Annotated in this window: 46 protein-coding genes (2 of these 46 only partly in view); 24 read left to right on the top strand and 22 right to left on the bottom strand. The window is 41.2% G+C overall.

Features of this window, described 5'->3' with window-relative positions; all coding sequences use genetic code 11:
* The 3 genes from CYLST_RS05680 to CYLST_RS05670 form a co-directional block, all read right to left on the bottom strand.
* A protein-coding gene (locus CYLST_RS05680; RefSeq protein WP_425389079.1) for a PfaD family polyunsaturated fatty acid/polyketide biosynthesis protein crosses the window boundary here: on the bottom strand, positions 1 to 1,528 show its 5' portion. Its footprint begins 128 nt before the window's first position; 1,528 of the gene's 1,656 nt are visible here — the first part of the coding sequence; the start codon lies at positions 1,526 to 1,528; the stop codon falls past the left edge of the window.
* A 210-nt stretch (positions 1,529 to 1,738) separates the two neighbouring features.
* Positions 1,739 to 4,771 carry a PfaB family protein gene (locus CYLST_RS05675; RefSeq protein ID WP_015206753.1) on the bottom strand — a complete coding sequence of 1,011 codons (3,033 nt, stop codon included), beginning with the start codon at positions 4,769 to 4,771 and terminating at the stop codon, positions 1,739 to 1,741.
* 237 nt (positions 4,772 to 5,008) lie between these two features.
* Positions 5,009 to 12,187: a type I polyketide synthase gene (locus tag CYLST_RS05670; RefSeq protein ID WP_041233456.1), complete on the bottom strand. Its 7,179-nt coding sequence runs from the start codon at positions 12,185 to 12,187 to the stop codon at positions 5,009 to 5,011.
* A gap of 1,183 nt (positions 12,188 to 13,370) precedes the next feature.
* On the opposite strand from CYLST_RS05670, the gene CYLST_RS05665 reads away from it, so the two are divergent.
* From CYLST_RS05665 to CYLST_RS05620, 11 genes are all read left to right on the top strand, one after another.
* Positions 13,371 to 13,694, top strand: coding sequence for a hypothetical protein (locus CYLST_RS05665; protein ID WP_015206751.1), 324 nt, complete (start codon positions 13,371 to 13,373; stop codon positions 13,692 to 13,694).
* Positions 13,695 to 13,696: 2 nt separating this feature from the next.
* On the top strand, positions 13,697 to 13,858 hold the full coding sequence (locus CYLST_RS34200; protein WP_157162534.1) for a hypothetical protein: 162 nt from the start codon (positions 13,697 to 13,699) through the stop codon (positions 13,856 to 13,858).
* A gap of 65 nt (positions 13,859 to 13,923) precedes the next feature.
* Positions 13,924 to 15,120 (top strand): ABC exporter membrane fusion protein, encoded by a 1,197-nt coding sequence (locus CYLST_RS05660; protein WP_041233455.1) that lies wholly within the window; start codon positions 13,924 to 13,926, stop codon positions 15,118 to 15,120.
* Between the two features lie 180 nt (positions 15,121 to 15,300).
* Positions 15,301 to 16,473, top strand: coding sequence for an ABC transporter permease DevC (gene devC, locus CYLST_RS05655; RefSeq protein ID WP_015206749.1), 1,173 nt, complete (start codon positions 15,301 to 15,303; stop codon positions 16,471 to 16,473).
* 24 nt (positions 16,474 to 16,497) lie between these two features.
* On the top strand, positions 16,498 to 17,190 hold the full coding sequence (locus CYLST_RS05650; protein WP_015206748.1) for a DevA family ABC transporter ATP-binding protein: 693 nt from the start codon (positions 16,498 to 16,500) through the stop codon (positions 17,188 to 17,190).
* Between the two features lie 1,103 nt (positions 17,191 to 18,293).
* Positions 18,294 to 19,382 (top strand): Gfo/Idh/MocA family oxidoreductase, encoded by a 1,089-nt coding sequence (locus CYLST_RS05645; RefSeq protein WP_015206747.1) that lies wholly within the window; start codon positions 18,294 to 18,296, stop codon positions 19,380 to 19,382.
* Positions 19,383 to 19,523: 141 nt separating this feature from the next.
* Positions 19,524 to 21,071 carry a GMC oxidoreductase gene (locus CYLST_RS05640; protein WP_015206746.1) on the top strand — a complete coding sequence of 516 codons (1,548 nt, stop codon included), beginning with the start codon at positions 19,524 to 19,526 and terminating at the stop codon, positions 21,069 to 21,071.
* A 50-nt stretch (positions 21,072 to 21,121) separates the two neighbouring features.
* The gene (locus tag CYLST_RS05635) at positions 21,122 to 22,162 is read left to right on the top strand and encodes a methyltransferase (RefSeq protein ID WP_015206745.1); all 1,041 of its coding nucleotides are present in this window, start codon (positions 21,122 to 21,124) and stop codon (positions 22,160 to 22,162) included.
* Between the two features lie 160 nt (positions 22,163 to 22,322).
* The gene (locus tag CYLST_RS05630) at positions 22,323 to 23,375 is read left to right on the top strand and encodes a methyltransferase (protein ID WP_015206744.1); all 1,053 of its coding nucleotides are present in this window, start codon (positions 22,323 to 22,325) and stop codon (positions 23,373 to 23,375) included.
* 238 nt (positions 23,376 to 23,613) lie between these two features.
* Positions 23,614 to 24,351, top strand: a complete 738-nt coding sequence (locus tag CYLST_RS05625) for a hypothetical protein (RefSeq protein WP_015206743.1) — start codon at positions 23,614 to 23,616, stop codon at positions 24,349 to 24,351.
* A gap of 1 nt (position 24,352) precedes the next feature.
* Entirely contained in the window at positions 24,353 to 24,829 is a 477-nt protein-coding gene (locus tag CYLST_RS05620; protein ID WP_015206742.1) for a PIN domain-containing protein, read from the top strand.
* A 54-nt stretch (positions 24,830 to 24,883) separates the two neighbouring features.
* Here the strand turns inward: CYLST_RS05620 and CYLST_RS05615 are convergent, their stop codons facing one another.
* From CYLST_RS05615 to CYLST_RS05590, 6 genes are all read right to left on the bottom strand, one after another.
* Positions 24,884 to 25,801, bottom strand: a complete 918-nt coding sequence (locus tag CYLST_RS05615) for an LAPAL motif-containing putative phage structural protein (protein WP_015206741.1) — start codon at positions 25,799 to 25,801, stop codon at positions 24,884 to 24,886.
* A gap of 202 nt (positions 25,802 to 26,003) precedes the next feature.
* Positions 26,004 to 26,315 (bottom strand): hypothetical protein, encoded by a 312-nt coding sequence (locus CYLST_RS05610; RefSeq protein WP_015206740.1) that lies wholly within the window; start codon positions 26,313 to 26,315, stop codon positions 26,004 to 26,006.
* Between the two features lie 247 nt (positions 26,316 to 26,562).
* Positions 26,563 to 27,000 (bottom strand): riboflavin biosynthesis intermediates N-glycosidase, encoded by a 438-nt coding sequence (locus CYLST_RS05605; protein ID WP_041232974.1) that lies wholly within the window; start codon positions 26,998 to 27,000, stop codon positions 26,563 to 26,565.
* Positions 27,001 to 27,186: 186 nt separating this feature from the next.
* Positions 27,187 to 27,513 carry a DUF6464 family protein gene (locus CYLST_RS05600; protein ID WP_015206738.1) on the bottom strand — a complete coding sequence of 109 codons (327 nt, stop codon included), beginning with the start codon at positions 27,511 to 27,513 and terminating at the stop codon, positions 27,187 to 27,189.
* A gap of 256 nt (positions 27,514 to 27,769) precedes the next feature.
* Positions 27,770 to 28,222: a hypothetical protein gene (locus CYLST_RS05595; protein WP_157162533.1), complete on the bottom strand. Its 453-nt coding sequence runs from the start codon at positions 28,220 to 28,222 to the stop codon at positions 27,770 to 27,772.
* 73 nt (positions 28,223 to 28,295) lie between these two features.
* Positions 28,296 to 29,645: a trans-splicing intein-formed DNA polymerase III subunit alpha C-terminal partner DnaE-C gene (locus tag CYLST_RS05590; RefSeq protein ID WP_015206736.1), complete on the bottom strand. Its 1,350-nt coding sequence runs from the start codon at positions 29,643 to 29,645 to the stop codon at positions 28,296 to 28,298.
* A gap of 123 nt (positions 29,646 to 29,768) precedes the next feature.
* Between CYLST_RS05590 and gatA the strand changes: the two genes are divergently transcribed.
* On the top strand, positions 29,769 to 31,229 hold the full coding sequence (gatA, locus tag CYLST_RS05585; protein WP_015206735.1) for an Asp-tRNA(Asn)/Glu-tRNA(Gln) amidotransferase subunit GatA: 1,461 nt from the start codon (positions 29,769 to 29,771) through the stop codon (positions 31,227 to 31,229).
* A gap of 23 nt (positions 31,230 to 31,252) precedes the next feature.
* On the opposite strand, the gene CYLST_RS05580 is transcribed toward gatA, so the two are convergent.
* Positions 31,253 to 32,014 (bottom strand): helix-turn-helix domain-containing protein, encoded by a 762-nt coding sequence (locus CYLST_RS05580; RefSeq protein WP_015206734.1) that lies wholly within the window; start codon positions 32,012 to 32,014, stop codon positions 31,253 to 31,255.
* Positions 32,015 to 33,118: 1,104 nt separating this feature from the next.
* Here CYLST_RS05580 and CYLST_RS05575 point away from each other — a divergent pair.
* Together CYLST_RS05575 and CYLST_RS05570 are read left to right on the top strand one after the other, a co-directional pair.
* Entirely contained in the window at positions 33,119 to 34,204 is a 1,086-nt protein-coding gene (locus CYLST_RS05575; RefSeq protein ID WP_015206733.1) for a helix-turn-helix domain-containing protein, read from the top strand.
* 82 nt (positions 34,205 to 34,286) lie between these two features.
* Entirely contained in the window at positions 34,287 to 35,060 is a 774-nt protein-coding gene (locus CYLST_RS05570) for a glucosamine-6-phosphate deaminase (RefSeq protein ID WP_015206732.1), read from the top strand.
* Here the strand turns inward: CYLST_RS05570 and CYLST_RS36510 are convergent.
* Positions 35,057 to 35,365: a hypothetical protein gene (locus CYLST_RS36510; RefSeq protein ID WP_342663868.1), complete on the bottom strand. Its 309-nt coding sequence runs from the start codon at positions 35,363 to 35,365 to the stop codon at positions 35,057 to 35,059. The genes CYLST_RS05570 and CYLST_RS36510 overlap by 4 nt on opposite strands.
* Positions 35,366 to 36,005: 640 nt before the next feature.
* Between CYLST_RS36510 and CYLST_RS05560 the strand changes: the two genes are divergently transcribed.
* Positions 36,006 to 36,224, top strand: a complete 219-nt coding sequence (locus CYLST_RS05560) for a hypothetical protein (protein ID WP_041232973.1) — start codon at positions 36,006 to 36,008, stop codon at positions 36,222 to 36,224.
* 48 nt (positions 36,225 to 36,272) lie between these two features.
* Here CYLST_RS05560 and CYLST_RS05555 read toward each other — a convergent pair whose 3' ends face one another.
* Entirely contained in the window at positions 36,273 to 36,926 is a 654-nt protein-coding gene (locus CYLST_RS05555) for a class I SAM-dependent methyltransferase (RefSeq protein ID WP_015206730.1), read from the bottom strand.
* A 204-nt stretch (positions 36,927 to 37,130) separates the two neighbouring features.
* Between CYLST_RS05555 and CYLST_RS05550 the strand changes: the two genes are divergently transcribed.
* The 3 genes from CYLST_RS05550 to CYLST_RS05540 all read left to right on the top strand — a co-directional run bounded on the left by CYLST_RS05550 (position 37,131) and on the right by CYLST_RS05540 (position 40,008).
* Positions 37,131 to 38,141, top strand: a complete 1,011-nt coding sequence (locus CYLST_RS05550; protein WP_015206729.1) for a tetratricopeptide repeat protein — start codon at positions 37,131 to 37,133, stop codon at positions 38,139 to 38,141.
* An 857-nt stretch (positions 38,142 to 38,998) separates the two neighbouring features.
* Positions 38,999 to 39,676, top strand: coding sequence for a uracil-DNA glycosylase (locus tag CYLST_RS05545; protein WP_041232972.1), 678 nt, complete (start codon positions 38,999 to 39,001; stop codon positions 39,674 to 39,676).
* A gap of 71 nt (positions 39,677 to 39,747) precedes the next feature.
* Positions 39,748 to 40,008, top strand: coding sequence for a hypothetical protein (locus tag CYLST_RS05540; protein WP_015206727.1), 261 nt, complete (start codon positions 39,748 to 39,750; stop codon positions 40,006 to 40,008).
* Between the two features lie 340 nt (positions 40,009 to 40,348).
* Here the strand turns inward: CYLST_RS05540 and CYLST_RS05535 are convergent, their stop codons facing one another.
* The 3 genes from CYLST_RS05535 to tyrS all read right to left on the bottom strand — a co-directional run bounded on the left by CYLST_RS05535 (position 40,349) and on the right by tyrS (position 43,209).
* On the bottom strand, positions 40,349 to 40,990 hold the full coding sequence (locus tag CYLST_RS05535) for a hypothetical protein (RefSeq protein WP_015206726.1): 642 nt from the start codon (positions 40,988 to 40,990) through the stop codon (positions 40,349 to 40,351).
* A complete protein-coding gene (gene pyrF, locus CYLST_RS05530; RefSeq protein WP_015206725.1) occupies positions 40,987 to 41,706 on the bottom strand; it encodes an orotidine-5'-phosphate decarboxylase in 720 nt (239 codons plus the stop codon). Before pyrF ends, CYLST_RS05535 begins: the two co-directional genes overlap by 4 nt.
* 243 nt (positions 41,707 to 41,949) lie before the next feature.
* On the bottom strand, positions 41,950 to 43,209 hold the full coding sequence (gene tyrS / locus CYLST_RS05525) for a tyrosine--tRNA ligase (RefSeq protein WP_015206724.1): 1,260 nt from the start codon (positions 43,207 to 43,209) through the stop codon (positions 41,950 to 41,952).
* Between the two features lie 115 nt (positions 43,210 to 43,324).
* Here tyrS and CYLST_RS05520 point away from each other — a divergent pair, with 115 nt between their 5' ends.
* Positions 43,325 to 45,247, top strand: a complete 1,923-nt coding sequence (locus CYLST_RS05520; protein WP_015206723.1) for a transglycosylase domain-containing protein — start codon at positions 43,325 to 43,327, stop codon at positions 45,245 to 45,247.
* A 178-nt stretch (positions 45,248 to 45,425) separates the two neighbouring features.
* Here CYLST_RS05520 and CYLST_RS05515 read toward each other — a convergent pair whose 3' ends face one another.
* From CYLST_RS05515 to CYLST_RS34195, 3 genes are all read right to left on the bottom strand, one after another.
* The gene (locus tag CYLST_RS05515) at positions 45,426 to 45,749 is read right to left on the bottom strand and encodes a DUF1825 family protein (RefSeq protein ID WP_015206722.1); all 324 of its coding nucleotides are present in this window, start codon (positions 45,747 to 45,749) and stop codon (positions 45,426 to 45,428) included.
* A gap of 138 nt (positions 45,750 to 45,887) precedes the next feature.
* The gene (locus CYLST_RS35085; protein WP_172642148.1) at positions 45,888 to 46,046 is read right to left on the bottom strand and encodes a hypothetical protein; all 159 of its coding nucleotides are present in this window, start codon (positions 46,044 to 46,046) and stop codon (positions 45,888 to 45,890) included.
* A gap of 114 nt (positions 46,047 to 46,160) precedes the next feature.
* Positions 46,161 to 46,301: a hypothetical protein gene (locus tag CYLST_RS34195; RefSeq protein ID WP_157162532.1), complete on the bottom strand. Its 141-nt coding sequence runs from the start codon at positions 46,299 to 46,301 to the stop codon at positions 46,161 to 46,163.
* 443 nt (positions 46,302 to 46,744) lie between these two features.
* On the opposite strand from CYLST_RS34195, the gene CYLST_RS35470 reads away from it, so the two are divergent.
* From CYLST_RS35470 to CYLST_RS05505, 3 genes are all read left to right on the top strand, one after another.
* A complete protein-coding gene (locus CYLST_RS35470; RefSeq protein WP_015206721.1) occupies positions 46,745 to 46,960 on the top strand; it encodes a hypothetical protein in 216 nt (71 codons plus the stop codon).
* Positions 46,961 to 47,290: 330 nt separating this feature from the next.
* Positions 47,291 to 47,665 carry an NINE protein gene (locus CYLST_RS05510; protein ID WP_015206720.1) on the top strand — a complete coding sequence of 125 codons (375 nt, stop codon included), beginning with the start codon at positions 47,291 to 47,293 and terminating at the stop codon, positions 47,663 to 47,665.
* Positions 47,666 to 47,679: 14 nt separating this feature from the next.
* The gene (locus CYLST_RS05505) at positions 47,680 to 48,213 is read left to right on the top strand and encodes a ComEA family DNA-binding protein (protein ID WP_015206719.1); all 534 of its coding nucleotides are present in this window, start codon (positions 47,680 to 47,682) and stop codon (positions 48,211 to 48,213) included.
* Positions 48,214 to 48,252: 39 nt separating this feature from the next.
* Here the strand turns inward: CYLST_RS05505 and CYLST_RS05500 are convergent, their stop codons facing one another.
* Complete coding sequence (locus CYLST_RS05500) at positions 48,253 to 50,523, bottom strand: AAA-like domain-containing protein (protein WP_015206718.1); 2,271 nt, start codon at positions 50,521 to 50,523, stop codon at positions 48,253 to 48,255.
* A gap of 319 nt (positions 50,524 to 50,842) precedes the next feature.
* Here CYLST_RS05500 and CYLST_RS05495 point away from each other — a divergent pair, with 319 nt between their 5' ends.
* Together CYLST_RS05495 and CYLST_RS05490 are read left to right on the top strand one after the other, a co-directional pair.
* The gene (locus tag CYLST_RS05495) at positions 50,843 to 52,816 is read left to right on the top strand and encodes a PatA/PatG family cyanobactin maturation protease (protein ID WP_245587469.1); all 1,974 of its coding nucleotides are present in this window, start codon (positions 50,843 to 50,845) and stop codon (positions 52,814 to 52,816) included.
* Between the two features lie 606 nt (positions 52,817 to 53,422).
* The gene (locus CYLST_RS05490) at positions 53,423 to 54,004 is read left to right on the top strand and encodes a hypothetical protein (RefSeq protein WP_015206715.1); all 582 of its coding nucleotides are present in this window, start codon (positions 53,423 to 53,425) and stop codon (positions 54,002 to 54,004) included.
* A gap of 175 nt (positions 54,005 to 54,179) precedes the next feature.
* Here CYLST_RS05490 and CYLST_RS05485 read toward each other — a convergent pair whose 3' ends face one another.
* The 3 genes from CYLST_RS05485 to CYLST_RS05475 form a co-directional block, all read right to left on the bottom strand.
* Positions 54,180 to 55,595 (bottom strand): AAA-like domain-containing protein, encoded by a 1,416-nt coding sequence (locus CYLST_RS05485; RefSeq protein WP_015206714.1) that lies wholly within the window; start codon positions 55,593 to 55,595, stop codon positions 54,180 to 54,182.
* 791 nt (positions 55,596 to 56,386) lie between these two features.
* Positions 56,387 to 56,929, bottom strand: coding sequence for a VOC family protein (locus CYLST_RS05480; RefSeq protein ID WP_015206713.1), 543 nt, complete (start codon positions 56,927 to 56,929; stop codon positions 56,387 to 56,389).
* A 381-nt stretch (positions 56,930 to 57,310) separates the two neighbouring features.
* On the bottom strand, positions 57,311 to 57,671 hold the end of the coding sequence (locus tag CYLST_RS05475) for an AAA family ATPase (protein WP_015206712.1). Its footprint extends 5,477 nt past the window's final position; only the last 361 of its 5,838 coding nucleotides appear in the window; its start codon lies off the right edge, out of view; the stop codon is at positions 57,311 to 57,313.

Below are 57,671 nucleotides of genomic sequence, written 5' to 3'. Positions count from 1 at the left end.
CTACTTTCCGATTATGAGGTTCAGCTAAGTAAGATGTTCTCACCCAATCATTAAAGCTGCCCATTGCTGGTCCACACCAGATTTGATAATCAATTTCTCGACCTTTTTCACCTGAGTTTGACCAACGGGAAGATAGTCCCAGATACCAGCGAAAAATTAATGCCATTTTGAGTTTGGGGTTATTAGCTGCTTTGCTTAATTTATCGGGATTTCGTTGAGCTAAATAAGTAGCTGTTTCTTGCCAAACTGCTTGGAGACTTTTTCGCAAGATTTGTTTTTCTAATTTGTCTCTATCCACTTGGGGAATGTCGTCAATTGAGTCATAGTTTTTATATAAGTCAAACAGTTTTTGTGCCCGGAGAGGAAAGAGAGTTCCGCGCTTGAGAACTTGCAGCTTTACCCCCATTTCAAACATATCGGCTGCCGGAGCCATCATCACATCAGCCATCTCGGCTTGAGCTAGTAGATCTTTGGTGTATTGAGAAGTTCCAGCTTCAATGCAGGATTGATTGATGGAGCCAGTGACAACATAAGCAGCACCCATCATAAAGGCAGCTAATGCTGATTGTGGGGTGGCTATTCCACCTGCTACTCCAATTCTGACTGGTTTTTGATAACAAAATTTGCTTTGAATTTGATCTCTCAATTCCAGGATGGAAGGTAACAAACAAATCAGCGGACGGTTATCTGTATGACCGCCTGAATCAGCTTCTACGGTGATATCATCAGCCATAGGAATTTTTTCAGCAAGAGTTGCTTGTAATTCACTGATGAAACCCTGCTCAACTAATTGTTTGAGAATTTTAATGGGAGCAGGTTGAAGGAATTTTGTGGCAACTTCTCTGCGAGAAATTTTAGCGATGACTTTATTTTTAATTTCAATTTGATTGGCTGCATTTAAACTCAGTCCCGCAGCTCGATAATAGACGATGTTGTCAGTTAAATCTAAAAAAGCAGAAGCTTCTATTGTTCTCACCTGATATTGGAGATATAAATCAACGGTACGGCGTTCAATAGCAGGTTCGCTAGGACTGTGGAGTAAGTTAAAAGCGTAAGGTTCTTGTTTCAGGGCTTGTTGAATACGGTTAATAGCTGCTTCAATGCGGGAAGGAGCTAAACCGCCTGCACCAAATGAACTCAGAATTTTCTCTTTTCCTAGTGCAATTACTAATTCTTCAGAAGCAATACCATGAGCCATTGCCCCAGTAAAATAGGCATATTTTACACCATGAAAATCTAGAAAAGTTGGATCACCTAACTGTTGAATTGTCAGGGGTGGAACTGCAATTAGCATTTCCATTTGTTCTGTTTTGCCATTGTTGGCATTACCCCAGTCACCTTCATTGGTAACGCCTATTTGCCCTTTATTATTGATAATGTAACAAGGTTTATCTAAATTCCGCAGTTTAGATTTGATGCCCTCTTGCTCAAAAGATACAGTATCTAAATAACCTTGCCAAACTTGATTGTAGTTGCCAAAAAACCTGGAGCTAGAAAATCTTAGGTAATTGTTTTGTTTATTCAGGATATTATCTGTGCCAATCACGTTATCCAACCTCTAATTTCAGGAGACGTTTGACGAGAAACTTATTTTAATAAATTTCTCTAATAGCTAGAAAAATTTATTAGTCTGTGCCAGATTACTTTTACTTGTGAGACTGTTTTCAATGTGTTATTAAGTAATAAAAAACACAAATCTCACAAATAGCTTAGTCATGGTATATTTTTGAATTTTGGCTTATTTTAGTTTGCTTACTTGTTCAACTAGCTTTTGGTAAAGAGTTAGTTGCTGCTGAAGCATGACACTTATTTGTTCTAGTGATTCCTGCCGAGCCTGCAATAAAACAGCGTGAGTTTTGGTGACGCGGGCATTGTTGTCACTTAGTTTTTGATAGTGAGGGTTGCGTAAATTGGGCAGATGTTTTTCTTCAACTAAGCTATAACTGGATTTTACTGGTGCATACTGCTGTTTATCATCTGTATTTACTAGAGAGTGCAAAGATGTATCCTTGATAAATTTTTGGTTTTTTTTACCCAAATAATAGGCACTAATTTCACTACTATCTAACTTGACAGTTCTGACGATTGACTGGTTTTGGCTTGAATCGACTGGTGAGGGAGAAAACAGTGGAGATAAGTCTAAATTAACCCGATGACTGAGGAGTTTTGCTAAAGCTTTAACAATAGAAATATGATCGTCTACACCTCTTCTATTAACAGATATGGTGACGTGTTCTTTTTGCTGTAGGGTTTGTCCAATCCATCTTGAGCAGTTACTACCAACGCCTACTTCGATAAATATTTTATAGCCATCGTCGTAGACGCGGTTAATTAATCGAGGGAAATCAAGCTCTTGACAGAGGCATTTGGCTATGTTGTTACCAATAGAATGACTGTCGAGGGTAATGGGTTCATAAGCGGCTGCGGAATAAAAAACAGTTTCTGGTATGTTTTGAATAGGTAAGGTGTTTATTTTCACTAGCTCACCGTACTCCGATTGCATTGGCTGGCAATGGATTACGTGTTTTATTTGGGTAGGGAAAGCATCACAATTTAGGTTTTGAATCACCCGCTGACAGGCTTGCGTTTCACCAGAAATTACAACTTCTTCTGGTGTATTAATCAGAGATAAATAGACGCGGTTCTCTTGTTTGAGAGCTTCTCTAACGCGAGATACTGGACACATGAGAACATAGTTGCTCCAAAAGTCCTGCCCTTGACTATCTTGCTCTTGGGGTAATCCCCAATATTCGCGCACTGCGTTTTTAGTACCAGATAAGCGGGTTTTAAAGAGAGGGGATGAGTTCAAGTAATCGCTGGTATCTTTAAAGCTTGTCCAGACACCCTGAGCCAGCATAGCGCTAGTTTCGCCGAGGCTATATCCAAATGCACATTGGGACTGGATTTGGAAATAATTTTTGAGTATTGCCGTCATGATTCCAGCAAAGCCGCTTTCAGATTCGAGCATTGTTACTGGATCATTTATCAATTGTTGTTCGAGAATTTCCAGTTGCTTTTTAGGTAATTTTTTCAAGCTTCTGGGATAGAGAAGTTTCTCTATATTGGCGACACGTTTGTAAACGTTCTTGATTACCGGGTCATCGTGAATTTGGGGAAATAAGCGGAAGAGATTTTGGGCTAGTCCAATATAAGAACTGAAGGAACCGGGGTAAACAAAAGCTACTTTACCTTGTGCTCCAAGTGGTTTGGGCGTAAAGTAGCTCCCTATGGGAGTTTGCCAGGGTTCCCCTGTATTAAATGCAGTAGGAACGCCCTGGATTGCCCGCTCTATTTCTCGTGTTAATTCATCAACGTTGCGTCCGAGAATTGCTAAGGCGTAAGTTGCTTTTTGATGCTTTTGAAAGGCTGTAAAGTTCAGGCTAGTGGCAGCAGATAGGGAAGGGCAATCTGTGATATTTTGTTGGAGGGTGGAAAGCTGCTCTAATAAGCTTGATTGATCATCAGCTGCGATCGCAAATAGATAAAAAGGCATTTGCTCTAAATATCTACTGCTGTAATTTTTCTGACTTGGTTCCTCTGACAAAATTAAGTGTGCGTAGCTGCCATCTAGATCCATACTGTTAACGGCAGCGATTCTTCTAGTGGCTTCTGCTTCTAAAAACCAAGGTTTTGATTGAGGAGCAACATAAAAGGGACTCAAAAGCCAGTCTTCTGGCATTTTGGGGTTAGACCACTGGGGAACTGCGGGAATGTAGCGGTGATAGAGGCAGAGTGCTGTTTTTATGAGACTAACTATTCCTGATGCTGCATAAGTGTGCCCAATGTTAGCCTTTACACTGCCAATTGCACAACTTAGATGTGGTTCAGTAGTGCGATAAGCCTGGATTAAACCCTGAATCTCTGCCTGATCTTGCTGTTGAACTCCACTTGCAAAAACTTCCAAATAGCCAATATCTGTTGGTTTGATATCTGCTAAGTTAAAAGCCACCTTACAAGCTTGGGTGACTGCTTCCGGGTGGAGTTGGGAATTTTCCACCAGTCCAAGAGCATCAATCACTGCATATATGCGATGATGATCTTGTTTTGCTGTGTCATGGAGTTTCAAAACTACAGCGGCTGCACCCTCCCCAACGACAGAACCATTAACGTTTTGGTCGTAACTGAGGGTATTTACACCTGTGTTGACATTTGTCTGATGATTTTCTACTCCAGACAAATCAACTGCACCAACTAGAATAGCATCTACTTGTTTATTCGCTAGTAGTTTTTGAGCCAACATCAAGGCTTGAAAAACAGAATTTTGTTCGGCAGTTAATGCAAATGCTGGACTAGCAGAATCCCAGAGACGGGAAATATAACTAGCTAATTTATTTGGATTTTGACCTAGGTTTTCACTGTCGGGTATTTGCCCCAGAGATAATTCTGCTGCTGTGACAATTACAACTGCTATCTTTGTCTGTTGATGGAGTCCGGCATCTTTCAGCGCATTATCTGCTACCTTCAGCATCAACAATTCTTCAGGCTTGAATTTATCTACTTTTTCTGGCGGTATTAGTAATCTCAAAACATCAATTTCAAAATCTTTGATGTATGCTCCTAATGGTGTTATCTTATTGGCAAATTCAGGATTTATCAGCAATTGCTCCGGCATTTCTATGGCTTGTGAGCGGTGACGAGGCAGGGGAATAAAGTGCTGAGTACCTTCATAAATACTGCGTTCAAAAGCATCTAATCCCTGACAGCCACCGACAAAGCAATCCATCCCAATAATTGCCATTTTAGGATTTTTATTTGGGGAAGATTTTTCCATTATTTATCTCCTGAAAATGATGTATAAATTTTGCCTTTACAGTTTTCTCATCAATGCAGTTTAGTTGGTGGTTCTCAGCGAAGAGCCGCGACCTAGAGGGATTTTTTATCTAGACTAAATTGAGTTTAATTCTAGGAAATCCCCCAACCCCCTTTTCCAGGGGGTTAAATTTTGATTGTCGCTACTGAAAAAGTGGGGGATTTTATTTCAACTGTGTTGAGTTTGTGTCTAATTTTTTCAGACTTGCTTAGGTAAAATTGTTCCCTTGGCTCCAATCATGCGGTTATATATTTTCCCTTGTTGATCGTGTGCAATAACATCAGCAACTACGGCTGATTCTGTTTTTGACTTGACTTCGCAAGAGACGTAAAAGGTTTCACCAAAGGGGATAGGAGCAAACTGTTCAAAAACTTTAATTTCTGAAGGTAAACAAACTTGTTGATAAAAATGTTGCGTCCAAATCCATAGTGAATGAACCTGAACATCTGCAATATATGGATTGAATGTTTGAGCTGGGAATTGTCCTTGTTGCTTTTCTCCTGGATTTGGCAATAAACATTCCATTGTCAATTTTCCTGGACTAGCGTTTAAGAGAGATTTGACGCCTTGGAAAGTCACTCCATGAAACAAGGTTCCTGCCCCACTTTGATAAAGCGATGTTATGGCGAGGAGGTTCTGATCTTGATTTAAATTCAGTTGTTCATAAGTAGGGGTGCTAGGAAGATTTCGTTTCAGCTTCACCTGGGCACTAAAATGGTATCGGGTCTTTTCTGCTGAATTTTTACTCCAAATTTTGGCTTCAAACTCTATTTCTTCGCCTTCAGTTTTAGTAATTTCTTGCAAGTCTAAACTGTATTCATTTGCCAGATTTTCATCAAAAACGATTCCTTTTAAAACCTTGTAGTTTGGACAAGAAAAAAATGTATAACCAGGATAGAGTTGTTCACAGGTGTTAGCAATCCATGTCAGGGCACAAGTTGCGGGAAGAACGGCATTACCAGCAATTACATGGTCTTGTAAAAATGGATTGGAGAAGGATGTTAATCGCCGCTGAATCCGAAAGGTTTTAAACTGATTGGCTAATACTTGTGGTGTGTATAACAGAGGACTACCAATCACTAATTGCACGATTTCTTGATTGCCGTGAGCTAGTTCATTAACTAACATTTGTGTTCCCACTTCAATGGGGATTGTTTCGATATTGCGCTCGGCAAAAGCTTTCTTTAATTCTGGTGATACCATGCCACTGTCCCAAGGGCCCCAATTAATTGCCACTACATGACAATCTGGATGGTTGAGCTTGATGAGATGGGCTGATTTGTTGAGTATTTCGTTGGCGATCGCATAATCAGATTGTCCCACGTTGCCGTAAAACCCAACCACAGAGGAAAACAAGACTAAATATTGCAGTTGGCTGGGGGGGACACAGTGCAGCAGGTTTTCTAAACCTTTGACTTTGGCGGCATAAACTGTTTCAAAATCCTGGACTGATTTTTTCTCAATCCGCTTATCGGCGAGATTCCCAGCGCCGTGAATGATTCCTGTGACTGCTCCAGTGCGCTTAACTACATCGGCTAGTTTCTCTTGGAGAGCGATCGCATCGCTAACATCCACACTCACATATTCCGCTTGTCCACCCGCTTGCTGAATCGCCTGGATAGTGTTTTGGATTTCCCGTTGGGAGGAAATAGCCTGAAACTTTTTCTGCACCATTACAGGTGTAGGCTTTTCGCCTTTAGCCAGGTAATCCTCCATAATCCGCTGTTTTAATTGGGCTTCAGTTTGCCAACCCTCAGCCCATACAGGTTCTGGCTCTGTACTAGAACGACCCAGCAGAATAAATTTAGATCGATATTGCTGCGCTAATTTGATCACGCACTGAGCGGTAATTCCTTTGCCACCGCCACTGACAAGAAATACTTGGGATTGAGGATTACTGATGGGTGATTGAGGATAGGTTTTTGGCGAAGAAGAAAGCGTTTCCGCCACCAAGGTGACACGTCCTCGTGAACTGTATCCCACTTCTGTAACCAAGCGATTGGGGTCGTAAAGTTCAGCGAGGATAGACTTTACTGCCGCTTGAGGCTCTAAATCTGGGCTTAAATCAAGCGATCGGCAAAATACATCTTCCCATTCCAAGTTTAAACTTTTGGTGAGTCCGAACAGTCCGGCGCTAATTGCCCCAAAGTTGGTTGTGCGACTTAGTCCAAACTGACCATCCAGACGAGCAACAGTCAGGAAACAACTGCGTCCTTGGGTAGCTGCTTGATTCAGCGGTTCTTTGAGATATTTAGCGATTAAAAAGACATGGCGCAGGATAGTTTTTTCTGTTTCCAGATAGCGGACACCAGGACTTGCATGATCCTGACTTCGGGGATTTAGATGAATGAATGCAGCGATGGGCTGCGCCCCGCCCGATGCGATCGCCCCGTGGTTTTTAGCGTTCGTCGAAGACGTGCCGGAGGCAATCGCTTCTAACTGTTGTTGTAAATGCTCCTCGCTCAAATTCGCCAGCACCACCCGACTGATTCCCTCAGCTAAAGGTAACTGTTGTCTAATCACCGAGAGAGGAAAGCTTAAAACAACAGTTTTCCAACCCCTTGCTGTTAAAGCTGCTGCTAATTCCCCAGTGGTGGGGGTACCATCATCAGTCACTAAAGCAATATGCTGCTCAGGTAAAGTGAAATCCAAAATATCCGGTTCCGGCAGCGCTTTCAGTCTCACCGGACTGCGGCGAATCTGGTGATTGCTCTCAAATTCCTGGTTGGGAAGAAAGGTAAAATCCGGCGTCTCTACTGTAATTTGGATTTTTTTTTCACCCACCTCTGCCTGCTGTTGCATATAATCAACAATTTGGCCGAGAGTACGCAGTTGAGCTAATTCTTCTGGATTCGGCTTGGGTAAATTGGGGTATAGCTCCAGCAACCCCCCCAGAATTTCCACCCGCTTAATCGAATCAATCCCCAAATCTGCTTCAATATCCATCGACAGATCTAGCATCTCTGTTGGGTAGCCAGTCTTATCACTGACAACAGTGAGCAAGACTTGACTGAGGTCACTGGGGATAGCTTGAGTAATGTGTACTGAGTCCTGAGTGCCGAGTTCTGAGTCCTGAGTCCTGAGTCCTGAGTCCTGAGTCCTGAGTCCTGAGTCCTGAGTGCCGAGTTCTGAGTCCTGAGTGCTGAGTTCTGAGTTCTGAGTCTTGAGTGCTGAGTTTGTTGGTACAGGTGAGTTTTCTGGAACCAGAGTCTGCATATACTCAACAATTTGTCCGAGGGTACGCAGTTGAGCCAGTTCTTCTGGATTCGGTCTGGGTAAATCGGGGTATATTTCTAGCAAACCTCCCAAAATTTCCACCCGCTTAATCGAATCAATCCCCAAATCTGCCTCAATATCCATCGACAGATCTAGCATCTCTGTTGGGTAGCCAGTCTTATCACTCACGACAGTGAGCAGAGTTTGACTTAGGGTAGCTTGATCAATAGTTATTGGGATTGTAGGAGTTACCGTGATGGTTGCAGTGCGATTCTCCTTAGGCAAAATCAGATCTTGGAGATGATTTACACCATTAATTGTGACTGGTGGCTCAAAGTTGCTCACAGTCAAGGTTGGCGTCGGTACCAAAACCGGACTATCTGCAAAATTAACCACCTGTGAGCGTGGGGGAATCACAGCAGCGGTGGAGCTTGTCACCAGAACCGGACTATCTTGATGGTTGACAACCGGTAGGACATGGTGTTGAGCCACATCTGCGGGACGCAACAGGTGATAATGTTGCTGGATTAATTGGAAGTAGTTATTCGTGTAGTCGTGCTGATAGTTGAGATATCGCTCATGGATGCGGAGAGTGTCAGCTTGATGATCATGAAACCGCATGATGCTACGCTCAGAACTGGAAATTGCCAGTTGCTGAGTTTGCGCCTGTTGTTCAGTGATTTGACCATTTCCCAAAAATGAATGCTGCTGCTGCATCAATTGGAGAAAAGTTTTGGTATATTCCGTCTGATGCTGCAAAGATTGTTCATGGACATTTAAGATGTCGCGTTGTTGGCGACTGAACTCAGTTAAGGACAACTCTAAGCTGTCTATAACTCGTTCGTAACCCAACGCCTGGATCTCAATTTTGTCTGATTTCCCATTTTGCAAAGACTTGATGTTACCGTTGGCTGCTTTCTCCGGTTGACGGGGAGATGGTGGCGGGTAATCGGGGATGGAGTGGTTGATTGGTGTTAGTTGCAAGTCCACTTGATACCCATTTTGTGGTGATTTAGCAGTACCGTTGAGTACTTTTTCCGGCTGGCGGGGAGATTTCGGCGCTTCCTTGGGGATAGAATGGTTCAGTGGTGCTGATTTCAAATCCACTCTTATTCCATTGTTGAGAGCTTTTTCAAAAGACTGTTTTGTTTTCTCAGAAACATAGTTGGTGCTGTTCAACCGCACATTCAACAGTTTATGTTTGGGAACTTCGGGGATTTTGTGCTCAACTTGGTAAGGGTCTAAGTTGCTTAAAGGTATACCAGCAACGCGCAACTGCACAACTGCTTCTCGCAGAGTGCGGTCGTCCCCGACGCGCGGTTGGCGATCGCTTCGGGCGGGGCGTAGCCCATCGCTATTTTTGGTAGGATTGCCATTCAAGGCCACAGCTAAATGCGGTTTATCTTTGAGGATATCCTTAACCAAATTGGTGAGAATATTCTTTGGGCCAAATTCAATAAAGCAATAACCACCTTCAGCATAAATATTTTCGATTTCCTGCCGAAACAACACCTGATTTTGCAAATGTTCTTTGAGGATTTTTTGCATCGCTAGCGGCTCAGTCGGGTAACTCCCGCCAGTGACATTGGTGTAAACCGGAACTTTAGCCGGATTGAAAGTAACTTTTTCAATAGCTTGGGCAAAGGGTTTCTGAGCATGAGCCACCAGTGGAGTGTGAAAAGCCGCTGAAACTCCTAACCGAACAGCAGAGAACCCTTGAGTTTTTAGAACCTCCTGCACTTGGGAGATGGACTCACTCGTCCCAGCCAGTACCACCTGATGCTGAGAATTCCAGTTAGCAACAGTGACTTTGGGGAAATTCTTGATCAGTTCTACCACTTGCAAGACGTCCCCACTCACCGCCAACATTGCACCCGCATCAAACTGAGGATCTTTTGGCGTAGCCATAGCTTGTCCCCTGGCTTTCACCAAGAAAAAGTAATCAGCCTCACTCAAAACACCACCAGCCCACAAAGCTGTCAGTTCGCCAAAGCTATGACCGGCAACAAAATCCGGCTTCAAGCCAGCCTGTTGCAATATCTTGTACAAACCAGCACTTAAAGCCCCAATTGCTGGTTGTGCATATTCCGTCAGTTGCAAAGCTTCTGTCTGGGCAGTCTTCGCCACCGAATCAAACACAGGAGGCGGGAAAACCACCTCAGAGATAGGCTGCAAATTATCTTCAGACAACAGGCTATCCATTTGTGCAAAGTTCTGCCGCAAGTCAGGAAAGTTCATCACCAGTTCCCGACCCATTTCTAGGTATTGAGAGCCTTGCCCAGAAAATAGAGCCACCACTTTAGCCTGAGTTGCCATCCCCCTTTGGCGATAATAAATTTTTTGGGGATGTTCCCAAGATTCTACTTGTGGCTTCTTTGTCAACCAGTCAATGCTGATTTGCAAAAATTCACTAGCCTGACTCAGAGAATCAGCGACAAACCCCAATCTGGCATTTGTCACCGGAATTTCTAGAGATTGACAAGCCGCAATCAGTTCTGTGTAATGCCGCTCTCCCGCATCAGATTGCCATTGCCGTTGTATCTCTTGACAACGCGACAACAACTGCCCCGGCGTAGCCGCAAATAGTAACACCTGTTGGGGACTAGCGTGTAAACGATAGGGGCGACTGTGTTCGTTTTCGTATTCTTCTAGAACAACGTGATAATTTGTGCCACCAAAGCCAAAGGAACTCACCCCCGCACGTCTTGGCTGGTGATTGGGGCGAATCCAAGGTCTAGTTTCTGTATTTAAATAAAATGGGGAAGTTTCAATTTTGAGTTTGGGATGCGGTTTGGTGATGTTAATCGTCGGTGGCAATACTTTGTGATGCAGAGACAAAGCAGCTTTAATCAAACTCGCCGCACCCGCAGCCGCTTTTGTGTGTCCGATTTGGGATTTGACAGTACCCAGAGCAATATATTGCTTTCTGGGATTATTTTCGCCAAAGACTTCGTTAATCGATGCGAATTCTGCTGGATCTCCCACCATCGTGCCAGTACCGTGGGCTTCAATCAAACCAACACTGGCAGGCGAAAAGCCCGCATCTTCATAAGCACGACGCAGCGCTCTGACTTGACCTTCAGGGCGTGGCGCATAGATGCTTTTATAGCGACCATCACTAGAAGTGCCAATACCTTTAATAACAGCATAAATTCTGTCATTGTCTCGTTGGGCATCTTCCAGGCGCTTGAGTACCAACATGCCCACACCTTCACCGAGCATCATCCCATCGGAATCCACATCAAAAGGTTTGACATTCTCGTTTTGGGAAACAGCAGGGGTTTTGCTGAAACACATATAGGCAAGAATCGAGTTGTCGGTGTCAACTCCACCGGTCAGCATCATGTCAGCTCGATGCTCAACTAACTCACTAATTGCCATTCTCAAAGCACCCAATGAACTGGCACAGGCAGCATCCACTACACAGTTCATTCCCCCGAAATCCAGACGATTGGCAATGCGTCCCGAAATCACATTAGCGAGCATACCGGGGAAGGCGTTCTCGTCCCACTGCACATATGAATTTTTGAGTTTCTCGATAATTTTTTGCGTATCCTCAGCAGATACGCCACTACCTCTGAGAACTTTTTCCCAAACCGGATACTGTAATCGGGTACCTAGGGGAACTGCCAACTGCCTGCCAATTGCTACCCCTAAAACTACTCCAGTACTTTGGTGATTAAAATGTCGGGATTCTCCGTAACCAGCATCTTCCATCGCTGATTTAGCCACAACCAAACCTAGTAGCTGGGAAATATCTGTGACTTCTAAGAGATTGGGAGGTAGCCCAAATTCCATCGGATTAAAATCGATGTCTGGGATAAATCCACCCCGTTTGCAGTAGGTTTTATCAGGTGCTTTAGGATTAGGATCATAGTAATCTTCTATACTCCACCGGGAAGGAGGAACATCAGTAATACAATCAACTTTCTGAATAATTTTTTCCCAGTATTCCTGTAAATTTTTGGATTGTGGGAATATAGAAGCCATCCCGATAATAGCAACATTAGTTTGTTGCAATTGTGTATTTATTTTGCTGGTTAGCATGGAGGTTTGAGACATATCTTTTTTCGACTTTATAAGCTTGAGCAGAGCCTTTTCACAATCGCTCGTTTCGTTTTGCAATTGTGCCAAGACAGCTTCAATCCTAGAAGCAGCCATCACTATATATTCACTATCATGCTCGGGCAAATTGGAAATGTGGAGATATTGATTTTCTCTCCAACCTAGGAAACTGAAAATCCATTTTTGAAAGAACAATTTTTCAGAAATCCGATAATTTAGAAATTGCTAGCTTGTGGGCAGCAATATAAATCGTTGGTTGGCTTAATTCAGATAGATGCTTATATGCAGAAACTTTATCCTACTTTTGATCATTAAATCAAATCGCCACTTGCGTTGATATTAGAATAAGTGCCTCTCGATGGCAACAGATATGCAACTTATATGCAACGATATGGCCTCCGATAATAAGTATCTCATTCAGCAAAATAAAACTTGGTAAAGTCGCATATAAATTTTATGGGTTCTGGAATACAACCACGAAAACTTATAACTTCAGTTCATTTTCCAAGTTACTGAAAATCAAACTAAACAATTTCTCTTTTTGCTCGGATAGGCTTTAGCTATAAGTAGATGATCTTCATGAGCTTAGGTATTTATTAAGACTAGTGGGCTGTCACATCCAAATAGAAGTGTGCGAGAAACTAAGTTGATCAGACTCATTAAATCTACTCTGACATCCTAGTGGGATAAATACCAGTGAAAATAGCTTTAGTGAAGTATCCGTACTAACAATCAGTTTTTTCATCTATTCTAGATCTATCCAAAAGTTGATATTTTTAGCAACTATCCTTTACATATATCAATTAGTCAATTGCTTACAAAAATTTCCTCTCTCAAAAGAATGGTTTTAAAAAGAGTGTAATTTTGGTAACTAGTAAATATGTCTAAAGGATGAAAAAAGTGCTCGCCCAGGCACTAAATTACTGATTTAGACATCATAAATAACATCGGGAAATCAACCCAATTAAAAAACTGTCAATTCTCGCAACCTACAAGCAATATTTATATAGCTAGATCAAAAATTATTTATTAGTAAATATGTTGCATATAGGTTGCAATTGAGTTTTAATCAGTTTATTGTGTGTGATTGAATGACGTCACTATATACTGTTCGTTTAGTCAAGTAGGAGAGGAAATAGATAAATTTACCTTGTTATCTCATCACTCTATCTGCTGTTAAGCGTACAGTATGACAATGCAAATTAGTGCAATTAAACCGTATTGCGTGTAGCTTTCTGCATGATTGGACTTACACGAAACTACAAAAGGGCTTGCTGGCATGAGACTATCTGAGTTAGATCCACTCATCCCGCTAACTGAGTTAAGAGAAGAACTGCTCAAGTTACCAAAAGGCTACTCTTTTTATGAGGAAGAACTGGTAGATTTTCTATCGCGGCGAAGATGGCCTGAGAGTAATCGTCGCATTGACCGGACGACTTTCTGGCGGTGGCGAAATGATAACGGAATTGAGCATCAAAAAGTGTTTAGCCGATTGGACATCCTCAAACTCTGCCAAATTTGTGACCACTACCGAGTAGATGGCACACGTAGCGAATACTTAGCGATCGTCAAAAAGAAAAAAGAGGTAGTGCTAAACAAGTAAAGATGTCCCTTTTTAGATGCATACAATCACCAATCGCTTTACTGACATCTGATGCGGCTAACCGATTGGTAACTAATGAGTGTGCGATCGCGCCATCCATCCTCCCAGCTTTACCTTTGCCAAATGGTGACAAGTATTCTAGCTGCTTACTGCATACCAGTTAAATGCAAGAGTTGCGTAGACGCAGAGTGGCTTGTCGTCAGAGATCGCTAACTGAGAAGACATGATTATGGTATATAAAGAAAAGCAGTCATTCACAAAACCTGTAGGTTGGTGGTCGATAATTTTGGCAATTTCTACGGCTGTAGCTACTGGTGCAATATCACTCTACAGCCTTTCACGATTTCGTTTAACGAATAGCGTACAACCTGAAATTACCCCAAGTAATTCTCCTACCATGACTGCTGTTGCAGCCTTAGGACGTTTAGAACCTCAAGGGGAAGTTATTCGTCTGTCTGCTCCCGATTCCCAAGGAGGGGGTGTTCGAGTTGCCAAACTCCTAATCAACAAAGGCGAAAAAGTGCAACGGGGGCAAGTGATAGCAATTCTTGACAGTTACGATTCCCGTTTTGCAGCCTTAGAAAAAGCCCATAGGCAAGTCCAAGTCGCCCAAGCTAGTCTCTATAAGGTAGAAGCAGGAGCTAAAGACGGTGACATCTATGCACAAGAAGCGACAATTGCTAATCTAGAAGCAGAGTTACGTGGGCAAATTTACTCACAAGAGGCGACAATTGCTCGTATAGATGCAGAGTGGCGTAATGCCGAAACCGAGAATCGAAGATATCAAAAGTTATACCGAGATGGTGCCGTTTCCGCTTCCGATGCAGATACTAAACGTTTGCGCGTGGATACTGTTCAACAGCAAATGAGGGAAGCTAAAGCTTCACTCACCCGAACAGTCGAAACTTTACAAAAGCGGTTAAATGAGGCTAAAGCTAGGCTTGTGAGTATAGCTGAAGTCCGCCCTACCGATGTGCAAGCAGCACAAGCCGATGTCGAGAGTGCAAAAGCTTCAGTTAAACAGGCTGAGGCTGACCTAGATTTAAGTTCTGTCCGTTCTCCGATAAATGGCCAAGTCCTGAAAATTAATGCTTGGCCCGGAGAAATGATCGGTAGCCAGGGAATAGCTGAATTAGGTCGCACACAGCAGATGTTTGTAGTAGCAGAAGTCTATGAAACTGACATCAAAAAAGTGCGTTTAGGTCAGTCGGCTAAGATTACTGGCGATGCTTTTTCAGGGGAAATACGGGGAACCGTCACAGATATTGGTTTGCGAGTTGGCAAACAGAATATCTTTACTACTAATCCAGGAGCAGATACGGATAATAAAATTATCGATGTCAAAATTCGCATCGATAACTTATCAGATAACCAACGAATTTCAGGGCTGACTGACTTACAAGTACAGGTACTCATTCAGATATAAATCCCCTGGATAATAAAAATCAGGCAAAAAAAAATTGAAACATATCAATACTTGGGCAAGAGATGCTCATTAACTATTATTAAGATTTTAGGCTAAAGTCTCTTTGATTGCACTTATTACTTAGCAACCAGCACTTTTAAGACAATTCTAATATAGATTCGATTCACAAAGGTTTTACAAATGTTTCGCAATATACCTCTAGCTTGGCTACAACTAGCTAGACAAAAAATTCGCTTTTTAGTCGCTTTGGCTGGGATTGCTTTTGTTGCCGTGCTGATGTTTATGCAAATCGGCTTTCAAGAAGCCCTTTATGCCAGTGCTACACAATTGCATAAAAATCTCCAAGGAGACTTATTTATAATTAGTGCTCAATATCAATCTTTGACCTCAAATCAAAGTTTTTCTCGTAGTCGTTTATATCAAACATTAGGTTTTGATGGAGTAGAATCAATCAGCCCTTTATATGTACAATTTGCCAAGCTGAAAAATATGATTAATGGTCATAAATATCCCATATATATACTTGGTTTCGCCCCAGTTAAATCAATTTTTTTAATGCCAGAAATTCAGCAAGACTTTAAGCTGCTGCAAATTCCCAACCAAGTTTTATTTGACAGTGCTTCTCGACCAGAGTTTGGACCAATTGCTCAAGATTTTAAGCAAAATAAACCTGTGAGCTTGGAAATATTTAGCTATTCTGGCTTAGTAGGCTACAAAGTTAAAATTAGCGGCTTATTTAGTCTTGGACCTTCCTTTGGGGTTGATGGAAATTTAATTGTTAGTTCGTCAACTTTTCTGCGGATATTCCAAGATCGTCAGCCACAAAAAATTGATATAGGTTTAATTAACCTCAAATCAGGTGCCGATCCCCAAAAAGTATTAGCAAATTTGTCAGCCAAGTTACCTAAAGATGTAATAGTTATGAACCGCCAAAGCTTTATTGAGTTTGAAAAAAGCTATTGGACTCTCAGGACACCTATTGGATTTGTGTTTAACCTGATGGTAATTATGGGATTTGTTGTTGGTGTAATTGTTGTCTATCAAATTCTTTATAGTAATATTTCTTCTCACTTAGCTGAATATGCAACCCTAAAAGCAATGGGCTTTAAAAATAAATACCTCTTAGGTATAGTTTTTCAACAAGCTCTAATCTTAGCAGCTTTAGGTTATATTCCAGGTTTTGCTATAGCTCTCGGACTGTATGACATAGCAAAAAATGCTACTAAATTACCAGTTGTCATGGATATAAACAAAGCATTAATCGTATTATTTTCTGCAATATTGATGTGTTTGATCTCTGGGTTTTTATCAACAAATAAATTGCGAAATGTAGACCCAGCAGAAATTTTCTAATTATTGCATACCAAATTAAGGAAAATGAGTCAAACCAATTTTATTGTAGATGTTAAAAATCTCAATCAATACTTTGGTAAAACAGCCTTACGTACCCAGACATTATTTGACATTAATTTGGCTATTAAGTCTGGAGAAATTATGATTATGACTGGACCTTCAGGTTCAGGAAAAACAACTTTACTAACTCTGATTGGTGGTTTACGTTCTGTCCAAGAAGGCAGTCTTAAATTTCTAGGACAAGAGCTTTGTGGAGCTAGTAATGAGAAATTAGTCAAAGTACGTCGCCAGATAGGCTATATTTTTCAAGCTCATAACTTGCTAGATTTTTTAACAGCTAGACAAAATGTTCAAATGTCGCTGGAACTACACAAAGATATTCCTGAACGAGAAGCTCGTATTCAATCAGAAGCTATACTCCAGGCTGTTAAATTGGGTAATCGAGTTAATTACTACCCATCTGATCTCTCAGGAGGTCAAAAACAACGAGTAGCCATCGCCCGTGCTTTAGTTAGCCATCCCAAATTGGTCTTAGCTGATGAACCTACCGCAGCCTTAGATAGTAAGTCAGGTCGAGATGTTGTTAATCTCATGCAACAACTAACTAAAGAGCAGAATTGCGCTATCTTAATAGTCACTCATGACAACCGAATTTTAGATATTGCAGATCGCATAATTCATATGGAAGATGGTCGGCTAATCAAAGAAGTTTCGTGACAGAGCAAACAGCGGCAAACTCGGCTTTTTGCTGCTCATTTTATTTTTCATCATGACAAATATTTAGTATTTTTAACCCATTTATCAGTCCATCAAAGAAATTAATTTTTTTTCCTCTGTAGAGTTTCCCTCTTTCGTCTTAATATTGAGCGAAACTTCGGCAGTTAGAGGATGTTTTAAAAGGGTATTTTGCTCTCATTGTGAACACAGCAAAGTATCTCAGTACCTGGCTGAAACCTTGATTTTTCATTGCTGTTGACCCAATTCAGAACTGCAAAATTATACCTTCCATGACTTTTAAAACAACCTCTTAGGAATCTGATTTTATTTCGGAAAAATTAGGGTAGTTGAAAACTTGCATAACGGAGCTTAAAACCTCAGTATACTTAAGTAAGTTTCCAGACGGATTCCTATGTTCTAAGTTTGCACTGCACAAATCAGCCGTAAATCTCAGTATTATACTTAGCTGTAAAAGGTTTAGCAACAATTCTCTTCAGTTAAAGACCTCTTTTCATTGGGAAGTTGAGGTGTCAACCATTGCTTTCCCAGCCAAGATAAAATGTATTCCCAATAACAAATAATTGCTCTACCACTTTTTAGTATAAATGTCAATTTATTAGCCTTAAACACTTATCTATAAAGGAAATATTTGCTCCTCAAATAGTTTTTGCAACACAAGTATTTTTCTGTTGCCAGAATTTTATATTGCTCACTTCACTGCCAGTGCTTTTAACCTGCCATCACAGCTACTACTAAAAAGTAGTGAAAATTCTGTTGACTTATATGAAAATTATGTGTGAGTATAATGAAGTTAATATTTATAAGGTTAAGTATCTTAAGTACTTAGATCATAGCCACTACTAATCAGGTTTTTCAGTTCTTTGCTCTGAAATTGCATCGGAATGTGTTGTTGTGCTGTGTTCCAATGCAAAGATTACCAACGTAAAATATAGTACTTTTGTTGCGCGATGACAAAAGTGCAGATACCCGTGTGATTTAGGGGAATTCTATATTGTGAATGCCCACTTATTGTCTTGACTACTACTTTTCAGAGCATTATTTGTTCAATTTTGTGAACCTTTGTAAGAATCAGATCATCAAGTATGCCAGAAATTACATGTGTCAGAGTAGGATATGGAAGCGTTGCTCAAATACACGAAAGAAAGATGCAAGAGTGCGGTGTGAAAACTGTTGCAATTGTTGAAACCAATGAGCAAAAAGCATTGCAGGCAAAAAACAACGGATTTACAGTTTTTAATTCCTGCTTAGAAGCCGCAAAATTTAACCCGACTTTTTGGGATGTTTGTGTTAGCACTGATCAACACTTTAAAATCATTCAAAACATCATAAAATTCGCACCACAAGCAAATATTCTCGTAGAAAAGCCTATCTGCTTATTTTCGCAAATTCCCAGATTAATCAAAATTTTGGCAAATTTTCCGGGGAAAATCACGGTAAATGAGAATTATGCATCTTCAACCATCAAAGATATGGTGGAAAAAATTGCCTTTAAAGATTTGCAAATTCATCCCCAAAAAATAGTTGTAGAATTTACCAAAAATCGAGAGTTAGATTTTACTAGAGGTCGATTCATCGACAACGAACTAGGAGCACTAGGCTATGAAGGTTCTCATATGGTAACGCTGATCTCTGAACTGCTTGAAGAATTTATCCCCCATAACATTTTACAAACCACTTTTAGCGATTTTATATTCAGATCTTCTCAGCAGTGTTTAGATAATCAAGGCAGCGCTTATATTCAGTATAAAACACCTTCTGGAGTAGAAATAGAACTATATACTTCGATGATGGGCAAAATAAAATACAGCTATCCTTTATTTTCGATAAAGGATATTCAGTATGAAGACCAAGATAGTAAATACAGACTTCTCGCTTTATATGGTGTTGACTCTCACAATGATCAATATTGTATTGTGGGTTTTTTAGAGCCAATACACTTTTTCAATCGCTGTTATGGGGCAATTTATGTGGCCAAAAATAATAAAATAGAAAAAATAATCGCTCCTCTTTGCGATGACACGATGATCCTCCATTTTCAGAAAGTATTAAGATATTTTCAACAAGGGGAAGCCGAGAATCCTTACCCAATTGAGAAGGGGATTAAAGTCGTGGAAATATTGCACAATTTAACTTACAAAATGAGTTTTTCTAAATCCCTTATTGCCAGTTAAGCCTAAGTAAAACATATTGGCTTAGGTCTGAGGCGTAAGCTCTACAAAATGTCTGGTAACTACTCACAGATTTAACTTACATACTTATCTCTCAGCGAATTTAATTGACAAATTTACTGCAACTTTGCACCATAAAACCTCATGCCACAAGTAAATCATTTTGACGTAATTATCATTGGTACAGGTGCTGGCGGTGGGACACTTGCTTATACATTGGCTCCTTTGGGTAAGCGTATACTACTGCTAGAGCAAGGTGGATACTTACCACGAGAAAAAGATAATTGGGATACCCATGCTGTTTTTCTTGAAAAGAAATACAAGTCTCAAGAAACTTGGTATGACGAGACAGGGAAGTCCCATCGTTCACCTACTAACTATTGCGTTGGTGGCAACACTAAGTTTTACGGTTCAACCTTAATGCGCTTTCGTACCGCAGATTTTGGAAAAAATATACATTACGACGGTATTTCCCCAGCTTGGCCGCTTAGTTATGCAGACTTTGAACCTTACTATACCGAAGCCGAGTATCTCTATCACGTACATGGGCAGCGTGGTATTGATCCTACAGAACCACCTGCAACTGCACCTTATCGTTACCCGATGGTGAATCACGAACCTCGTATTCAGCAACTTTTTGATGATTTTTGCCAGCTAGGCTATCAACCATTCCCTTTACCATTGGGAATAATGCTTGACGAAGCAGATTTACAAAACAGCAATTGTATTCGCTGCAATACATGTGGTGGATTTCCCTGTTTATTAGAAGCTAAAGCTGATGCTCATACTGTTTGCATACGACCAGCACTTAAGAATCCTAATGTTAAACTTATTACTCATGCACGGGTACAGCGGTTAGAAACCAGTGCTTCTGGTCGCGAAGTGAGCAAAATTTGTGTTGAACGCAACGGCATTTTGGAGGAATACTCAGCTGATATTATAGTGGTTGCTTGTGGTGCTATCAACTCAGCTGCATTGTTGTTGCGATCGCTAAACGATAAACATCCTCACGGTTTAGCTAACGGTTCGGGTGTCGTCGGTCGGCACTATATGCGGCACACAAATTCTTCTTTTATTGCCATTTCTCTAGAACCCAATCCCACAGTGTTTCAAAAAACCTTTGGGTTAAATGACTTTTACTTTGGAACTGAAGATTGGAAATACCCGATGGGAAATATTCAGTTGCTTGGTAAGTCAACTCCAGAGTTGCTTGCCGCTGAATTATTACCTTCAGCGCCAGAAATTACTAAAGATACGATTGCCAAAAATGGCATTGATTTCTGCCTGATCTCAGAAGATTTACCAGACCCAGATAATCGGGTAACTTTAAATAGCAAAGGTGAGATAACTCTGAGATATACTAGCAACAATTTATCTGCACATAAACATCTAATTAACAAGTTCGAGGAGATGTTAAGCCAACTTGGTTGTGCAGATTATTTACTGCCTTCTTCATTGTATGTTGGTAACAATGTTTCTATTGCTGGTATCAACCATCAATGCGGCACAATCCGTTTTGGGGAAGATCCCCAAAATTCATCGCTGGATATTAACTGCAAAGCACATGAGCTAGATAATCTTTATGTGGTTGACGGCAGTTTTTTTGTCTCCAGCGCGGCAGTTAATCCGGCACTAACTATCATTGCAAATGCACTGCGTGTTGGAAACCATTTAAAAGAACGGCTGAGATAATCACCAATATCCGTACACATCCAGAAAAGTCCTTTACTACTTACATTGCTATGGTTGCCTCAGAAGATAGACCAACATCTCTTCCTGTCAAGCTGGCTTCTTTGGATATGCTGAATTTAATCACTAGCTATCGAGTAACGCAAACAATTCATGTTGCTGCCAAGCTGGGAATAGCCGATTTACTCAAAGATGGGCCAAAGCGAAGTCAAGAATTAGCTGATGACACCGCAACCGATGCTTCTGCTCTCTACCGACTTCTCCGGGCCCTTGCCAGTATTGGAGTTTTTCAAGAAGTTGAACATGATTTATTCGAGCTAACAGCTTTAGGTGAATCGCTACGCAGCGATGTTCCTGGTTCGATGCGTGCTTGGGCGATTATGGTAGGTGGAGAGCATCATTGGCAACCCTGGGGACACTTACTGCACAGCGTACAAACGGGTAAACCTGCATTTGACCACGTCTTTGGTATGGGACCGTTTGAGTACTATAAGCAGAAGCCGGCAGCAGGTCAGATTTTCCAGGAAGCTTTAGGTGGTCTTACCCAAATTGTTAATTCCCAAATCCTGGCTAGCTATGATTTTTCATCAATTCAAAAACTTGTTGATATTGGTGGTGGACATGGCAGTTTACTCAGTGGAATACTCCAGGCAAACCCAGAAATGCTAGGGGTACTTTTCGACCAAAAATCAGTGATTGATCAAGCTGCTGCACTCTTGGAAGATAAAGGTGTCTACAGTAGATGCGAACTGGTTGCAGGTGATTTCTTCGCTTCAGTCTCCAAAGGAGGAGACGCTTACATCCTCAAGCATATTATTCATGATTGGGATGATGAAAGATCGGTTAAAATTCTAAAAAATTGCTATGAAGCTATGTCTGGGGATAGCAAGCTGCTAGTCGTTGAGATGGTGATTCCTTCTGGAAATACGCCTTTTTATGGCAAATTTCTTGATATCGAAATGCTAGTTGGATATTCGGGAAAAGAACGTACTGCCGATGAATATCAAAACCTATTCGCCCAAGCTGGTTTTAAGCTAACACAGATTTTTGGCACACAAGCTTTGGTGAGTGTGATTGAAGGTGTTCGTGCTTAGTTTCGCTTAACTTCTGGTTGATTAAGTTAATTTAAAGGCATGTTGTTGAATCATTGATTTTACCAGCAAAACCTGGTGGATGATTTGATTTATATTTCATCGCATTGCCTCTTAATATTTACTTGCTCAATTACCTCTAAACAAAATTGAGAGAAATAAAATGACTCAACAAATCAATAAATCTCTATTTGACGTTATTCAGCAACCACAAACAGATGGCAAACAAGTTTGGGATGTAATCATTGGTTTACATGCTTATCCAACAATCCTAGTTGCTCATGAGCTAAAACTGTTTCCGCTTCTAGCTGAGAATCCCCGGACTATAGAGGATATTTGTCAAAGCCTCAACCTGCAAATTCGGGCAATTAGTGCAGTTTTATCTATATGTACGTCCTTGGGCTTGGTTCAATTTAAAGAAAACTATTATGCTCTCACCACTGTAGCTCGCGAGTACTTGCTGGAAACCAGCCCCACCTCTTTTTGTGGGTATTTCAATTTGATGATTGCTAATGCAGATTCATACTCTTATGCGGGAATAAAAAAGTCAATTTTGACAGACGCAACACAGGTTTATAATGGCGAAGATGTCTTTGAAGTTCATGAACAAAAAGATGAAATAGCACGGACTTTTACACGCGCAATGCATTCTGCTAGTATTTCCGCTTCCCTTGCTTGGCCTGAAACTATAAACCTTTCTGGCTATAGAGAGATGCTGGACGTTGCTGGTGGTTCTGGTGCTCATTGTATTGGTGCAACTTTAAAGTGTCCCAGTTTAAAAGCTATTGTTTTTGACTTAGCACCTATCTGCCAAATAGCACAAGAATTTATTAATAAACATGGATTGCAAGGTCGTATTAGTACTCATGTTGGCAATATGTGGAACGACCCCTTCCCTTCAGTTGATTTACATTTTTATTCCCTGATATACCATGATTGGACACCAGAGCAATGCCGCTTTCTAACAAAAAAAAGCTTTGACAGTTTAGAGCCTGGTGGTCGCTTGATTATTCATGAATGGCTGTTTAATAATGAGCGGACAGAACCACTTTCGACAGCAGCATATAACCTGATGATGCTCCTTTGGTGTGCTGGAGGGCAGCAATATTCTGGTTTAGAATTATCTACTATGCTGGCAGAGGTTGGTTTTGTTGATATTCAAGTTAAAGCAACTTTTGGCTATTGGAGTATTGTTACTGGTCAAAAGCCAAAATAAGTTTTTGGGTTGTGTTGCCAAAACTAGCGCTGGTCTGAAATTTTGGCAATCCAACAGGCTTAACTAGCACACCTCGAAATAAATAATACTAATTTCGTTAATTGTTTTCCCCTCGGAGTTTTTCTCAGGAGGGGACTTTACAATAGACCTAACTCTATTGGCATCATGAAGGTTACAAAATTTAGTACAAAAGAGATATACAATTATAATGAAAGCTTCTGTAGGGGAGGCGCAGTAAATGCTTAACGGAATTCATCAAGATCTTCAAACCAAACAAATTCGCTTGGCTACCGATGATGTTACTAGCATACAGCGAATTTTTGACAGCTATCATAGCTCTAACTCATTAGAAGATGAGGTATCAGAGTTTTTTAGAGAAGTAGCAGCCCTCAAGGGTCAAAGTGTTGATGACACGTTACAAGAAATGATTGCCGGAACCAGAAAATACATTGAAGCAGTTAATACACCCATTGAATTAAAAAATGATCTACCAGTTGATATAAATACTTTCGCTGAGAAGTTGCAAAAACTCTCGGAAGGTATAGAATTTTGCTGGGATATTTTTTCAGAAGAAAGCAAACAATCTTTTATTAATTTAGCAAAGGATTTTTGTTTATCTTATGAAAAATTTCAAGGATGGAAAAGCTTATTAATTAGAGCCAAGTTATTTTTACCATCTATTCAACAAAAACAAAACTTGTATAGAAAATACAAAGATGCTTTTTTGTTAATACCAAAAGCTGTCAAGAGAGCAGTAGATATCAGGCAAGGAAAATCTACATCTCAATTACAGCAAACGGCACAATCTATATTAAAACGTGCCAAAAATATAGAGTTACCAAAGTTACTACCAATACCATCAAAATATTTAGGACGTAGCCCAGAGGAGCAAATAGAAAAAAATAAACCTGCTAGAGCTTGGGCTAAGTCCAGACTTGAAGAAATAGAAAATAAACGCAACGGAAAGAATTTATAACGTGATTGTTATTTTAGACTCTGGAGTACTTGACTTACTCGCTAGTCCTATTCAGGATGCATCTCAACTACAAGATGATGAAATATCTCAATGTACAAAATGGTTTGACACCCTACTTGCAAAAGGGGTTTTAGTAGTTACTTCAGAAATTTCTGATTATGAAGTGAGAAGAGAATTTATTCGTATAAAAAGCGAGGGACTACCAAAACTTGATAGTTTAAGAGAGAGGATATACTTTCTACCAGTGACTACAGATGTACTTAAAAAAGCTGCTGAACTTTGGGCTGATACACGCCAAAATCACATCAAAACAGCAGATGATAAAAACATTGATGCTGATATGATTATTACAGCGCAGTGGAGTCTTCTCAGTGAGGAATTTCCCGGCCGTGGTGTTTTTATCGCTACCAAGAATTTAAGGCATTTAAAAATATTTGCTAAAGAGAATGCTAAAGAATGGAAGAATATTAAAATATAATTTATATACATCGATATTGAGTACCGTTACATTAGTTTAAACTAAATTCAACCATTATTTATTATTATCCAAATCTTTTTCGGGAAATATTGAAAGTTGGTTTTTAGGAGGTTCAGGTATAACTTCAATTACTTTTTCAATAGTATAATTAATAGATATTAACTCACCTTGAGAATCATATTTTGATACAGTTTTGACTTTAGCTTTGACAGCATCACCCGGATAAATAGCAACTTCCCTTTGTTTAAATCGGTTTAACCAGTCCAAATCACTAATTTTTGCTTCAACTTTTCTTCTGTTATCTTTAAATTCCCATTTAGATTCACCAAGATAATCTGGTTTCTTAACTTTTAAAATCATTTCTGATTCAGATTCTATTGTTTTTTCAACTAATAGATTATCTCTAGCTTCTTGAGAAATACTAAAATCTTGATTAATCAAAAAATTTGATTTTGGAGTTAAGTAATATAGTTTATCCGCTGCCTGAAGTTCAGATAAAGGTAATTGCAACTTATCTATACTGTACAATAAATCTTTATCACTTGGAGGTGTATAAATATAAAGCTCATTCGTGTTGGCATTTTTTGCTAAAGCTATGAATGTATTTTGTAAATCTAAAATTTCTTCTTTATTTTGGATTGTTTTTCTTGCTTTTATAAAATCTACGAAGATATGAGACTTTACTTGAACTAAATAATCAATAATACGTTTTAAATCTAAATGTTTTGAATTTTTATCCGGGGAATAATTCAAGACATTTTTGAGCCAAACAGTAATCGAACCTTGCTGTATATCGCTTAATAACAAAGCTGGTTCGATATCTAAATCAAGGGATTTAATTAAAATTTTATCTGTTACTTGACAAAAATCTATAAGTCCGGAAAAAGCCCGAAAAATTCTGCCAGGATCTTCTGTATCTTGTGCAAAGTCTATCCGAAAGCCAAAATCTGCTGTATTCGCGGGAGTAACCAAGGGTTTTAATACATAGTTTTAAGTAAACCCATATACTATAAACCAGGTTATGGCTTTTTTGACTAATATCAAATATTCAAGTGTAAATTTTGGAGAAAGTAAGCACAGTTTGTGTTTAGCCGGTAGGCAATTTGCCCAAATTAACTGCCTAAATTACCGGAGCATTAGAAATTTTGCAGGCTGATTTTTCTACCTACCTCAGCTAGATAATTGCTCTATTTATGGGGATTTTGGTTTGCCAAACTTGTTCAAATTCCGCTTTGGAAATTTCAAATTCTTGGATATCCCCATCACCTAATCTTTGATCGCATAGCCTGCCAAAATTATCCGCGTGGTGGCTGCCATCGTAAGATAATACGTTGCCGTTTTCGTAAACTTCTAATTGTCTGTTGGCATATAAATCAATACCAATTTCCATAAAGTAGGTACTTGTACCCCAAGCATCGTAGTCACCTCCAAAGGCTTCATCCCAGAACCATTTGTAATATTTCTTTACTTTTCGTAATAGAGACATAATATCCTTACTCCTAATTAGAAATTGCGACACTAAAACTAATCTACGAGAGTATGCCTTTCAAAGTAGATTTTAGACAAATACTCTTGCAGGATCAGGTGCTACCAAAAGTTGGAATTTACGAAGATTAGTTTTAGTCCTTGAGATTGCCTGCGCCTGAATACTTATTTTAGGCGTCAGATAGGGCAAGCTTTCACAAGTACACTATTATTTTACAGTAAAATTGCTAACTTTTGTGTTGTATGTATTAGCTATGTCGTAGTATTTCTCGAACTTCCATTAAAATAATTCCCAACATATTTTTGCCACTACCATCAGAACCACAACCCCAATAGAAATCGATAGGCGAGTTTTCGACGATTGCTTGATTGCCTGTGTCAAGTAGAATTTCTTTGATATCTGCATGGGTTGTAAATTTGCGGAGAACCGCTGACCGCATGATGTTATCTTTGACTTGCTCCCAATCTTGACGCAGGGGACGAGTTCTTTCTCGCCCCATTTTTGCAGCATCCTTCGGGGTTTTGACTAGGCGAATTTGTTCTGCATGGGTTGTACCAACAAATTTTTGGGCTTGAAAATAATGTTCGCTGGTATGCCAATACAACCCATCTAACTCAAAACCGTGGGGCGAAAAGTTAGAAAAACAGCCATATTGTTCACGAGTGCTGTAAAAATAAATTGTCATTGATTTTATCACCCTAAAAACTCTGCCCAGATCAATAATAAACCACCAAATTTGCCAAACCCTTTTACCCAAATATCTCCGAAGAAATATAGTAAAAATCGCTTTTACTCGTGAATATCAAGTTTTTAGGACTGATCTATTGAATTTGCCAGCTAGATACCTGCTAATCTTTGAATTAGGTATTTTTTAAGCTGGCTGTTCGCTGCTTGCTAATTCCCTAGGTTCATAGTGACGGCAATCGTGACACGGGCCGCTGGGATTGACAGCACAACGTACATAACCAGACCGGGCGTTAAATTTGCAGCTGATGTCACCAACCAAGTAGCCTACCCCTTCTAAATAGTAGCGATCGCCTTCAACCGATCTAATATTTTGCCGTAACCGCCTCCCAGAAACGTTTATAGATACTTGCTGCAACCTTCTACGTTCTCGCATATGGGTTTGACGGAGCACCCACAGCGAAATCAGGGACGGTAATAAACCAATGGTAATCACCAAAAGTGTTTTGAACACCTTGTCTTTACCTCTTTTGTGCGCTGATTGATCAGCCCTGATTATGCACTCTAGTTTTCACAGAAGCGCAACTTTTAGGGCAGTGGCAGTTTGGCATCAGGTAATTCTGTAATAGTCATACTTGCTGCCACTTCAATCAGCATAACTGTTACAGCCTAGAAGGTGGGCTGTGATTGAATTTTCCTAATTTTAAGATTTGTTGATCAGTGAAGAGAGAAGTAAGTGCCTTGTGATTGTGCTGCTGTGCTGTCAATCTTTATTTTTTAGTTTGCTGACGGAGTTGCTGTGCTAGCAGCGCTGCTTCTTTTTCTGCCCGAAATAAATCAACTTTTCGCGTCGTCAGGATAAATGACTTGTCTGGCTTTTGTTTCACCCAAGGAACGCTAACTGTAAAATAGTGACAAATCTTTTTGTATGTCTTCTCCAGAGGAAGTGAGTAACGTCTTTGACTATTGAAAGTGCTGGCCATTGCTCTCAACTCCAATATTGCCGCTTCTAACTCCCTAGCTATTTGGTTGATGCGTTGCGCCTGCGCTGCTAAACGTTCCCACTCACAGATGATTTTTTCTTCTTGGGGTTGTAGTGGTGTAATCGCGATCTTTACAGTTGTCCGATGCGATCGCGCGGTTTTGTGCGCTGTAGGTAATCGCACCGAGCGCAAAACTGGAAACGAGATAGGTGAGTTGTAGCTGTCTTGGTTTTTTTTCATGCTTCCTCTAGCAAGGCTACCCGACTTGTAAGGCATTTTAGCACCAAGATAGTACATAAATACTATAAATAATTTATCCACCAATTAATCGTTTTACATGAGCCGGAAATCTAGCATTTTGTAGAGCCTGAGCAGCTGTGCTGGAATCTTGTACCCAAAATTGCCTGCCAAAACGTACAAGATAACGATCCTCTCCGGCTTGTACAACGCCAATCACTGGGATTTTGGCTTTTTCTTTGTCCCCCGACTGTTCTTGCAAAATAGTTCTCAGGCGATGATTTTCTTGATCGTCAGATGCTTGTTGAGGATTTAGTTCTACCATCACCATTTTGACTGTTTCTACTTGTTCGGCATCTTCAACAATAAATTGAGTTTGGTCATCTCGTCGGTCTACTTTGCCCCAAATAATCAATCTGGCATCAACTTCAAGTAGAGAACTAATGCGTTCATAGGTTTTGGGAAAGACGACTGCTTCTGATTGTGTAGTTAAATCTTCTATTTGCAAAATCGCCATCGGGTCGCCTTTTTTGGTGACTACTTTTTTAACATTATTCAGCATGACAACCGCGCACAGCATGGTGTCATTCTTTTGTGCGCCAAGTTGCGACAAGTTAATCGGAGTCAGAACCGAGGATGATTGCTGGATCGATTTTAGAGGATGGTCAGATACATAAAAACCCAATAGTTCTTTTTCTAACCGCAACTTTTCTTGTGGGGGAAAATCCTTAACATCTGGAGCTTTGGGAGCAGACTCAAAGGCGTTATTAGCTTTTTTACTATTAGTGGCAGCAAATCCACCCAATAAATCAAAGAGATTTCCTTGACCACTGGCTCTATCTTTAGCGCGGGATTGTGCCCAATCATAGACTAATTCTAAGTCGTGAATTAATTGGTTGCGGTTGGGTTGAATTCTGTCAAAGGCGCCACAATGAATCAGTGACTCTACAGTCCGGCGGTTGAGGGCGCGTAAATCGATGCGATCGCAAAAATCGCCGAGGTCTTTAAACTCCCCTTTCTCCTCTCTCGCTTCTAAAATACAGGCGATCGCATTTTGACCCACGTTCCGAACTGCTGAAAATCCAAACACAATCTTACCTGCGGCTGGCGTAAAGTCCAGACCAGAGCGATTAATATCTGGCGGATCTATCGGAATCCCCATACTCACGCAGTTGTCAAGATATTTTCTTACCTTGTCAGTGTCGCCACTGTTAGCCGTCAACAGCGCCGCCATATATTCTAATGGGTAATTAGCTTTTAAATATGCAGTTTGATAAGTTACATATCCATAAGCCGTGGAATGGGATTTATTGAAGCAATTAGCAGCTATCAAACCATTTTTAGCGACAAAATTATGGTCGCGCTCCACCCCAATGTCATAGACATTTTCTCTGCCTACATAACTACGCATGATGATTTTAACCATTTTTTTTAACTCCCAAAATAAAATCTGTGAAAAATAAAATACTATTTAGGCGGGCTAAAGCAACTGGGCAGAAATTGCCAAAATGTACTAAAATCAATGACTTGAGTCACAAAGAGAGCAATCATGGCATCCATCCGCGAGTTGCACGAACAGCTTATTAAAAAAGAACGTTCTGCCGTTGAAATTACCCAAGAAGCTTTAGACCGTATTCAAGCATTAGAGCCGAAATTGCACAGTTTCTTAAGTGTGACGGCACAACAGGCGTTAGACCAGGCTCGTGCTGTGGATGCCAAAATCGCTGCTGGAGAAGAGATTGGCATTCTAGCAGGGATTCCCATTGGCATCAAAGACAATATGTGTACCAAGGGTATTCGCACCACTTGCGGCTCACGGATTTTAGAAAATTTTATCCCGCCTTATGAGTCCACAGTAACCCAAAAACTAGCTCTTGCTGGGGCAGTAATGGTGGGCAAAACCAATTTAGATGAGTTTGCTATGGGCAGTTCCACAGAAAACTCTGCCTACCAAGTCACCGCTAATCCTTGGGATTTATCACGGGTTCCGGGTGGTTCTTCTGGGGGTTCAGCAGCGGCTGTGGCGGCAGATGAATGTGTTGTCTCCCTCGGTTCTGATACTGGTGGTTCGATTCGCCAACCTGCATCTTTTTGCGGTGTGGTAGGGATGAAACCGACTTATGGATTGGTTTCTCGTTACGGTTTAGTAGCTTACGCTTCATCTTTAGACCAAATTGGGCCATTTGCACGCACAGTCGAAGATGCGACGATCTTATTAAATGCGATCGCAGGTCACGACCCCAAAGACTCGACTAGCTTGAAAGTTCAAGTTCCCGACTACTCTGCCAGCTTAAGACCAGACCTCAAAGCCAGAAAAAAACTCAGAATCGGTGTAATTAAAGAAACTTTTGGTGAAGGGTTAGACTCTGAAGTAGAAAAAGCTGTTACCGCAGCCATCGACCAACTACAAAGTTTGGGAGCAGAAATTCATATAGTTTCCTGTCCCCGGTTCCGCTATGGCGTCCCAAGCTACTATATCATCGCCCCATCAGAAGCATCAGCCAACCTAGCTCGTTACGATGGCGTCAAGTACGGCTTGCGATCGCCTGATGCTGACAATCTGCTGTCAATGTACAATCGTACCCGTGCTGCTGGTTTTGGTGCAGAAGTCAAGCGCCGGATTATGATTGGCACCTATGCTCTTTCTGCTGGCTATTACGACGCCTACTATCTGAAAGCGCAAAAGGTTCGCACCCTGATTAAAGAAGATTTTGAAAAAGCTTTTGAACTCGTTGATATTTTAGTTTGTCCGACTTCTCCCACCACAGCATTCCAAGCAGGGGAAAAAACTACTGATCCCTTGAGTATGTATTTAACCGACTTGATGACTATTCCCGTGAATCTTGCTGGTTTACCGGGTTTAAGCCTACCCTGTGGTTTTGATCACAAAGGGCTACCAATAGGATTGCAACTAATTGGCAAAGTGCTGCGAGAAGACCAACTGTTTCAAGTAGCTTATGCTTACGAGCAATCTACTACTTGGCATCTGCATAAACCCAACATCGCCTAAAAACTCATCCCGATCCTCAATGACTAACGACTAATGATTTCTGGAGTGTATGTAACTACCTTAACCTCACCCTCGCCCCCTAAAGGTTTTAGTTGTTGCTGATTGACAGAAACCAATACAGCACCGGCATTACCAGAGCTTACGGTCAAATGTCTTTTTGCTGTCCAGCTTTTGCGTTCTCCCTTGGTTAAGATTCCCTCAAATTCAGTCTTGCCATCAGCTTTTACTTGCAACTGTGATCTGCCTTGAAGTTCTAAGGTAACTTTAACTGTTGAAATGTCCGTACTACTGGGGGATGGTACGGCTAATGAATTTAACGGTGATAGTAATATTTTTTGTTTGCCCTGTGGTAGCGGGTTTTGTCTCTGAACTAGTAGAAATTCGGCTGTCAGTTTTGGATTAAGTCTATAAAAGAGTCCGGCTGAGGCAGCTACTAATAATAGAATGTAGACGATAATGAGTGGTATCTGGATATTGAGTTTATGGTCTAAACTATAACTATGATTATTGCAGTCTATAGGGATAAAATTAATCACCAAGCTATTTGCCAACGCATTGCCATCAAGTCCTAACGCATCTGCGTAACGGCGGATAAAACCTTGAATATACACAGGTTCAGGTAATTCTACAAATCGCCATTCTTCTAAAGCTTGCAAAAACACTAGTCGAATAAGTGTTTGAGCAGCTATGTCTTCTATACTAAGAGATTTTGCTTGTCTTACTTGTCGTAAATGTGTGCTTATTTCCTTTAGCTGCTTTTCCTGAGCCTCATTTAAGAGCGTCACTTTCTTCTCCTGATGTAGATGAATGTGTAGTATTTAATTAGTTAGATAAGTACAAAGACTTACAGAGATTTATTCTTTGACCTAAATTGATGAAAAACTTTCTTGATAATAGTTTAATCCTAGTTTGAAAATGCTAAAGCTGCCATAATCAGTAACCAGTATTGTATACACTCTAAAATAGAGACGCTGTACGGAAGAACATATATACTATTTATGAAGTAGGGTTTGTTGTAGCGATCTGCACTCCGGCAGCAGGGCTGAGTGTAAAGCACACGCTGTTCGCGCGCCGGAGGCGATCGCCTACTGCCTGTTTAGGGACTTCCAATTAAAAAAATGTCCAATCGGTAGGGACACAGCATTGCTCATTGGTGTCAACTTAACGTTAAAACCTGGTAACGGCGGTATAACAACATTTACCCAATTACCAATTAATCCAGAAGAACCCCACCCCGGTTTTGCTGGCGCAAAACCTCCCCGAACCTGCAACAAAAGTTTTTCCTTTCCCCTCTCCTCTTAGGAGAGGGCTAGGGAGAAGTGGGGAGGGGATTGAGGGGAGAGGTCAAACGGCTGTGGGACAACGGTTAAAGCTTAAGTTGACACTCATGAGCAATGCTGTGTCCCTACAAGTCTATGATTACTGGATAATTTAATTTTTGGTATTCCCTTATTATTCAGCAACTAAGGTTGATCTTCAGGTTTTAAGTTTAAAATGGACTGTCACTTGATACATCAGGACTTCAGAAAGTGTACTAATTATGTGCTTAGTGTTTATATATGCTTAAGTAATGCCAGCAGATAAATCAGACTCAAAGGATGTTTCTCAAGTCCAATTTGGTATAGTTTGTCGTTCTGCCTAGAGTAAAGCGGAACCGGTCGCTGGCGCTTCGTCGAGCATCGTGCCACATCTTCTAGAATCTGGGGTTTGAGTTGTCAGTCAGAGATGCTTGACTACGCCGTGCTAGGTATGTCTACGGCACGCTAGGCGAACAGCATGACTTTTTAAAACATGCTTTTAATAATCCGGATATTGTAGCCAACATTAGAAGAAATAATACAGGTAGAACCACTCTGTGCTCAAGCTCTCAGCTCGGAGAGATTTCAATCATGACTATGACACCTGTATACTTGTTAAATTTTCCGGGAAATCCGACTATTCAAATATCTCAAGATGAATTGCGATCGCTACTGGGTGAAATAGAAGTAGAACTACACCGTAGTCAAGTTTATCGCCAAGCGTTAGCTATTTTGCAAAAGCTGCTCGGCTCTTCCGATGAAAAAGCCAAAATTTTGTTTAAAGCTGTAGGCAGAGAAGCGATTGGTTTAGCATTTCAGAAATTCGCGCGACAGCATCAAACAGTTGCAGATATTAACCCACAGCTAGATGTAGATGCTGCTGTTACCCCAAAAGTAGAACAAGAACAATCTAGCGACGCATCACAGTACTTAACAAGTATTGAATCACACCCCGAAGCAGGGAATTTAAATCCTAGCGAAGGCAATTTGCCATTAGAGTCTAAACTCCAGGTAGCAAATACAGCCGTATATCCAGCAAGTAGCCGAGAAGACAAAGCCTTAAAGAGAACAAAAACGAGCAGGTTACCTTGGAATAAAAAAACGGACACAATTGAACAAGCCAACCAGCGTTTAGCCCGTCTGCATCAAATCGGTAAACAACTAAAACTTGCACGTGAAGCTCAAAATCTTTCACTGGCCCAACTTTATGTTTATACTCATATATCTCTCCATCACATGGAAGCAGTGGAGAATGGTAATTTAGATTTATTGCCAGAAGATGTCTTGATTCGTGGTTTTATCCGCGTTATGGGAAATGCCTTGGGAGTAAATGGCACAATTTTAGCAGCTTCTTTACCTGCAACCAATTCGGTGAAATCAGTTTTGCCTTCATGGCATCAGTCCAAAAAAACTTCTGGAGTATTGGCACTGGAGATTCACCCAATACATTTGTATCTGGGCTATACAGCCCTTGTTGCTGGTGCAGTGGGAGGATTGTCTTTGATATCTCAGCAAGCAAACAGCGAAGGAGCACTAAAATCAGATGTGGTTATTCCTGCTGCTTTATCCCCTGAACAGTCACCCCAAAAGACTGAAGCAACTATTAAACCGGGGATTAAGTCTAATAGTACTGGTATCAGTGCCGGAGGAGATATTGCCCCACCAGAGACACTTTAAAAAGTAAAAGATATTTTTCAGTCTTTGATTTTGGCAATGGGCTTCAAGTTACTTTTGGATAGTTAACTTTCTGTGTAAGTAAATGTTAACCGCGACAAAATTTTTTCGTGTCGATGATCTGATGGTGCAGATTTACAACAATGATGCCCATATGGCGCAGGATGTTGCCAGAATCGCACAGAATTATTTACAGAACCTGATCAAGCAACAAGATACAGTCGCTGTATTATTAGCCACAGGCAATTCTCAACTCAAATTCCTCGATGCTTTGATCACCTTGGGTGGTGTGGACTGGTCACGGATCACCTTGTTTCATCTAGATGAATATTTGGGTATTACTGCTGACCATCCTGCCAGTTTCCGGCGTTATCTGCGGGAGCATGTAGAGCAGCGGGTGTCAATGAAACAGTTTCACTATCTTGTTGGTGATGCATTGCAACCTGTGGCAGAATGCGATCGCTACGCCAAACTCCTGCAAGCTCAACCAATTGACTTGTGCTGTCTCGGTGTTGGTGAAAATGGACATTTGGCTTTTAACGATCCAGCAGTGGCAGATTTTCAAGACCCAGACAGTGTGAAACTGGTAAAACTGGATATGGTGAACCGTCAGCAACAAGTCAACACAGGGCATTTTTCTAATCTAGAATCTGTGCCAAAATATGCTTTTACTGTGACTATTCCCATGATTTGTGCCGCCAAAAAAATTATTTGCCTAGCGCCAGAAACACGTAAAGCCAAGGTTGTAAACCAAATATTGTCTGGAGATATTACTACAGAGTGTCCGGCTTCTATTCTGCGTCGACAACCCCAAGCAACCTTATTTTTGGATGTGAATTCTGCTAGTTTGCTAGCTTAACTTTTTGAGACATGAGCATTACTATCTTTGCCAACCTGTACACCAACATCTACGGGTATATTTGGCAATTTTGAATTTTGCCGAAAGTTGGCGGTGTCGGTTTGGGTTCCGCCCAACTTTCTCAGACGAATTTTGCCGAAAGTAGACGGTGTTGCTTTGGGTCTGTCCCAAGTTTCTAAGACGAATTTTGAATTACTTAGTCTAGGCTTTTGGAGCTTGATATTAGATAAACAAGCCTCAAGATGGGGGCAATCTTCACATTTGAGACTTTTACCAGGATTAGCACACCCACAGGGAGGATTCACGAAACATTCAGCAGGATCTTTGGGTAGCCAGGACTTCTTAAAGATCAAATATACTGTTGCTTCTTGTAAGCAAAAAATCAAATCTCGGATCATAATAATCCAAATCTATACTGACAAAACAAAAAATTCTGAGTGTGGAGCACCATACCACCACTATATTCTCAAATACTGGCGACATGATAACTTCGTACCTAGAGCATATATAAATCTAGACTTAAGGAATATTTTTATTGGATTAATACCCGATTGCTATTGAGGACTTCCGTGCAAATGTGAATTTGTCTTTTGTCACCTATAAATTGGTTGTCCCGTTTATCCGGGGAAAGCTATCTTCTTCCCGCCAAACAGCGTTGGTGTATTTACTGCCAATAATCGTAAATTTAGACATGCTCCGACAAGAAGTTGGGGAATGCCACCGGTCGGCGAAGAAAGGGGACACTGAAAACACTATTAATTTCTTGGAGGATCTCCGCTGACAACGTCCAGGAGCAAAACTTTTAATAATTTGGGATGGTACTTTGGCGACATCCTTGATTTGGGAATGGGGAGGACTACACGGATGGAGCATGATGCCCAGCGATGGTGCGTATGTTGCCGAGGCTGACTGGAATTAGCCAGCCTCCACTATGCCTTTGGCGCGGTGGGTTGGGCAACAGCACCCGTTCCCGCAATGGCGCAAAGCGCCCGCACTAAGAGCGATGGCGCGGAGCGCCCGCCGGAGGCGATGGGCTACGCCCCGCTGGAAGCGATCGCATTTTCCCGGTGGCAGTTTCCCCAGTTACCCCTCTCCGCAATTCTGGTAACTGCCTTGAAAATAGCCTACACTGAGAATAGCGTAGAAATACGGCAATTAAATTAGTGAATGTAGGGCGGTAGGCATTCTGGGAGGGTAGCAGTCAATAGAAATTCAACTTTGTTCCGCAGTCCAATGGCGATCGCTTGATTGATAAACTTTCACTCTTGGTAAACCCACTTCAGAAATCAACTGATTCACCTCATCTAGTGTGAGAGCGGCATGGAGAGAATCGCGAAATAATTTTGTTTGATGCTGGTTATATTCAACACCAATACTATCAACCAAGGCATTTATGGTTTCCTCATCAGCGGGACGAAATAAATCTCGAATGAAGATACTGCCATTAGGTTTAGTGACGCGTTTTAACTCGCTAAAAAATAGTAATGGTTCGGGTAAATGGTGGATCAGGCTATTTGAGATTACTAGATCAAACTGTTCATCATGATAAGGCAAATGTTTAGCATCCACCAATTCCCAACGAATTTGCTGTGGCGAACTAGTCTGCTGCCAGTGTTGTGCGGCAATTTTTAGCATATTTTCAGCTAAGTCAATGGCGATGAATCGCCATTGCGGACGCATTTGACTCATTAAGACCGGAATTCGTCCAGTACCAGTACCAGCATCTAACACCAAAGCTTCTTCTGTTGGCACAAGAGCGATGGCTTGTTTTGCAAAGGTGGTATTTACCTCGGTAAAATCCATGGCGTCATACTCAATCGCTTCTTCCAGGCTATCCATAACTTCTGGTTCCAGGCGTCTTTGCATATTCAATCTCCTGATTAATCTGATGATGAATCAACACTAACAAAAGGCTAATCACTAGCTAATGAGTGAGATATATATTCTGGTTTTGGGAAGACTAAATCTATTCCTAAATTGAAAAATAATCGGTTGATATCGAAAGACGGCTGGAATAATGGCTCAAAAGATACAGTTCCCTTTTAACTACTTAGAACACACCTGAAACCAGTGAAGCGCAACACAATTACCCATGAATTCGGCTCAGATCCAGAAGCAGAAATGCCACCATCACAGGAAAGTGATCACCAATTATCAGTAGCAACCACACTAATGCAGCAAGGCATTCAACAGCAACAAGCTGGTGAATTAACTACGGCGACGAAGTCGTTACAACAATCCCTGCAATTATTTTGCGCAGCTGGGGATTTACAAAGACAAGCCCAAGTTTTGGCTTTTTTAGCACTGACAGCTTACACCATCGGAGACTATAAAAGTACTATTTCCTACTCCCAGCAGTGTCTATCCTTGAAAAATGATCAATCAGACTTGCTAGTGGAGATGCAGGTGCTTTCGCATTTAGGTAATGCTTACCGTCATCTGAATGAATACGACAAAGCGATTGAGTTTCTAGAAAAGTGCTTGAAACTGACTCAGCAGATGCGAGACAAGCGAAGTCAAGTAGCAGCACTGAATAATCTGGGATTAGTGTATAAAGCCTCAGGCAAATTTACACAGGCGATCGAATATCAGCAGCAAAGCCTAGAAATCGTACAGGAACTCAAAGACAACTGGGGAGAAGAACAAGTACTGAAAAATCTCGGTAATGCTTGGTACGCTTTGGACGATTACCCAAAAGCAATCGCCTATTATGAACAGTGTGTCAAACTAGCACGCACCCTCAACAATACTCGCAGTGCTACTCAGGTACTGAAAAATCTAGGTCATGCTTGCTATACCTTGGGTGATTATGCCAAAGCCATTACATATTATGAAGAGCGGTTGCAATTAGCCAGACAAATTCAAGACAAGCGTAGTCAGGAACAGTCTCTAGGCAGTTTAGGAGTTGCTTGTGAAGCTTTAGGTGATTATAACAAAGCGATTAAATATTATGAAGAACGCTTGCTGTTAGCTAGGGAGATGAAAGATCGCCGCAGTGAAGAACAATCCCTTGCTAGCCTCAAGGGCGCTTGTTACGCCTTGGGTGATTATGCCAAAGCCATACAATACGAGCAAGGGTGATCTACGAATATTTAGCGGCGCCAAGCATCCAGGCAAAGGGGAAAAAATAATTCAAAGTTTAAATTTCCACAGCATCAAATATCCAAAACCCAAAATCCTCCCACTTCCCCCTTCCGCTGGGATTGCTAGAGACACAGGAGCATTCCTCATGTCTCCACTTGCGCCAATTTATTCAAGGGCGGCATTGCTTTGCTCATCACTCGAATTTAGTACAAATTAACTGTTAAATTGACACTCTCAGGTCTGAAGACACGCTCGATTCTTAGTTCATCGACGTACCTTAAAATCATCCATCCTTTCGGCAATACTTAAACCGGAAACCCGTTTATTGAACAAAGTTTCTAGCCTAATTTGGTTGACCCCAGTGGGCTTCATCTCCCTAAGCGTTAGAGAATCATTTCTCCAGTTCCCGTATGCCCTACGGTACTTTTTACAATCAATAAATAGTGTTGTTCACTGGTCTGAATGCGCGTTGGTATCCTAGCTTTGTTTATTGTGGTTTACTCGCTACCCACTATCCATTATTGTTTCCTAGCCAGTCGTTTTGGGGTTGGTTATCCATTTGTGCTAGCGGTTATTCTACCTGTGGTACAATCGTATTATACCACGCCCTGTACCAAAAATTAATTTTGAATGCGGTTAAAACCGTGGTCAGTGAGCTAGCTTGTCGAACTGCACGAGCGATGCATTGAGCCTGCCGAAATGTCGCTTATATCTCAGCACTCTTCGTGACTGAGCTTTACGCCTATCGGCTAATTTGTAAGAGTTATATAAATACCCAATATTCCGCAAAAGTCTATTCTAGAAAAACCGCCCACAATCAGGCCACTGATGCCCAAGTTAACATCCCAACTTTCATGAGCGAAACCCAACTCAGCCTCTTTGAGGATTCAACTTTTAATGAACGAGAGCTGATTCCCACAAACGCCAAAATTCCTATTCCTCCTGGAACTTATGCTAATGTCACCGAGTTAGCACAGCATTGCAATAACTGTCACCGTTGCGGCTTGGGAAACACTCGCACCCATGCTGTTGTCGGACGCGGTAATCTGCGATCGCTAATCATGATTATCGGCGAAGCTCCAGGACAAAGCGAAGATGAAACAGGTTTACCATTTGTGGGTAGATCAGGTCAATTGCTAGATAAAATCTTGGCATCCGTGAATCTAACTACAGAAAATGATATATATATAGCCAATATCAATAAATGCCGCCCTCCAGAAAACCGAGTTCCCACACCTGAGGAAATAGCGGCTTGCAAACCTTATTTATTAGAACAAATTCGCCTAATTGACCCAAAAATTATTTTATTAACAGGTGCGACTGCTGTTAAAGGTATCACCGGCGATAAGCGAGGAATTACGAAAATTCGTGGACAGTGGCTAGAGTGGGAAGGGCGTTTGTGTATGCCAATTTTCCACCCCTCCTACTTGTTGCGTAATCCTTCTAAAGAAAAGGGTTCACCAAAATGGTTAATGTGGCAGGATATACAGGCGGTACGAGCTAAGTTTGATGAAATCCGGAATAACGGCTGATGAAACTGAAGTTTATAGTGAGACTTCTTTTCACTGATTAATTTTGGATACATTACCAAAGCAGGAAAACTATGTCAGTTCTCATTGGCTTATTAGTCATAATCTTTTTGGTAAGTTTAGCCGTTTTGGGCTTGTCAGCAGCTTATTCTAGCAGTAGCAATTCATCTCCTAGAAGAAAAAATTATTACTCTAGCGACTCTTCAAGCAGCAGTGATACTTGGTTTGTTGGAGATGGTGGAAGTTATGATGGTGGTAGCAGCTATGATAGTGGTAGCAGCTGCGATAGCGGGGGTTCTGACGGTGGTGGCGGTTGCGATGGTGGTGGGGATTAAAATTTTTCTTAACCCACGGAGGTGGGCTTTGTTTGTGTAAAACCTAAACAATTTTACACTAGTGCGCTTTTTGCTTCAATTTCTGCAAAGCGGATACAGAACCACATCACACACAATCTTTTTCGTAGATAATCGCTTCGATTTTTCCACTGTTTAGATTTTTATGCCTATGGGCGAAAAGTTTTTATAAAAAGCCCTTGGATTTTAAATATATAGTATCACAAAAAAGTCAAGAGTCAACATCAATGGCTGAGAAGACGTAAACTCGTTAAATTATTGATAATATTTAGCAACAATCTTGAGAATAGCCCTGAATTATTGCAAAAAAATAGAAAAGTGACTATTTACCGAAAAGCGATAATTTTTTTGAATTATTTGAGCGCATACTTCCCGCTTGACAATCGCGTAACCAGAGTTTAACACCTTGAGCTACTGCACTGTTACTACTATCCCGTGGCGGTGATGGCGGTTGTGCTTGAGAATAAGAACCAGTTTGAGTATACATCATCACCAACGCCCAGCCATTTGTAGTTTTCGTTAAAAATAACCTGTGGAATTGCTGCAATTCTACCGCTTTCTTATTTATATACTGCCGCTCTAAGGTAGTAAAGAAAACTTGCTCTACGCCTTCAGATTGATACTCATTTGCGCTTTCACCACCAGGGTTTAAGGGTAAGGGCGTAAACTCAGGTCTTCCCGCAACTAGCATATAACTGAAAAGGTCAACACGTCTGCTCAAACGACGTGCGCGTTGAGTAGCACGGTTACTATAGTTGGGTAAATCCCGCAATAATTGCGTTATTAATGTTTCTAAATTTTGCTCTGAACAGGAGTTTTTGATCTTTTCATTTTCCCCCTTGCTCTGATATGGGGTGAGGTTCTGGGAGTATGCAGGATAATTAAGGCTATTGGATGTTAAAACCCAGCAGCTACAAGCTACAAACCACAAGCCATAATTTGTATTCCTGCTGCTTGCTTTCATGAGATGGCGCTTAACTCCTCAGAAATTCTCTGCCAAGCTAACTCAGGATCGGCGGCGGCGGTGATCGGACGACCGATTACTAGATAGTCTGCGCCTGCAAGTATGGCTTGTTTGGGAGTTAGCGATCGCTTTTGATCCATTTTATCTGCCCAAGTGGGACGCACTCCCGGACAAACTAGCACAAAGTCATCTTTGCAAGTTTCCCGCAATTGCGCTACTTCTTGAGGTGAACAAACTGCGCCATCTAACCCGCTTTCCTGGGCTAAAAGTGCCATCTCTAAAGCGTATTCTGGCAATTCTAGGGGGATTTTTAAATCAAATGCCAACTGTCTGGCAGAAATGCTCGTTAACAGGGTAATGGCGATTAGTTTGGGCGGTTTGACACCTGCTTGATTTGCACCAATTTGCACTGCTTCCGCTGCCGCTTTCAAAGCATCTGTACCACAAGTCGCGTGAATTGTCAATAAATCTACTCCATAACGGGATGCAGCCCGACAAGCACCAGCTACTGTGTTGGGGATGTCGTGAAATTTTAAATCTAGAAAAATCTGCTTTTGTCGGGATTTGAGGATTTCTAGAATTGTCGGGCCTGTGCTGGTAAACAGTTCTAAGCCGACTTTCCAGAAAGTAACTTGGGGAAATTGATCTAAAAGTGCGATCGCACTTTCTAAATCTGGTACATCTAAAGGAACAATAACTCGTTCGTTCGGATTCATTTTTTCAATTTTAAGTTTTGTAGATGCAGTGTACGGGGGCTGGATAAATTATACAGATCAAGGAATTAGGCGAAATATTGAAGAAGCGTAGACCGAAGGTCGTGCCGTAGGCTACCGCAAAGGGCGCGAAGGTCACAAAGGAAGAAGTAAGAAGGTATGAGAGAGTTATTGTGTAAGTCCTAAAATCTTATCTGTTTGGCTGGGGTGTCCCCAGCCCTACGGAAATATTGGATTTTGAATTTTTTAGGGTGTCAGTCGGACAAACTTGTTTTTACCAACTTGTAAGACTTTACCTTGTAGTTCGCTAGGATGTTGGTAGGTTGTATCTGCATCTGTAATTTTAACGCCATCTAAGCGCACCCCACCCTCTTGGATTTTCCGCTTACCTTCGCTGGTACTTTTGCACAATTTACTCAAACAAAGTACATAAGCCAACTTAGCCGGAAACTGTACCTCAGCTTCAGCTAATGAAAATTCGGGAAGTGTACCTTCTTCTCCACAAGATTCCGCCGCTTTTTGAGCCTCGTTAGCCGCTTCTTCCCCATGATATTGTCTGACAATTTCCCAAGCGAGATGTTTTTGGCGATCGCGTGGATTTTCCTTCAATTTATCTAAAGGCAAATCTGTCAATAGTTCAAAATACTGTGACAGTAAATTATCTGGCACACATTGCAACTTCTGATACTTTTGTGAAGGATGCTCCCCCAAACCCACATAATTGTTTAAAGATTTAGACATTTTTTGCACTCCATCCGTGCCAATCAAAATTGGCAACAGCAGACCAAACTGAGGTTTTAATCCAAAATGGCGTTGCAAATCTCGCCCCACAGCAATGTTAAACTTTTGGTCAGTCCCGCCTAACTCCACATCAGCCTCAACGGCGACAGAATCAAAACCCTGCATCAGCGGATAAAGGAACTCATGGAGGAAAATAGGATTCTCTTGTTTATAGCGTTCTGCAAAACCCTCCTTAGCTAGCATCTGTCCCACAGTCATCGTGGAAAGTAACTCCAAAATCTTCCCCAAATCCAACCGGGAAAGCCATTCGGAGTTATAGCGCACCTCTAACCGTCCAGGTGTGTCAAAATCTAAAATAGGGCGCACTTGGTCGAGATAAGTCCGGGCATTCAGGGCCACATCATCTTCTGTTAGCTGACGACGTACATCAGATTTACCCGTTGGATCACCAATGCGTGCCGTAAAATCACCGATAATCAAAACTGCCGTATGACCTGCATCTTGAAAAGCTCGCAGTTTTCTGACAGGTATGCTATGACCAAGATGAATATCTGCACCTGTAGGATCAATACCCAATTTGACTCTTAAAGGACGGTTCGTATTCGCCAACCGCTTTTCTAGACTTTCCGTTTCACTGTCAGCATCATGGGGTTGAGGAAAAATTTCTGCTATACCACGACGCAACCAAGAAAAATTTAGCGCCATACTCGGAAATTCGCTATAAACTACGTTTTCAGTACTATTCGTTAAGTTGGTTATGTTCACTGGCAAGTTGTCCGTTCTTTCATCTGCCAAACTAATATAATCATCAAAAAACTAACCGTCTGACTTCATTGGATTGAATTACAGTTATATTTACAAGTGAGGAAGTGGAATCGCCGTGTCGTCTAGGACTTTTGAAGACAAAGAGCCGCAACTTCGGGCTTCATCAGGTTTTGAGTTTTTGAAAGGGGTAGGTCAGATAACTGGCAGTACTCTTTTATCAATCACTATGTTGGCAAGTTCCATTGTAGCCGGAGGACTGGTTGGCCTAGCCATTAGTTTCCGCAATTTGCCAGATGTGAGACAACTACGTAACTTTTTTCCCTCAGAAACTTCATATATCTATGATGTTAAAGGCAAACTCTTAACGAGTATCCACGGGGAAGCTAACCGGGAAGTTGTACCTCTAGATAGAATTTCCCCAAATCTCAAACGAGCCGTATTAGCCAGCGAAGATGGTCATTTCTATGATCACCACGGGATTAACCCCACTGGCGTTGGGCGGGCTGTGGTAGTCAACTGGGTAGCAGGTGGTGTAAAAGAGGGTGGCTCTACCATCACCATGCAGTTGGTGAAAAATTTATTTTTGTCTCAAAAACGTGCCTTTACCCGGAAGATAGCAGAAGCGGTGCTAGCAATTCGGTTAGAGCAAATTCTCGGTAAAGACCAAATTTTGGAAATGTACCTCAACCAAGTTTATTGGGGTCATAACAATTATGGTGTGCAAACAGCAGCACGCAGCTACTTCAACAAGTCAGCGGAAACTTTAACCTTGGGTGAATCAGCCATGATGGCGGGTTTGATCCAAGCACCAGAAGAATTCAGCCCGTTTGCGAGCATGAAGCTGGCAAAACAGAAACAAAAAGAAGTGCTGAGACGGATGCTGGAGTTGAACTGGATCACCCAGTCAGAGTACGACAACGCCCTCAAGCAAGAAATCAAACTTGGTAGAATCAGGTCTTTTCAAGGTAGTGCCTTACCTTATGTTACCAATACCGTGGCTCAGGAGTTGGCGAAAAAATTTGGGCGCGAAGCACTGCTAAAAGGCGGGATGCGGGTGCAAACTACAGTTGATGCCAGATTCCAAGAAATGGCAGAGGAAACTGTCGGTAAGTGGCATGAAAGACTCCGAGGTAATGGGTTATCGAGGAATCAAATCGCTTTGGTGGCAATTGATCCGCGCACACATTTTGTCAAAGCCCTAGTGGGTGGCGTAGATCCTAAAGTCAGCGAGTTCAACCGGGCTACCCAAGCTCAACGTCAGCCTGGTTCTTCTTTTAAACCCTTTGTTTACTATACTGCTTTTGCTACTGGTAAGTTTGCTCCAGATACAACGGTGTTCGATTCCCCAGTTAGCTATCCAGATGGTAACGGTCGGTACTTTCCGAGAAACTATGACGGTAGCTTTAAAGGTGCAATGTCAATTCGCACTGCTCTAGCACAATCGCGCAACATTCCCGTGATTAAGCTTGGTAAGTCTGTGGGGATGAATAAAGTGATCGAAACCTGCCGGACTTTGGGCATTATGAGTCCGATGGAACCTGTATCTTCTTTGCCTCTAGGTGCTATTGGCGTTACCCCCTTGGAAATGGCTAGTGCTTATGCTACCTTTGCCAATTATGGCTGGCAGTCACCATCGACAGTGATTGTCCGTGTGACTGACAGTAGTGGCAATGTGTTGCTAGACAATACGCCTAAACCCCAGCTCGTTCTCGATCCTTGGGCATCAGCAGCAACTATCGATATTATGCGATCGGTAATGACTGAGGGTACTGGTAAGGGTGCCGCCATAGATCGCCCATCTGCTGGCAAGACAGGAACAACCTCCTCAGAAAAGGATATCTGGTTTGTCGGTACTGTGCCACAGTTAGCGACTGCTGTCTGGGTAGGAAGAGACGACAACAGGCAATTAGCTAGCGGTGCAACGGGTGGGGGAATGGTTGCTCCCATCTGGCGTGATTTTATGCAGAAGGCAATGAAGGGTGTAGCGGTGGAGAACTTCAAGTCTCCGAGCCAGTTTCCCCGCCCCAAATCCCAATAATTTCACATTGCAAATTCTAGATTTTGGATTTATTGCCAATCCAAAATCTAAAATCTCAAATCTCAAGTTGATTAGTACATCACGGCGGAAATAAAGCTACCATTCAAAATCTATCAAAAGCCTGCTTCATCAGCTTTTTAATGTTTAATTGTGAATTTTTAATGCCGAGAAAGCGTTACTAGGTCTGTTTTTCTAGCTCCGCCTTCATCCGTTGGAGGGTGACATTCATTTGCTCAAACATTTGTTGCGGTGTGACGCCAAACTGACCTAGCTGAGTTTTGAGCTGCTGTATAGTCATTTGCGCCATGAAATCTTCTGATAGCTCGAAGCGCTTCATAAAGACGCGATATCGATCCATCATGGCTTCCATTTGCTCAATAAACAGCTTTTTGCCCTCACGGTCAAATTTGCCGTAGTTGTTGCCAAGCTGAATCAGCGCTTGATAATCTTCAAACAGCTGTTTAGCTTCTTGCTGAACTATCTCCGAGTCAAAGAATCCCATGTTGCTTCTACTCAGTTGAGTGATGCCACTCAGTAGCTTGTAGTTTTATTTTAGTCTAGGAGACTAATCTAGGGAATAAACTTCGGTTTGAGTACGGTTTTTTACCGAAATCTCAACACTTGACTTATTTACCGTTTCTTAGATAAAAATGTGCTTAAATATTGCAGCGATACCCAAAGCTTTGGCGATTGATTGGGGTTTGGTGTTTTCACCTGGGATAATTTTCATTTTGGCGGTGTATCTCAACGCTAGTGGGTGCTGGGGATTGAGCTTATTAAGATGTGTTTGCCTCTTCATAAAATAACTCAGCTGGCTGTGCAGACATGGTCTTCAGTTTTTCTGCTACAGACTCTTGAAAAGACGAAGTTTTCCGCTGCTCTAATTCGCTGGCGTCTAATCGCAACACCGCTATCACGCTGAGGCGTTGTTTTGTCTGCTTCCGTTGCTCGTAATCGGTTGGTTGATCAAACAGGTAAATATCGCCTTGGCTAATTCTTGGTCTGGCTTGTGGGTTTTGCTATAGTTATCGGGATGCAGCAACTTTGGTGACATACTCCCACACCTCAGCAAGCTGTAGGTGTGGGCTTCTCAGTGACTCCCGGTATCCCGTCGGACATTAACTGAGCTTTGTTTATACTGCACGAGATGCCCCGACGCACAGTTGAACAAGTACAAAAATTGTTCTAGCCTTTGTACTGTCAGAGTTTTACCTACCCACAGAAGGCGACACAGAAGTGTCTGTTACTGGGTAGAACCCCATACTCTGAGTTGTCAAGGTACAGCTTAGAGATGACCAGCATTTATGCCTACGGCACGCTTCGCGAACGGCTTTGCCATCTACTATTATTGTAATGGAAATATCATTACAATGCCAATGGTAAAAGTAAATTTAAATGTCCGCGTAGAGCAATTGGAGATGGAAATATGAGAGCAATACGCAAAACAAACAGGAAGAACCAAAACAGATATTATTCGTGAATATATTAGGAATTTAAATGTTCATTCCTCGTCGCCCAACAACACTGATTAAGCTGCGCTTAATGAAAGCTCGTTGGGCAATTCGTCACTCACGCGTATTCATCTCATCACCTCCCTATCGGCTAGGTGAGCGGCTTCTACTGTTTAAGCTAAAACGTGATAGCGTTTGGAAATTTGCCGCTCATCAGCATTCACAGAAATTCCCAGCACGGCATAATCCTTTAAAACCTTAGAGTTATCATTAAAACTCAATGCAGCATTCTCTGCTGGTGACTCCAATCAGTTCACACCGTGATAACTATAGTTGGTAGATGCGATTTTTATCGAACAAGAGTGTTTCGTCTTGGCTTAGTCAGGTTATTTGGTTGATATCTCCTAGATTAATCACCAAAATTGCTGGAGTCCCTAGCAAGAATCTGAAGGCCATGGTGGGGTCGTTGGTTAGAATGGATGGTATGTTTGCCAATAAGTAGGAATTTGGCCATGCTGAATTTATCAACAAGCTTTGCTATTATGGCTGTCTGAATTGAGAAATTATGGTATTGGTAGATTAATTGGAAATTATGTTAACTAAGCGAAAAAGCCGAAGCGTTGCTGCTATTTTAGCTTTTTCTGGCACGCTGACAATTTCAGGATTACATAAATTTTATCTGGGACAGCCGCTGTGGGGAATATTGTATGTACTGCTTTCCTGGACGCCTATCCCCAAGGTAGCTAGTGCTATTGAGGGGGTTTGGTACTTGGCTCAAGATGAAGAAGCTTTTGATCGTCATTTTAATCTGGGTAAGTCGGCGGTAAAAATTTCTCAGCAAACAAGTAATCAAGTGGGAGCGATGGCTAATGCCTTGCGTGAGTTAGATGCTCTTCGTCAAGATGGTTTGATCACTGAGTATGAATTTGAGCAAAAGCGCCGCCAGTTGCTAGACCAGATTTCTTGACATCAGCGATAATCATGAATAACTGGCTACCTTTGAATCTCAAATTACAAAAACTCCGCGCCAAGCTGCTCAATGATCCCTACTATCGACTACAGTCTGGGGAAGAAATCCAGCTGGCGGTAAAACTGGGCATTCGTATTGATGCAAATCTTGCTACTGTAGATGATTGGCTGCGTCTACCTGGGTTGTCGATTCACCAAGCGCGATCGCTTGTAGAACTTTCACGGTCTGGTGTTAAATTTTATTGTATTGAAGATATCGCTGCGGCTTTGAGTATCCCCGCACAGCGACTGGCAGCCTTAAATGCCCTACTGAGTTTTAGTTATTATGATGACGATTCTCTAGATAAACCGGCGCTGTTAGTCAACCCAAATACAGCCACGGTGGAGAAATTGGCACAAGTTCCCTTTATTGATTTACCTCTAGCTCAAGCAGTGGTGGAAACCCGTCTGGCTGCTGGCCCTTACCGTAATTTGATTGATTTTCAACAACGCTTGGAATTATCAGGGGAAGCGATCGCGCAATTAATGTATTATCTCCGGTTTTAAAGTCGTTCTTGACAACAACGAAAGTGTTTACCATTTCTTCTATAGTTCGCTGTTTTTGGAGCCAAAATACTGGCGATATAATTCACAGCTTGGTATCACCTGATCTTTTAAATGTTTGATCAGCCCCATACTGCTTAGTTTATAAGTCATCAGCGAATCTAATGTTATCGGTTGTTGAGCATTGATCACACTATCTAACGCTTTCGCTAATTCAGGTTGTTCTTGCAATGTTACTTGATGACGCTGCAAGTGATAAGCATAAATTCCCTTTGATGTAGCTGCTGTATCCAGGAATTGAGCAAAGGTCATTTCCCCCCGGCTAAGATGATAAATAGCCATATGTACCAATGCTGGATGTCCTTCCAGCATAGCCATAAGTTCTGTAGCTTCCTGGCCATCAGTCCAATTAAGTCCATAGCACTGAGCTAACTGCCGTACCTGCTCTAAACTGAAGCTGCTTAACTCTATTGGCAATCCTACATTAAAGGGAGATTGCTTTAACTGGAGAGGAACATAAATTTCAGTTGAGTGAACTATAATCAGCCGTAATTTTTGCCAAATTGGTTCTCTCTTAGCTTCTTCATACCAAGAACGAAACAGAGGTAAAACATCTTTTGCTACATGAGGATGTTCAAAAATATAGTTGACTTCATCCAACGCTAAAACTAAAGGAGTATCAATTTGTTTTAATAGATGATTGCGAAAATAAAGAGAACAACTAATTTTGCTACCGATATCTTCATCCCAATAGTCTTCTAACTTCGGTTCTAGCTGAAGTTGACGAGTAACATTGGCACATAGCCAGCGCAAAAATCTATTCAAATCATTCAAAATTACATCATCAACTTGCTCTAGATTTAAGCTAACAGTGTGGTAGCCTTGGTGAGTGGCATAATCCAAAGTTCTCAGTAGCAAAGAAGATTTACCCATTTCTCTAGGTGCTTTAATCCGTACTAAAGCTCCAGGTTTTTTAATTTCTTCATAAACTTGCTTCTCAATTGCGGCTCGTTCTATGTAAAAAGGAGAATTGAGGGGAACTGCACCACTTGGGTAACAGGGAGAATTGAGGGAATTGTCCATATTGTCAATAGACACAGGGCTAATATGGGATACAAAGACGCTTTCTTCCATATCTTTGTGCCTGTTCAACCCCGAATTAGCGGTAACTATCTGAGAATTAGAGATTTCTATTGTCAGGTTGTCATGTACCCAATCCAAATTAAAGACTCTCGCGTAGATTGGGTTTTTGACTATTAAACTTCCTTGGTGTTGGCTGACAAGTCCCGATAGACGTAATTCTAAATACTCAGGGGAGTTCTGAGCCGGGATTTTTCCCTCTTGTATAATCTGCTGATATAGCTGTAATAATTGTTGGCTTCTGGGAGTATTGCGAAGTAGGCGATCGCGAATTGTCCTTAAATGCTCTGGTTCGTCCTGACTTTCCCAATTTATGATAATTTGGTTCTGCACAATTTGCTCAATCCACTGCGATTCTTCACCATCTTGAGGTGCAGAAAATTCTGTGCTGTTATTACAGTGATTAACAATTAACCAACAGAGTTTTTGAGTCAAAAAAGGCTGTCCGCTAGTCCAATATAAAACTTCTTTTAAAACTGCTTCCGGGTTGCTAACTTTTCCTATTAATCCTTTTACTAAAGGTTCGCTATCTTTGATTTGAAATCCTTGAAGTTCAATAGCTCGACCGATATTAAAAGGCGTAGAATAGTGTTTATCTTGAATTAACTCTGAAGGCGTAGCTACTCCCAACAAAGCAAAAGACAATCGCCTATAGGCTGGCTTGATAGCTCGACTTTCATAGCAGTGGCGAATCAGGGCAAAAAATTCGTCAGTGGAAAACTTCAAACCCAGCACGTTATCAATTTCATCGATAAAAATAACAATTTTTTCCTGAATCTGCGTCAGTAATACCGTTTCGATAAATTGATTTAAGCACTGAAGAGGAGAAAGATCATCACGTTCTTTTAACCAACTGCGCCGATTTATTTGTAGCTTAAAACCGCTGACTAATTCCTGAATAATCCCCCCATACCATTGGGGTGCGGTAATTTGCTGGCTACCAATGCCGCTTAATTCAATCTCTGCACAGGTAAATCCTTGAGTTTGCAACTTATCCATTGTCCGCACTCGCAAGCTAGACTTCCCCATTTGCCTAGCGTTGAGAACATAGCAATAATCCCCAGCGAGTAATCCTTTGTAAAGTTCTGTGTCCGCCTGTCGCACTACATAAGTAGGTGCATCAGGTGGAAGACTACCACCTGGCTGATAGGTAGCGTTGAGTTTAGCAAACATTGGGATTTTAAGAGAATTACAACTTTATTTAGTTATATATTTTCGCATCTATGTTCCTGAATACCTGAATTTAACTGAATTTAACTGAATTTGCTGATTTTTTGCGGGAGACTATGACCAGGCTGATAGGTGGGGTTGAGTTTGGCAAACATTGGAATTTTAAGAGACTTACAACTTTATTTAGTTATATATTTTTGCATCTATGCTCCTGAATACTGAATTTAACGAAATTCAACTGATTCTAACTGAATTTGCTGATTTTTTAATGTCCTGAATTTAACTGAATTATTGAATTGCAAAGCCGAGCAGGATAGTAATTGTGACGAAGAACACAAAAACAAACAACAAACCAATGGGTTATGGTGTATCACAGATAACAGCAGAAGTGGCTGGCTTCAGTGACATTACAGCCTTGCCCGGACTCCAATCCCTCTGGGCTGAATCTCTCGGCAATCCCCGCATCTGCGTAGCTGTTCTTGACGGATTAGTTGATCAGTCTCACCCATGCTTCGATGGTGCCCAGTTTACTCGGCTACCGACTCTAGTTTCTGGTGTCGCAGACCAAGGAACAGCTTCTCAGCATGGAACCCACGTTACCAGCGTGATATTTGGTCAACATGGCAGCCCTATTCGTGGCATTGCTCCTGGGTGTCGTGGGCTGATTGTCCCCGTGTTTACAAATGGGAGTCAAGGTGGGGTTACCCCCTGTTCTCAGATTGACTTAGCACGAGCCATCACCCAAGCGGTTGAGCAGGGAGCCAATGTCATTAACATTAGCGGTGGTCAGTTAGCTGCCTCATCTGAGTCAGATAAGTTACTGGCTAATGCAGTCCGCCTTTGTGCCGACAACAATGTTCTGATTGTAGCGGCTGCCGGCAATGATGGCTGTGATTGTCTCCATGTTCCTGCTGCTTTGGAGTCGGTATTGGCAGTTGGTGCAATGGATTTTTCTGGAAACCCCATCGGTTTTAGCAACTGGGGTGAGGTTTACAGATCCCAAGGTATCCTCGCTCCTGGGGAAAATATTTTAGGTGCCATCCCAGGTGGTGGAACTGCTACCAGAAGCGGTACTAGCTTTGCAACTCCTATTGTATCAGGACTTGTTGCCTTGTTGCTCAGTATTCAACTGCAACGAGGCCAGAAGCCTGACCCCCACGCTATTCGTGATGCCATTCTCAAGACTGCTTTGCCTTGCAACTTACAAAAAAGTTTAGATAGCCGACGCTGTTTAGTTGGAAGTCTGAATATCGCTGGGGTAGAAGCCCTAATTAAAAAAGAAGGAATACAACAAATGTCTAATCAAGAAGAAGTCATGATTCAACCAAGCGAAGTTAACAACATTGAGCAAGAAGTGATTAACCAACTAACAGAGCCAGTAATGCAAATACCAAATTTGCAAGAATCCAGCTACTCAATACCAATGATGAACCTACAGCCAGCTTCAGCTAATGTAGTTCCTTCATCTGTTGCTCCTTCTGAATGTACCACCTGTGCCGAAAATGCCAATTCAGAAAATGCCAAAAAAACACCAGCGATACAGATAGTTTATGCACTAGGAACGCTGGGGATAGATTACAGCACTGAAGCTCGTCGAGACTCCTTTATCCAAGCCATCCCTCCGGGTTCAAGTCTGTCGGACTATCTAGATCAGAATCCTTATGAAGCACAATCACTAATTTGGACTCTCAGCTTGGATGCTACACCAATTTATGCGATCTTCCCTATGGGTGCTTATGCGACTTTCGGTTATGACAGGTTGCGTCAGATATTGGCAGAGGGTGATAGCGTAGAGCGAATCTCAGTTCCGGGAAGGATTACAGGTAGTATCAAGCTGATGTCTGGTCAAACTGTTCCTGTTCTTGTCCCAGAATTGCGGGGCATCTACAGTTGGACAATTCCAGCTTTAATGGATTCATTGGTGGCAGCTTACCCAGCACAAACGCGGGAGAATTTGACCGCAAAAGTTCGAGAATATCTAGAGCGGATTTATTATGAATACCGCAACTTAGGTGTGACACCACAGGAACGGGCGCTTAACTTCTCAGCTACAAATGCTTTTCAGGTAACACAGGTTTTGGCTAGTGCAGTAGATAGTCAGCTAGGACTTAACAGCATTGGAGTCACAAAGAGTCCTATCTGTCGAGCTGGCTCCGATTGCTACGATGTGACCCTACAGTTCTTCAATTTAGAGGATAGCCGCAGATCTGGAAAGGTCTACAGATTTACCGTTGATGTTAGTGAAGTGATTCCGGTGACGATCGGTTCCGTTCGTTCATGGTCTGTATCTAGCTAATGAAAAGATGTAGCTTGCAGTTGCCAACTAGGTTAATAAGTTGTTCTGCCCTGATTACAAGCAAGCTTTAACTAAATAGTTCACACAAGGATAAGCAGTGATGAAAGTTCCAATCCAAGCTGGACACGTACCGCGATCTGGTGGTATGGGTTAGGCAAAATTCAACAAGTAAAATCAGGAAAAAAAATCATGAAACTTCCAATTCAAGTAGTACCTGTTCAGAGGAATTTGAGTATTGCAACGTACGCCATGAGTAGTGGAATTCAAGCCAGCGTATTTAATCCTTGTGCGTGTCATGCGAAGGGTCTAGGCTGTATTGTAACCCGGAATGATTGTCCAGCTGGTTGGATGCCTAGATGCGAAGTGCAACTAGGCGCAGGTTGTGTTTGTTATTGCTGCAGTGCCACAGGTACTTGCTCAGGACCATACGAGTAAAAAGAACGGCGTGTTTCAAAAATCTGGAGTTCAGGGTAATATTTCTAGTCTGATTAGTAACTTACTCACGCTGGAAGCTTACCCTTGAGAGCATATTCTATGTAGCTGAAGTACATCGGTAGGAGCGTTCGCGTAGCGAACGCTCCTACCCATCAACAAAGGAGAAGAGTCATGAAAATATTCAAGCAATTACCTCAGATTTTTTCAGGAAAAGCCTTGAAAATGAGTACATACTGCAAGATAGCGATCGCCTATGCTGGTCGTTTCGCGATCGCACTCCTAGCAATTTTTCTGTGGGTAGTTCCGACAACAAGCACCTTTGCTGCAACTAATAGTCTTTCCCAGGAAATAGTTCCTGCCGCTACAGTGCAGTTCCCTACTGAAAATATTACGTTGAGACTACTGGATTTAGGAGAATCAAATAATTTACTTGCTGATGCTTCTGATTATGATCCACAGATAAGCAATACAGAAGAAGGTTTAGCTTCTATTTTTCAAAATTTCGCAGAAGCATGGAAGAAACCGAATAAGAAAGAAAGCTTATTCAATGTATGCGAAAATACTGTTCTAGACCGCAAAACATGTTTTGTTTTACTAATATCTGATATAAAACAGAAAAAAAAGGACTTGATAAATGCTTGCTATAAACCTGGTATCAACGGAAAATTGTGCCTAGACTTAGCATTACGTCAATTAGGTGTAAACATGGAAACTCTTAATGCCTGGATAGCAGAATTAGATGCGATTTCGTAAACTTAAAATAGCGATCGCTTATCTTTTGTAATAGATTTGACTTGCAATCGCTCCTCGCCTTTTTTAGGGACTGCTATATGGCAATCCTATCTGATTTGTGAAAATAAAAAGAATTAGAACCTCGACTTATTAAAAAAGTCGGTTTTTTTTTGGAGGAGATTGAATAATTTCAGCGTCAGACACCTTCTGAACTCCCAATCACATCACTAAAATAACTACGATACAACTGACAACGTGGCTCAACTTCATTACCCGCAAGCTTCACCAAACCCATACTCTGCAACTGATAAGCTGATATTGTTTCCAATCTCACTGGCTCAGTAGAAGAAATCACTGTTTCAAATGCTGCCATCAGCTTTGGTTCCTGTTGTAAACTCAACCAAAATTGTCTTAAATGATGGCGATAAATACCTGCGTCAGTTCTAGCCTCGGCTAACATTTGCTCAAGAGTGATATCAGGATAACTTTTGAGGTGAGAAAATGCCTGCTGCAACAAATAAGGATGACCACCTACGAGTTGCATTAATGGATCTACTGAAGATGAATCTGCTGCTAATCCATATAGTTGTGCAAATTCCTGCACTTGCTCTTTAGTTAATTCTGGTAATTCTATGGGTAATCCCACATTAAAGGGTGACTGATTGATATTCAGGCGGATATAAACGTCGGTGGAATGTGCGATCGCTAATCGCAGCTTTTTCCAGTTTGCGCGGCTTCTGGCTTTCTCATACCAAGAACGCAACAACCCAAAAAAGTCTTCGTAAACTTCAGGATAAGGGAAAAGTGCATCCACATCATCTAAGTATAGAACTAGAGGACTATCTGCTGCTGCCAAGAGGTATTCTTCTAAATAAGTTGTGCAACTTACCTTAGCACCCATACCTTCTTCATCCCAATATTCATCTAACTGATTGCGTAGCTTAAGTTCTCGGCTAAGATTGAGGCAGAACCAGCGTAAAAATTTATTCAGGTTAGTGAGATGAGTTTGCCGATCTGCCATCTCTAAACTTAAACTGACTGTACGATAGCCCTCCTTTGCCACTTTAGCTAATACCCGTTCCATGAGCGAGGTTTTACCCATTAATTTAGGTGCTTTGACCCGAATCAGGGAACCAGGTTGCAACAGAGTTTCATAGCAGAGCAATTCAATAGCAAAACGCTCCACATACAATTCGGGAGCCGGAAAATTTTGTTTAGCTTGAGTTAAATAGGTCGGAGATGCAGCTTCTTTAAGGGTATTATTACCCTGTTTGCCTTTAACAGTTATTGATTCTGGGTTGGGTAAGTAATATTCAGATGTAAATTGCCTATCCCAACATTCCTTTTCCCAATGTCGTTTCAAGGCTTCCTTAAAATTACTTTTTTTAACTTTTTCTCCTAGAGCTTCTGTCAGTAATTTCCAAAGCTTGGGCGCAATATCTTGACTGATATAACTTGTTGCGTACTGGTTTTTAGCTGCAATTTGGTCATATTCTTCTCGTTCCCAAGCTCCTTTAAGTACAATTATCTCAACATCAGTTAAGCTTCTATAGAACTTTGCCGAAACTGCTTGGTTAGCAATTTTAATTGCCTCATCTAAGTGAAAAGCCATAATGAGCTAGAGTGAAAGCTTTTATTTATCCTGAGTTGTTTGATTAACTTGCACCCCGGTTTTACGTTCAAGGGCTTTTCTCCAAGTAAAGGTAAATATTTATCGCTCATTTGAAAAATTTGGTTATTTATTACTGAGAATATCATGTATGACGTAAAATCTAACTCCTATTAAAAATTAATTTATAAACACAGTTATAGATTTTTAAGTCACATCCCGCACCATAAAGTGTCACTGAGGGTTATTACTTAAAATAATCGTATATTTCTAGCTTCAATTATACTATTTGCTTCTAAGTAATTTCGAGAAAATTCTGTTTCCCGTTCCCTGTAAAGATTTCTTTTGCATCCATGAGTAAGTTCACAACTCAAATAGGACTCTCGTAATTTTTGGTATAAAAAGTTTAAAATTATTTGCATATGCTTAAAAATCGGTATACTCGTTTCTCAATAAGCAGCAATTAAAAATAATCAACAAGTAAGTAGGTGTCGAAATTTGATAATTAAAGTAAAAACATCCATTTCATGTTCATTGGTATCTAGTTTGGTATCTTGGAGGCGATCGCATACAGCATCAGATGGAACTGATGGGGCGACGAAGTATGCTGAAAGACTGATGTAATAAGTATTTTAGCTATGTGTGGTAGCAAATTGCAAGATTCGGAATTTTAAATAGAAATCCCCTAATTAAAATTAGGGGATTGGAACAAGGTAATAATTTGTCTTAATTACCAGATTCAGCACCTTTCACTGACAAAGCGAATTTCAAGAAGAATGTCTAAGTAATTTTTCTTAAATCAGGTTTTGTCTAATAGTCAATTTGTTACCATCTGGGTCAGTAAAGAACGCTAATTTCAGTCCTACCTTCCCCCCTGCAACTTCAATAGGTATAATACCCCCTACTTTGATGCCATTGTCTAGCAGGTAGTCACGATATTGTTCTATGTCATTTACAATGATTGTAGGAACAGATGTACTGTCACTTTTTACGCTACCTTGGTAAAGCCCAATTTGAGGTGTTGCTGGGGATATCTGGCTAATTGATTCTTTGCCTATGACGAAAAACTGAGTCCAATCATCGGTATCAAATTTTGTGTTACGTATTAACCCAAGTTTGTTCTGATAGAAGTCGATGGAATTTTGAAGATTAGATACGTTTAAGCTAGATAAAAGGCTCTGTATTCCGCCAGGGGGATTGACTTGGACTAATGCATTGGTTTCAACAGCAGCAGCTTCGCTTCCAGCAGTAAAACCAAACAGACAACCAAAAACTAACAGTAAACACAAGGCAGGTTTAATAAAAGAACGAGTGATTTTTTCCAAGACCTGAGGCATAAAATTCTCCTAGCATTTGTGCTTGTACATTGATAATATATTTTGCTTTCACACATTAAAAGTTCAGCTAAATTCAGGATTTTTAAATTTCAGCTAAATTCAGCTAAATTCAGCTAAATTCAGGTGGTTGTGGTCAAAAGTGTTTGATAGAGCACATACTGGAGTTTGCCCGTAATACAACCTTTGAATTGACAGATGCGATCCTGTTGACTCATAATGTCTACAGCCTGACAAATTTCGCATTTGGCGAGGTCAGGGTAACTTCAATTGCCTGAATGCGAACAACAGTGATCCCATTAGCATTGTATTAAGTGAAATGCCTACAGTATAAAGCTTTCAATGATTGTGAACCAGATTTTACATCAAGGGAGCGGTAGAACCCTAATTCGCAGGATCTGCACCATTCATATTTCGATTCAGCGACGCCTGTAGCTCAATCCAACTATTGTTAAAAATTAATTCATAAATCCGGTTGTGGATTTTTAAATAACTCTGTTCTTTAACTAATAACCCTGATAATATCAATTCTCGTTCATCCAGACTATCTACTGCCCTCACCTGTCCTTGCTCTAAAATTCGTCGATACAGTTCCAGCAGATCAGTAGCTTGTCGTTCTCCTTTGAGGATGCGATCGCAAATTGTCCTTAAATGCTCTGGTTCGTCCTGAGTTTCCCAGTTGTCTATAATATTAGTGCAAATCAAATTCTTAATCCAGGCTTTTTCAGTTTTTTCGGGGACAGAA

The sequence above is a fragment of the Cylindrospermum stagnale PCC 7417 genome (assembly GCF_000317535.1).
In the GTDB taxonomy this organism is placed as follows: domain Bacteria; phylum Cyanobacteriota; class Cyanobacteriia; order Cyanobacteriales; family Nostocaceae; genus Cylindrospermum; species Cylindrospermum stagnale.
The sequence above is the reverse complement of the archived record's forward strand: the minus strand, read 5'-3'. Positions and strand labels throughout refer to the sequence as shown.

What these genes read in the sequence shown, in the direction of transcription:
- CYLST_RS05675 (WP_015206753.1), bottom strand. Translation starts at nt 4,771, where the DNA reads ATGGAAAAATCTTCCCCAAATAAAAATCCTAAAATGGCAATTATTGGG.
- CYLST_RS05670 (WP_041233456.1), bottom strand. Translation starts at nt 12,187, where the DNA reads ATGGCTGCTTCTAGGATTGAAGCTGTCTTGGCACAATTGCAAAACGAA.
- CYLST_RS05665 (WP_015206751.1), top strand. Translation starts at nt 13,371, where the DNA reads ATGAGACTATCTGAGTTAGATCCACTCATCCCGCTAACTGAGTTAAGA.
- CYLST_RS34200 (WP_157162534.1), top strand. Translation starts at nt 13,697, where the DNA reads ATGTCCCTTTTTAGATGCATACAATCACCAATCGCTTTACTGACATCT.
- CYLST_RS05660 (WP_041233455.1), top strand. Translation starts at nt 13,924, where the DNA reads ATGGTATATAAAGAAAAGCAGTCATTCACAAAACCTGTAGGTTGGTGG.
- devC (WP_015206749.1), top strand. Translation starts at nt 15,301, where the DNA reads ATGTTTCGCAATATACCTCTAGCTTGGCTACAACTAGCTAGACAAAAA.
- CYLST_RS05650 (WP_015206748.1), top strand. Translation starts at nt 16,498, where the DNA reads ATGAGTCAAACCAATTTTATTGTAGATGTTAAAAATCTCAATCAATAC.
- CYLST_RS05645 (WP_015206747.1), top strand. Translation starts at nt 18,294, where the DNA reads ATGCCAGAAATTACATGTGTCAGAGTAGGATATGGAAGCGTTGCTCAA.
- CYLST_RS05640 (WP_015206746.1), top strand. Translation starts at nt 19,524, where the DNA reads ATGCCACAAGTAAATCATTTTGACGTAATTATCATTGGTACAGGTGCT.
- CYLST_RS05635 (WP_015206745.1), top strand. Translation starts at nt 21,122, where the DNA reads ATGGTTGCCTCAGAAGATAGACCAACATCTCTTCCTGTCAAGCTGGCT.
- CYLST_RS05630 (WP_015206744.1), top strand. Translation starts at nt 22,323, where the DNA reads ATGACTCAACAAATCAATAAATCTCTATTTGACGTTATTCAGCAACCA.
- CYLST_RS05625 (WP_015206743.1), top strand. Translation starts at nt 23,614, where the DNA reads ATGCTTAACGGAATTCATCAAGATCTTCAAACCAAACAAATTCGCTTG.
- CYLST_RS05610 (WP_015206740.1), bottom strand. Translation starts at nt 26,315, where the DNA reads ATGTCTCTATTACGAAAAGTAAAGAAATATTACAAATGGTTCTGGGAT.
- CYLST_RS05605 (WP_041232974.1), bottom strand. Translation starts at nt 27,000, where the DNA reads ATGACAATTTATTTTTACAGCACTCGTGAACAATATGGCTGTTTTTCT.
- CYLST_RS05595 (WP_157162533.1), bottom strand. Translation starts at nt 28,222, where the DNA reads ATGAAAAAAAACCAAGACAGCTACAACTCACCTATCTCGTTTCCAGTT.
- CYLST_RS05590 (WP_015206736.1), bottom strand. Translation starts at nt 29,645, where the DNA reads ATGGTTAAAATCATCATGCGTAGTTATGTAGGCAGAGAAAATGTCTAT.
- gatA (WP_015206735.1), top strand. Translation starts at nt 29,769, where the DNA reads ATGGCATCCATCCGCGAGTTGCACGAACAGCTTATTAAAAAAGAACGT.
- CYLST_RS05575 (WP_015206733.1), top strand. Translation starts at nt 33,119, where the DNA reads ATGACTATGACACCTGTATACTTGTTAAATTTTCCGGGAAATCCGACT.
- CYLST_RS05570 (WP_015206732.1), top strand. Translation starts at nt 34,287, where the DNA reads ATGTTAACCGCGACAAAATTTTTTCGTGTCGATGATCTGATGGTGCAG.
- CYLST_RS05555 (WP_015206730.1), bottom strand. Translation starts at nt 36,926, where the DNA reads ATGCAAAGACGCCTGGAACCAGAAGTTATGGATAGCCTGGAAGAAGCG.
- CYLST_RS05545 (WP_041232972.1), top strand. Translation starts at nt 38,999, where the DNA reads ATGAGCGAAACCCAACTCAGCCTCTTTGAGGATTCAACTTTTAATGAA.
- CYLST_RS05540 (WP_015206727.1), top strand. Translation starts at nt 39,748, where the DNA reads ATGTCAGTTCTCATTGGCTTATTAGTCATAATCTTTTTGGTAAGTTTA.
- CYLST_RS05535 (WP_015206726.1), bottom strand. Translation starts at nt 40,990, where the DNA reads ATGAAAGCAAGCAGCAGGAATACAAATTATGGCTTGTGGTTTGTAGCT.
- pyrF (WP_015206725.1), bottom strand. Translation starts at nt 41,706, where the DNA reads ATGAATCCGAACGAACGAGTTATTGTTCCTTTAGATGTACCAGATTTA.
- CYLST_RS05515 (WP_015206722.1), bottom strand. Translation starts at nt 45,749, where the DNA reads ATGGGATTCTTTGACTCGGAGATAGTTCAGCAAGAAGCTAAACAGCTG.
- CYLST_RS35085 (WP_172642148.1), bottom strand. Translation starts at nt 46,046, where the DNA reads ATGAAGAGGCAAACACATCTTAATAAGCTCAATCCCCAGCACCCACTA.
- CYLST_RS34195 (WP_157162532.1), bottom strand. Translation starts at nt 46,301, where the DNA reads ATGTCACCAAAGTTGCTGCATCCCGATAACTATAGCAAAACCCACAAG.
- CYLST_RS35470 (WP_015206721.1), top strand. Translation starts at nt 46,745, where the DNA reads ATGTTCATTCCTCGTCGCCCAACAACACTGATTAAGCTGCGCTTAATG.
- CYLST_RS05510 (WP_015206720.1), top strand. Translation starts at nt 47,291, where the DNA reads ATGTTAACTAAGCGAAAAAGCCGAAGCGTTGCTGCTATTTTAGCTTTT.
- CYLST_RS05505 (WP_015206719.1), top strand. Translation starts at nt 47,680, where the DNA reads ATGAATAACTGGCTACCTTTGAATCTCAAATTACAAAAACTCCGCGCC.
- CYLST_RS05500 (WP_015206718.1), bottom strand. Translation starts at nt 50,523, where the DNA reads ATGTTTGCTAAACTCAACGCTACCTATCAGCCAGGTGGTAGTCTTCCA.
- CYLST_RS05490 (WP_015206715.1), top strand. Translation starts at nt 53,423, where the DNA reads ATGAAAATATTCAAGCAATTACCTCAGATTTTTTCAGGAAAAGCCTTG.
- CYLST_RS05485 (WP_015206714.1), bottom strand. Translation starts at nt 55,595, where the DNA reads ATGGCTTTTCACTTAGATGAGGCAATTAAAATTGCTAACCAAGCAGTT.
- CYLST_RS05480 (WP_015206713.1), bottom strand. Translation starts at nt 56,929, where the DNA reads ATGCCTCAGGTCTTGGAAAAAATCACTCGTTCTTTTATTAAACCTGCC.